Source organism: Actinomadura sp. 6K520 (assembly GCF_004349245.1).
Taxonomy (GTDB): domain Bacteria; phylum Actinomycetota; class Actinomycetes; order Streptosporangiales; family Streptosporangiaceae; genus Spirillospora.
On sequence record NZ_SMLC01000016.1, the window covers coordinates 1 to 57,671 of the forward strand.

49 protein-coding genes, 1 tRNA gene, 1 pseudogene and 1 riboswitch are annotated in these 57,671 nt (G+C 72.4%); of the genes and pseudogenes, 23 read left to right on the top strand and 28 right to left on the bottom strand.

Features of this window, described 5'->3' with window-relative positions; all coding sequences use genetic code 11:
• A pseudogene (locus E1289_RS38890) lies at positions 1–254 on the top strand (hypothetical protein); the annotation flags it as partial.
• Positions 255–431: 177 nt separating this feature from the next.
• Here the strand turns inward: E1289_RS38890 and E1289_RS06730 are convergent.
• Positions 432–629: a hypothetical protein gene (locus E1289_RS06730; protein ID WP_131976414.1), complete on the bottom strand. Its 198-nt coding sequence runs from the start codon at positions 627–629 to the stop codon at positions 432–434.
• A gap of 392 nt (positions 630–1,021) precedes the next feature.
• On the opposite strand from E1289_RS06730, the gene E1289_RS06735 reads away from it, so the two are divergent.
• On the top strand, positions 1,022–1,387 hold the full coding sequence (locus E1289_RS06735) for a hypothetical protein (RefSeq protein ID WP_131976416.1): 366 nt from the start codon (positions 1,022–1,024) through the stop codon (positions 1,385–1,387).
• A gap of 111 nt (positions 1,388–1,498) precedes the next feature.
• On the opposite strand, the gene E1289_RS06740 is transcribed toward E1289_RS06735, so the two are convergent.
• The 4 genes from E1289_RS06740 to E1289_RS06755 form a co-directional block, all read right to left on the bottom strand.
• Positions 1,499–2,686 carry a globin domain-containing protein gene (locus E1289_RS06740; protein WP_131976418.1) on the bottom strand — a complete coding sequence of 396 codons (1,188 nt, stop codon included), beginning with the start codon at positions 2,684–2,686 and terminating at the stop codon, positions 1,499–1,501.
• The gene (locus E1289_RS06745) at positions 2,686–3,144 is read right to left on the bottom strand and encodes an Rrf2 family transcriptional regulator (protein ID WP_131976420.1); all 459 of its coding nucleotides are present in this window, start codon (positions 3,142–3,144) and stop codon (positions 2,686–2,688) included. Before E1289_RS06745 ends, E1289_RS06740 begins: the two co-directional genes overlap by 1 nt.
• 268 nt (positions 3,145–3,412) lie before the next feature.
• A complete protein-coding gene (locus E1289_RS06750) occupies positions 3,413–5,554 on the bottom strand; it encodes a serine/threonine-protein kinase (protein ID WP_131976422.1) in 2,142 nt (713 codons plus the stop codon).
• A complete protein-coding gene (locus tag E1289_RS06755) occupies positions 5,551–7,632 on the bottom strand; it encodes a serine/threonine-protein kinase (RefSeq protein WP_165970376.1) in 2,082 nt (693 codons plus the stop codon). The genes E1289_RS06750 and E1289_RS06755 overlap by 4 nt, the downstream gene beginning before the upstream one ends.
• A gap of 341 nt (positions 7,633–7,973) precedes the next feature.
• Between E1289_RS06755 and E1289_RS06760 the strand changes: the two genes are divergently transcribed.
• Complete coding sequence (locus E1289_RS06760; protein ID WP_243712661.1) at positions 7,974–8,987, top strand: glycoside hydrolase family 6 protein; 1,014 nt, start codon at positions 7,974–7,976, stop codon at positions 8,985–8,987.
• Positions 8,988–9,168: 181 nt separating this feature from the next.
• Here the strand turns inward: E1289_RS06760 and E1289_RS06765 are convergent, their stop codons facing one another.
• The 5 genes from E1289_RS06765 to E1289_RS06785 form a co-directional block, all read right to left on the bottom strand.
• On the bottom strand, positions 9,169–10,077 hold the full coding sequence (locus tag E1289_RS06765) for an alpha/beta hydrolase (RefSeq protein ID WP_131976428.1): 909 nt from the start codon (positions 10,075–10,077) through the stop codon (positions 9,169–9,171).
• 41 nt (positions 10,078–10,118) lie between these two features.
• Positions 10,119–10,751 carry a TetR/AcrR family transcriptional regulator gene (locus tag E1289_RS06770; RefSeq protein ID WP_131976430.1) on the bottom strand — a complete coding sequence of 211 codons (633 nt, stop codon included), beginning with the start codon at positions 10,749–10,751 and terminating at the stop codon, positions 10,119–10,121.
• Between the two features lie 482 nt (positions 10,752–11,233).
• Complete coding sequence (locus E1289_RS06775; protein ID WP_131976432.1) at positions 11,234–12,118, bottom strand: bile acid:sodium symporter family protein; 885 nt, start codon at positions 12,116–12,118, stop codon at positions 11,234–11,236.
• Positions 12,119–12,554: 436 nt separating this feature from the next.
• On the bottom strand, positions 12,555–12,899 hold the full coding sequence (locus E1289_RS38895; RefSeq protein ID WP_207928828.1) for a transposase: 345 nt from the start codon (positions 12,897–12,899) through the stop codon (positions 12,555–12,557).
• Between the two features lie 204 nt (positions 12,900–13,103).
• Positions 13,104–13,177 (bottom strand) — tRNA-Pro (locus E1289_RS06785).
• Positions 13,178–13,688: 511 nt separating this feature from the next.
• Between E1289_RS06785 and E1289_RS06790 the strand changes: the two genes are divergently transcribed.
• The 11 genes from E1289_RS06790 (at position 13,689) to glpK (ending at position 29,169) form a co-directional block, all read left to right on the top strand.
• A complete protein-coding gene (locus E1289_RS06790; RefSeq protein WP_243712662.1) occupies positions 13,689–15,551 on the top strand; it encodes a PP2C family protein-serine/threonine phosphatase in 1,863 nt (620 codons plus the stop codon).
• 468 nt (positions 15,552–16,019) lie between these two features.
• Positions 16,020–16,163: riboswitch (cyclic di-AMP (ydaO/yuaA leader) on the top strand.
• Between the two features lie 11 nt (positions 16,164–16,174).
• Positions 16,175–16,936 (top strand): CHAP domain-containing protein, encoded by a 762-nt coding sequence (locus E1289_RS06795; protein ID WP_243712663.1) that lies wholly within the window; start codon positions 16,175–16,177, stop codon positions 16,934–16,936.
• A gap of 308 nt (positions 16,937–17,244) precedes the next feature.
• On the top strand, positions 17,245–20,136 hold the full coding sequence (locus tag E1289_RS06800) for a CDP-glycerol glycerophosphotransferase family protein (protein ID WP_207928829.1): 2,892 nt from the start codon (positions 17,245–17,247) through the stop codon (positions 20,134–20,136).
• Positions 20,120–21,394 (top strand): glycosyltransferase, encoded by a 1,275-nt coding sequence (locus E1289_RS06805; protein WP_131976438.1) that lies wholly within the window; start codon positions 20,120–20,122, stop codon positions 21,392–21,394. The genes E1289_RS06800 and E1289_RS06805 overlap by 17 nt, the downstream gene beginning before the upstream one ends.
• A gap of 24 nt (positions 21,395–21,418) precedes the next feature.
• A complete protein-coding gene (locus tag E1289_RS06810) occupies positions 21,419–22,618 on the top strand; it encodes an acyl-CoA dehydrogenase family protein (protein ID WP_131976440.1) in 1,200 nt (399 codons plus the stop codon).
• Positions 22,615–23,391 carry an SDR family oxidoreductase gene (locus E1289_RS06815; RefSeq protein ID WP_131976442.1) on the top strand — a complete coding sequence of 259 codons (777 nt, stop codon included), beginning with the start codon at positions 22,615–22,617 and terminating at the stop codon, positions 23,389–23,391. The genes E1289_RS06810 and E1289_RS06815 overlap by 4 nt, the downstream gene beginning before the upstream one ends.
• Positions 23,392–23,399: 8 nt before the next feature.
• Positions 23,400–24,053, top strand: a complete 654-nt coding sequence (locus E1289_RS06820) for a TetR/AcrR family transcriptional regulator (protein ID WP_131976444.1) — start codon at positions 23,400–23,402, stop codon at positions 24,051–24,053.
• A 20-nt stretch (positions 24,054–24,073) separates the two neighbouring features.
• Complete coding sequence (locus E1289_RS06825) at positions 24,074–25,228, top strand: acetyl-CoA C-acetyltransferase (protein WP_131976446.1); 1,155 nt, start codon at positions 24,074–24,076, stop codon at positions 25,226–25,228.
• A gap of 223 nt (positions 25,229–25,451) precedes the next feature.
• A complete protein-coding gene (locus E1289_RS06830) occupies positions 25,452–26,612 on the top strand; it encodes an NADH:flavin oxidoreductase (protein ID WP_207928830.1) in 1,161 nt (386 codons plus the stop codon).
• Positions 26,613–26,820: 208 nt separating this feature from the next.
• Entirely contained in the window at positions 26,821–27,588 is a 768-nt protein-coding gene (locus tag E1289_RS06835; RefSeq protein ID WP_131976451.1) for an IclR family transcriptional regulator, read from the top strand.
• 54 nt (positions 27,589–27,642) lie between these two features.
• Entirely contained in the window at positions 27,643–29,169 is a 1,527-nt protein-coding gene (gene glpK / locus E1289_RS06840) for a glycerol kinase GlpK (RefSeq protein ID WP_131976453.1), read from the top strand.
• Between the two features lie 33 nt (positions 29,170–29,202).
• On the opposite strand, the gene E1289_RS06845 is transcribed toward glpK, so the two are convergent.
• Positions 29,203–30,384 carry an acyl-CoA dehydrogenase family protein gene (locus tag E1289_RS06845; protein WP_131976455.1) on the bottom strand — a complete coding sequence of 394 codons (1,182 nt, stop codon included), beginning with the start codon at positions 30,382–30,384 and terminating at the stop codon, positions 29,203–29,205.
• A gap of 74 nt (positions 30,385–30,458) precedes the next feature.
• On the opposite strand from E1289_RS06845, the gene E1289_RS06850 reads away from it, so the two are divergent.
• Together E1289_RS06850 and E1289_RS06855 are read left to right on the top strand one after the other, a co-directional pair.
• Positions 30,459–31,154: a GntR family transcriptional regulator gene (locus E1289_RS06850; RefSeq protein ID WP_131976457.1), complete on the top strand. Its 696-nt coding sequence runs from the start codon at positions 30,459–30,461 to the stop codon at positions 31,152–31,154.
• Between the two features lie 79 nt (positions 31,155–31,233).
• Complete coding sequence (locus tag E1289_RS06855; RefSeq protein ID WP_131976459.1) at positions 31,234–32,415, top strand: acyl-CoA dehydrogenase family protein; 1,182 nt, start codon at positions 31,234–31,236, stop codon at positions 32,413–32,415.
• Here E1289_RS06855 and E1289_RS06860 read toward each other — a convergent pair.
• Genes E1289_RS06860 through E1289_RS06875 form a run of 4 tightly spaced genes read right to left on the bottom strand, consistent with a single transcriptional unit; the run spans position 32,381 to position 35,827 of the window.
• A complete protein-coding gene (locus tag E1289_RS06860) occupies positions 32,381–33,472 on the bottom strand; it encodes a nitronate monooxygenase (RefSeq protein WP_131976461.1) in 1,092 nt (363 codons plus the stop codon). The genes E1289_RS06855 and E1289_RS06860 overlap by 35 nt on opposite strands.
• The gene (locus E1289_RS06865) at positions 33,469–34,224 is read right to left on the bottom strand and encodes a CoA-transferase (protein WP_131976463.1); all 756 of its coding nucleotides are present in this window, start codon (positions 34,222–34,224) and stop codon (positions 33,469–33,471) included. The genes E1289_RS06860 and E1289_RS06865 overlap by 4 nt, the downstream gene beginning before the upstream one ends.
• On the bottom strand, positions 34,221–35,084 hold the full coding sequence (locus E1289_RS06870; RefSeq protein WP_131976465.1) for a CoA-transferase: 864 nt from the start codon (positions 35,082–35,084) through the stop codon (positions 34,221–34,223). The genes E1289_RS06865 and E1289_RS06870 overlap by 4 nt, the downstream gene beginning before the upstream one ends.
• Entirely contained in the window at positions 35,081–35,827 is a 747-nt protein-coding gene (locus E1289_RS06875) for an enoyl-CoA hydratase family protein (protein ID WP_131976467.1), read from the bottom strand. The genes E1289_RS06870 and E1289_RS06875 overlap by 4 nt, the downstream gene beginning before the upstream one ends.
• A gap of 66 nt (positions 35,828–35,893) precedes the next feature.
• Between E1289_RS06875 and E1289_RS06880 the strand changes: the two genes are divergently transcribed.
• From E1289_RS06880 to E1289_RS40050, 5 genes are all read left to right on the top strand, one after another.
• Positions 35,894–36,658 (top strand): SDR family oxidoreductase, encoded by a 765-nt coding sequence (locus tag E1289_RS06880; RefSeq protein ID WP_131976469.1) that lies wholly within the window; start codon positions 35,894–35,896, stop codon positions 36,656–36,658.
• 34 nt (positions 36,659–36,692) lie between these two features.
• The gene (locus E1289_RS06885; protein WP_131976471.1) at positions 36,693–37,601 is read left to right on the top strand and encodes an SDR family oxidoreductase; all 909 of its coding nucleotides are present in this window, start codon (positions 36,693–36,695) and stop codon (positions 37,599–37,601) included.
• A gap of 155 nt (positions 37,602–37,756) precedes the next feature.
• Complete coding sequence (gene hrpA, locus E1289_RS06890; protein WP_131976473.1) at positions 37,757–41,725, top strand: ATP-dependent RNA helicase HrpA; 3,969 nt, start codon at positions 37,757–37,759, stop codon at positions 41,723–41,725.
• Positions 41,726–41,768: 43 nt separating this feature from the next.
• Positions 41,769–42,773: a prolyl aminopeptidase gene (pip, locus tag E1289_RS06895; protein ID WP_131976475.1), complete on the top strand. Its 1,005-nt coding sequence runs from the start codon at positions 41,769–41,771 to the stop codon at positions 42,771–42,773.
• Between the two features lie 27 nt (positions 42,774–42,800).
• Positions 42,801–44,246 (top strand): chromosome segregation ATPase, encoded by a 1,446-nt coding sequence (locus E1289_RS40050; RefSeq protein ID WP_131976477.1) that lies wholly within the window; start codon positions 42,801–42,803, stop codon positions 44,244–44,246.
• Between the two features lie 8 nt (positions 44,247–44,254).
• Here E1289_RS40050 and E1289_RS06905 read toward each other — a convergent pair whose 3' ends face one another.
• The 10 genes from E1289_RS06905 to E1289_RS06950 all read right to left on the bottom strand — a co-directional run bounded on the left by E1289_RS06905 (position 44,255) and on the right by E1289_RS06950 (position 53,465).
• The gene (locus E1289_RS06905) at positions 44,255–44,470 is read right to left on the bottom strand and encodes a hypothetical protein (RefSeq protein WP_131976478.1); all 216 of its coding nucleotides are present in this window, start codon (positions 44,468–44,470) and stop codon (positions 44,255–44,257) included.
• A 131-nt stretch (positions 44,471–44,601) separates the two neighbouring features.
• A complete protein-coding gene (locus E1289_RS06910) occupies positions 44,602–45,291 on the bottom strand; it encodes a hypothetical protein (RefSeq protein WP_131976480.1) in 690 nt (229 codons plus the stop codon).
• 107 nt (positions 45,292–45,398) lie between these two features.
• A complete protein-coding gene (locus E1289_RS06915) occupies positions 45,399–45,914 on the bottom strand; it encodes a hypothetical protein (protein ID WP_131976482.1) in 516 nt (171 codons plus the stop codon).
• A 104-nt stretch (positions 45,915–46,018) separates the two neighbouring features.
• Positions 46,019–47,383 (bottom strand): AAA family ATPase, encoded by a 1,365-nt coding sequence (locus tag E1289_RS06920; protein WP_243712665.1) that lies wholly within the window; start codon positions 47,381–47,383, stop codon positions 46,019–46,021.
• A complete protein-coding gene (locus E1289_RS06925; RefSeq protein ID WP_131976487.1) occupies positions 47,380–48,852 on the bottom strand; it encodes a hypothetical protein in 1,473 nt (490 codons plus the stop codon). The genes E1289_RS06920 and E1289_RS06925 overlap by 4 nt, the downstream gene beginning before the upstream one ends.
• Positions 48,853–48,859: 7 nt before the next feature.
• Positions 48,860–49,954, bottom strand: coding sequence for a hypothetical protein (locus E1289_RS06930; protein WP_131976489.1), 1,095 nt, complete (start codon positions 49,952–49,954; stop codon positions 48,860–48,862).
• Positions 49,951–50,811 (bottom strand): hypothetical protein, encoded by an 861-nt coding sequence (locus tag E1289_RS06935; protein ID WP_131976491.1) that lies wholly within the window; start codon positions 50,809–50,811, stop codon positions 49,951–49,953. The genes E1289_RS06930 and E1289_RS06935 overlap by 4 nt, the downstream gene beginning before the upstream one ends.
• A gap of 92 nt (positions 50,812–50,903) precedes the next feature.
• Positions 50,904–51,779, bottom strand: a complete 876-nt coding sequence (locus E1289_RS06940) for an NAD(P)-dependent oxidoreductase (RefSeq protein ID WP_131976493.1) — start codon at positions 51,777–51,779, stop codon at positions 50,904–50,906.
• A 98-nt stretch (positions 51,780–51,877) separates the two neighbouring features.
• Positions 51,878–52,966 carry a phosphotransferase gene (locus tag E1289_RS06945; RefSeq protein WP_243712666.1) on the bottom strand — a complete coding sequence of 363 codons (1,089 nt, stop codon included), beginning with the start codon at positions 52,964–52,966 and terminating at the stop codon, positions 51,878–51,880.
• A 97-nt stretch (positions 52,967–53,063) separates the two neighbouring features.
• On the bottom strand, positions 53,064–53,465 hold the full coding sequence (locus E1289_RS06950; RefSeq protein WP_131976495.1) for a nitroreductase family deazaflavin-dependent oxidoreductase: 402 nt from the start codon (positions 53,463–53,465) through the stop codon (positions 53,064–53,066).
• 169 nt (positions 53,466–53,634) lie between these two features.
• On the opposite strand from E1289_RS06950, the gene paaI reads away from it, so the two are divergent.
• Positions 53,635–54,033 carry a hydroxyphenylacetyl-CoA thioesterase PaaI gene (gene paaI, locus E1289_RS06955; protein ID WP_131976535.1) on the top strand — a complete coding sequence of 133 codons (399 nt, stop codon included), beginning with the start codon at positions 53,635–53,637 and terminating at the stop codon, positions 54,031–54,033.
• Between the two features lie 17 nt (positions 54,034–54,050).
• On the opposite strand, the gene E1289_RS06960 is transcribed toward paaI, so the two are convergent.
• Positions 54,051–54,917 carry a helix-turn-helix transcriptional regulator gene (locus tag E1289_RS06960; RefSeq protein WP_131976537.1) on the bottom strand — a complete coding sequence of 289 codons (867 nt, stop codon included), beginning with the start codon at positions 54,915–54,917 and terminating at the stop codon, positions 54,051–54,053.
• Between the two features lie 573 nt (positions 54,918–55,490).
• Here E1289_RS06960 and E1289_RS06965 point away from each other — a divergent pair.
• Positions 55,491–55,799 (top strand): hypothetical protein, encoded by a 309-nt coding sequence (locus E1289_RS06965; protein ID WP_131976497.1) that lies wholly within the window; start codon positions 55,491–55,493, stop codon positions 55,797–55,799.
• Between the two features lie 69 nt (positions 55,800–55,868).
• Here the strand turns inward: E1289_RS06965 and E1289_RS06970 are convergent, their stop codons facing one another.
• Positions 55,869–56,648 (bottom strand): ABC transporter permease, encoded by a 780-nt coding sequence (locus E1289_RS06970; RefSeq protein WP_131976499.1) that lies wholly within the window; start codon positions 56,646–56,648, stop codon positions 55,869–55,871.
• A complete protein-coding gene (locus E1289_RS06975; protein WP_131976501.1) occupies positions 56,645–57,583 on the bottom strand; it encodes an ATP-binding cassette domain-containing protein in 939 nt (312 codons plus the stop codon). The genes E1289_RS06970 and E1289_RS06975 overlap by 4 nt, the downstream gene beginning before the upstream one ends.
• Positions 57,584–57,671 lie beyond the last annotated feature (88 nt).

Genomic DNA, 57,671 nt, shown 5'->3' on the forward strand with positions numbered 1-57,671 from the left:
CCCACATCGGCGCGCTGCGCGGCATCATCCACGCCGCCACCGTCGCCTCCACCGCATTCGGCCCCATCCTCCTGGCCCTGGGCCACGACCTGGCCGGCTCTTACACACCACCACTCATGCTCTCCGCGGCCCTCCCGGCACTGATCGGACTCCTCGTGACCCTCGTGCGGCCCCCGCGATTCCCGGCGGACGAAGAATGCGAAAGGGCACCGGGGCCGGACCGCGAGCCCCGGAAAAGCGGACATCCAAACTGAAGCGACTGCGGCCGTCACCGTCCCTCGGCTCAGCCGGGGAACGACACCGCGCCGAACGCGATAGGAACACGGTCGCTCCCCGTTGGGCTCACCGAGCGTCATCCGGCGTTCGGCCAATGGTTCCGGTTCGCGGACTGGGCAGGTACTTCAGCCCGGACGGGCTCTCCACCGGCGCGATCAGCCAATCGTGGCAAGCTCCAGCCGGCGGTGAACGTCCAGAATCTCCGCCAGCGGCAACCGCAGGACGACCACCCATGGCGGGGACGCCCCCATGCGGCAACTCTCGGCGTACACGCGAAGCTCGTCCATCCGGAGCCGGTGCGCCTCCACCCGGTGCTCCGCACCGCCGACCATCCGAAACCTGTAGAGGGGCATCCGACCTCCGAAGTCTCTACCCTACTCTAACGTTAGTGTAGAGTACGGTCATACGGTACCTCAGACTTCCGCGCCGACCAGGCGCATTTCGGATCGGCGATCGAGAGGAGGGATATTGGCGGTCTATCGCATCTACCTGGTTGACGGCGCACGCCAAGAACTCCTGGCGGACCGATGCAGGCGCACCGGGGCGCGCTACGTCTTCGAACGCGAGAACGCGTCCCGGGAGTTGGCGGGTCGTCCATGAAGTGGACGTGGCGGATGTCGCCCAACTCCAGGACGGGGTCGCCGTCGCTGACGACCGGTCACCCTCCTGACGAGTCCCGCATCTCCACTCTCACCTCACGTAAAATTAGGTCGAAGCCGCTGATGCCGAGTGAAAGAGACGGACCGTGCCGCGAAACATCGCCTGCCCGCACTGCGGTGAGGAGGAGAACCTCGTCGGCCGACCTGGACCGGACGGCATTCAGATCGTCTGTGAGGCGTGTGGCGCCTCGTTCCCCCGCGACGCGGCGGTGACCTGCGCCACCTGCGGCGGCGGCGACCTGATCCAGCGCCCCCGCGCCCTCACCCAGTACTCGCGGGGCACCCAGCTGTCCGTCACCAGCTGGAACAAGGCCCTCCTCTGCAACACCTGCGACGCCGCCATGGTCGCCCGCTCCAGCGAAGGCAAGCCCATCCCGCCGCACTACCAGCCCGCCGCCGCCTTCAGACGCGACCCCGAATCACCGGACGACACCCAGATCCTTCCCCGCTGACCCGGCCCCTCAGCGGACGGAACCACTCGTTGCGCACGACCGCAGAACTTGGGCTGGTGCCGATGTAGCGGCGCCGTTGGCTTGCAGTTCTTCGCGCCGTGTTTCGCTGGGTCAGCGGATCCAGAGGTCGGGGCCGAACACTTCGTAGCGGATGCGCTCGTCGGAGACGCCTGCGTCGTGCAGGCCCCGCCGGATCTTCCGCATGAACGGCAGCGAGCCGCACATGAACACGCGGGCCTTGTCCGGCAGCGGCAGTTCGGCCACGTCGATCCAGCCGGGCCGGACGTCCGCTGAGAGTTCGCCGGGCTCTTCGTACCAGGTCAGTTGCCGGAAATCGGTCATCCGGCCGCCCGCGGCGGCGATCTGCTCGCGCAGCGCGTGGGTGCGCGGGCTCCGGTCGGCGTGGACGGCGAGGACGGGGCGGTCCGGGTCCGCGGCCGCCAGGTGGTCGATCATCGCGGCGGCCGGGGTGATGCCGATGCCGGCGCTGATCAGGACGAGCGGGTCCTCGTCGTCGTCCAGGAAGACGTCGCCGAACGGCCGGGAGAGCTGGAGTTGCTCTCCGACCGGGACGTGGTCGAAGAGGTGGTTGGAGACGGCGCCGTCCGGCGCCTGGTCGCCGCGGACCCGGCGGACCGTGATCTGCGCGGTGTCGCCCGCCGCCCGCGACAGCGTGTACTGGCGGGGCTGGCGCAGCCCGTCCGGCAGTGTCACGGCGACGGAGACGTACTGGCCGGGGCGGTGTGTGGGGATCGTGCCGCCGTCGGCGGGCACCAGTACGAACGAGACGACGTCGTCGGCCTCGTGACGCCGTTCCACGACCCGCCACGGCCGGTACGGCGCCGCCGGGTCGCACGCGGCGTCCCGGTAGAGTCTGGCCTCCTCGGCGATCAGCAGCGTCGCGAACAGCCAGTACACCTCCGACCAGGCCGCGTGCACCTGCGGGGTCACCGCGTCGCCGAGCACGTCGGCCACCGCGTCCAGGAGGTGCCGCCCGACGATCGTGTACTGCTCGGGGCGGATGCCGAGTGAGGCGTGCTTGTGCGCGATCCGTGACAGCATCTGCTGGAACGGCGTGGCGGAGTCGGGGGAGACCAGGTGCGCGGCGAACGCGGCGACCGAGCCGGCGAGCGCCTGGCGTTGCTCGCCGTTCGCCTGGTTGCCCTGGTTGAACAGGTGCCGCAGCTCCGGATGCGCGGCGAACATGGCGGAGTAGAACCGGCCGGTGATCTCGATACCGTGGGCGCCGACGGCGGGCAGCGTGGTGCGCACGATGTCGGCGTGGTCGGAGGAGAGCATCAGGAGCCTTCCGGTGGGGGAGACGCCGCCGGGCTCGGCAGCGCCAGGGAGAGCAGGACCGGTTCGGGGGGCCCGGTCACCAGCTCTTGGAGCCGTACTTGGTTCAGCGAGGCGAGGAACGCCTCCTGCGCCGTCCGCAGCGCACTGCGCAGGCGGCACCCGTCGCGGAGCGGGCACGGCGGGCGGTCGCAGTCGACGGCCTCGGCGGGGCCCTCCAGCACCCGGACGATCTCGCCCACGGAACGCTCGAGCACTCCGTCGCCGAGGACGACTCCGCCGCCCCGGCCCCGGGACGTCCGGACGAGACCGTGCCCGCGGAGCCGCTGCACGATCTTCGCCATGTGCTGGGGGGCGACGTGCAGACGTTCGGCCAGGTCGGCGGCGGATCTGCGCTGGTCGCGGGCTCCGAGCAGCATCAGCACCCGCAGGGCCAGATCGGTGGACTGAGTCAAGTACACGGCTTGATCATAGTTAAATCGGAGTTCAGAATTCCGATTCAATGATGTGGTGATCACCACTGTGCCCAGCCGTCCTGGCGCGCCGGACACAGGCGCCGGCCACGGTGACGCACCTGTGCGAGCCGGCCGGACTGAGCATCACCGTCACACGCGACCGCATCCTCCGTCCCGGCGAAACCGGCACCCTCGCCCCCGCCGGGCAGGCGGCGTGAGGCTGATCGAATCGACTCACCGCGGAAGCAGTTCTCGGACTGGGGCCGTCATCGGCTCAGCCGAGGTGAAAGGCGAGCAGCGCGCCGCCGTGCGCGGCGGCGAGAATGGGTCCCTTGGTGCTGAATTCCCATTGCTTGGTGGAGACAGGGGTTTTCATGGGGTAGTTCCAGATGATCTGCCCGGTCTCGGCGTCCCAGGCGTAGAGCCCCGAGCCCGTGGTGCCTGCCACGCCGGTGCAGATCAGCCCGCCGGCGGCGACCAGCGGGGCGGTGTTGGACACGGGGGTGTCGGCGGACCAGAGACGCCGGCCAGTGCGGGCATCGAGGGCGACGAGTCGTGGGCTGTCCAAGATGTAGGCGTATGGTCCGTTGACTAGGAAGTTTCGTGTCCGGCCGTCAGGTGAGGTCGGCGTATAGGTCCACCGCTGCCGGCCGGTGGACGGGTCCAGGGCGTAGATGGTCGGCCCGTTCAAATAGACCAGTCCATTGGCCACGGTCACGTTGAGCGAGAGCGCGTCCTCGTCGTCGGAGTCCCGTGCGGTGTTGGGGAGGTCGGCGCTCCAGACCTTCCGGCCGGTGGCGGCCGACAGTGCGTCGAGAGTGGTACGAGAGGAACCGGCGAAGATCAGGTCACCGTCGCGCGGCATCACGAGCATTGTCTTGCGCGGCCTGGACCACCGGACCGCGCCCGTCGTGATGTCGAGCGCGAGGTGTCGGCTCTCGCCTTCCTCCTTGATCGCCCCGGCAAGGAGGGTGCGGCCTTGGATGCCGTAGAGAACGGTGTACGACGCCTGCGGCCACTCGCGGATCCAGAGCCGGCGGCCGGTGGCCGGGTTCAGGCCGGTGATCGTTCGATCCCCGCTGAGGGCCAGCAGGCCGTTGGCCGGCCCCATCAGCTCCGGGTACCGATACTCCGCCGGTGGGTCGTAGGTCCACTTGACCGTCTGGGAGTCGTCCATGGCGACGACCGCGCCGCCGGAGCCGGCCATCGTGTAGATGAGCGTCGGTCCGGCGGCCAACCGGCCGGCTTCGGACCAGATCTGCCGTCCGGTGGCCAGCGAGTAGCCGCGGAACTCGTCCTCGAAGACCCTGCGGGCGACCGAGATGATCGATCGTGAGCGGACCACGAGGGCGATGTCGTCCACCTCTTTGATCGCGGTTCGCCACAGCAACTTCGGCGGGGCGAGCCGGTGTCCCCTCTCGCCCTGGGTCGCGGCCAGTGCCGCGGCGGTTCCGCCGCCGATGGCGGCGAGTCCGGCGGCGGCGGCCCCGCCGACCAGCAGCCGACGCCGGGTGCGGGCCCTGGCGAGCGTGCGCAGATCCAGGACGAGGGTGTCCTCCCGCCGCCGCAGCTCCTCGCCCATGTCGCCGGGGAGCCAGCCCGGCGCGGCCGGCTCGGCGGCCAGCAGCGCCGGCAGCAGCGTCGCGGGCGGACGCCGGTCGGGATCCCGGCTGAGGCAGGCGGTCACGAGCTGAGCCAGGGACGCCGGTACGCCCCGCAGATCGGGTTCTTCGTGCAGGGTCCGATGGATGATCGCGGGGACGGTGCCCTTGCCGAACGGCGGGCGGCCGGTGGCGGCGAAGGCCAGCACGGCACCGTAGGCGAACACGTCGGCGGCCGGGGTGAGGGGCGTTCCGTGGATCTGCTCGGGGGACATGTAGCCGGGGGACCCGATGAACTGTCCCTCCGCGGTGAGTGTGGCGGTGCCGGCGGCCTTGCTGATGCCGAAGTCGATGACCTTGGGGCCGTCCTTGGCGAGCAGGATGTTGGCCGGTTTGAGGTCGCGGTGCAGCAGGCCCGCCTCGTGGATCGCGATCAGGGCCTCGCCCAGCCCGGCGCCGAGGGTGCGCAGCAGCGGCTCGGGCATGGGCCCGTACCGTTCGATCGTCTCCTTCAGGCTGAGGCCGTTGACGTACGCGATCGCCAGCCACGGGACGGTGCCGTCGGGTTCGGCCTCGACGACCGGGCTGGTGAACGCGCCGCTGACCTTCCGGGCGGCCTCGACCTCGCCTCGGAACCTGGCGCGGAAATCATGGTCTCCGGCGAGTTCGGGCCGCACGACCTTGATGGCCACCGCCCGTCCCGCCGGGGACGCGCCCAGGTAGACCACCCCCATGCCGCCCTCGCCCAGGCGCCGCAGCAGGCGGTACCGTCCGATGCGATCGGGATCGCCGGGCTCCAGTGCCGCCGCCGTCATCGGCCCGCCTCGAACCGGTAGAGCCGCTTGTGGTCGGTCGCGAAGACCGACGAACCGGACACCGCGACCTCCCAGCCGCGCTGCGTGTCCGCCGGCCCCCAGTGCGCCCAGAGTGCTCGGCCGTCGGTCCCGGTGACGAGAAAGCCCTGGGACGGGCCTGCCGGGGCGTTGAAGGCGGCCGCGACGAGAGCGCCGGTCGCCGCGATGTGTCCCCCTTCGCCGGCGAACGGTTCCGGACCGGCCAGCGTCCACCGGGCGGCGCCGGTCGCCTGGTCGTAGGCCCGAAGAACCTCTTTCTTGAAGATCACGTTGGCGCCCGCGGGGACGACGGTGTCGAATTGCCGGTCGGTGTCCCGCGACCACACGGGCCTCCCGGTCGCGGTGTCGACCGCCTGGAGGGTGTCGCCGAAGTTGCCGAACACCCGCCCGCCTGCGACCGCGATGTCCAGGCTCGCCCCGTCCCGGGCGCCGCCGCTCTCGGGCCAGGTGCGGACCCAGCGTTCGCGGCCCGTGACGGGGTCGAGGGCGGCGAGCGAGGGGTCGGTACTGAGGTAGACGCTGGTCTGGTCGACGGCCCCGGAAGTCAACCCTTGATCGGAGAGGTGCCACCGGATCTCGCCGCTGGTCAGGTCCAGCGCCCAGACGTCCCCTGGCGAACGCACGACGACCGTGTCGCCGACCACGCCGAGGACGGACGAGGAGGTGACGCCGAGCGGCCTGGGAAGGTTCGTGGTCCTGCCGGTCCGGGCGTCGACCAACGTGATCGTCTGATCCTCGAAGTCGCCGACCACGCCGCCGAGGGCGACGAACGTCGGTCCGTGGGCGACGTTGCCCGAATACTCGGCGTTGGCCTTGTCCTTCGTCCACAGTTGCCGTCCCGAGTCGGCGGCCACCCCGTACATCTCCTGTTCGCCGCCCCACAGCACGACACCGTCCGCCACCAGCACCGTCGACGTCCCGCTGATGGGCCGAGTCGGGGTGAACGTCCACGCGGGCGGGGGCGCCGCGGCGAGCGCGGTTCCTCGGGGAGCAGGCCTGGCGGGCTTGGAGTTCCCCCGGGTCAGCGTCCAGCCCGTCGCCCCGGCGCCGATGCCGACCATGGCGACCGCGGTGGCCAGACCCAGGATCCGGCGGCGTCCGACCTTGGCCGTCTCCGCGTCATCGACCCGCGGTGGCGGTGGGGGCGGTGTGACCGGCTCCGCCGAGACCCTGCTCGCCTCGGCTTCCCTGGCCGCCACCTCCTGGCGCAGCGCGGGTGAGTTCAGCGCCCGCGGGTCGACCGGGGTGAGCGCGGCGAGCACGGATTCCAGCGCGGGGCGTCCGGCCGGCTCTTTGACCAGGCAGGCGGCCAGCAGTTCACGCAGTGACGCGGGCACGCCGTCGAGGCTTGGCTCTTCGTACATGACCTCGTAGAGCACCGTGGCCGGGTCCCGCTCGCCGAACGGCCTGGTGCCCGTGGCCGCGTAGACCAGCACGCCCGCCAGCGAGAACACGTCCGCCGCGGGCCCGGCGTCCTTGCTTTCGGTGATCTGCTCGGGAGCCATGTAGGCCGCCGTGCCCATCATGGCGCCGGTGCCGGTGAGCTGCGTGGCGTCGGTGACCTTGGCGATCCCGAAGTCGATGATCTTGGGGCCGTCCTCGGCCAGCAGGATGTTGCCGGGCTTGAGATCGCGGTGCACCAGGCCGACCCCGTGGATCGCCTGCAGCGCCTCCGCCAGTCCCGCGCCCAGCGCCCGGACCGCGGACTCGGGCAGCGTTCCGGTGCTCGCCAGGGCCTCGTCCAGCGTGGGTGCGGGGACGTAGCCGGCGGCGAACCAGGGCTGTGGCGCGTCGGCGTCGGAGTCCAGCACCGGGGCCGTATATAGCCCACTCACCTTGCTGGCCGCCGCGACTTCGCGGCGAAACCGCTCCCGGAAGGCCGCACCGTCGGCGAACTCCGGCCGGATGACCTTGAGCGCGGCCAGCCGGGCGCCCGGCGAGCGGGCCAGATAGACGACCCCCATCCCGCCCGAACCGAGCCGGGCGAGGATTCGGTACGGCCCGACCCATACAGGATCCCCCGCCTGAAGTGACCGCACGTCCGCCTCCACCTCGAATGAACATGTGAATCCATCCAACCAAGGAGGACGCACACTCGCAGGCATGGTTCCACAAGTGATCACCCGCACGCCCACCGCCCGAGAGCACCGACGGGTCCCTTTGCAGCGGCTCACAATGGCGGCGAGACGCTCAGCGGCTGGCCGGAGATGGAAAGCGTGAAAAGGCTCTTGACCAGGATTTATGCACGTCGGTAGTTTCCCGGGAAATGGCCAGAAGAAGTGCATTGAACACGTCCGCTGCCCCATGCCCCGCCGAGATATGACCGAAGAACCCGCGGACGGCAACCCCCGCCATGACACCGGACGACGAAGGAACCCCCGTGCTACCCGCTCTCCGTAGATGGACCATCACCACCGTCGCCGCGTTCACCGCGTCGACGGCCGCGCTGACCGGCGCCTACGTCACCGGACAGCAACCGCAGGCCGCCAAGGTCGGCGCCGTCTCCTACGCCGCACCCGCGGCCAAGGCGATCGCCGCGGCCAACCTGTACGTCGACCCGAACTCCAACCCGGCGGCCTGGGTGGCCGCCAACCCCGGCGACCCGCGGGCCGCGCGCATCAAGGCGGCCATCGCCGACCGGCCGATCGCACGCTGGTTCGGCAACTGGAACAGCGACATCACCGCGGCGGTGTCCCGCTACGTCGGCAGCGCCGAGCAGGCCGGCGCAACACCGATGCTGGTGGCCTACAACGTCCCGGGCCGTGACTGCGGCAGCCACTCCGGCGGCGGTGCGGGCAGCCCGGAGGCATACCGCACCTGGATCGGGCAGTTCGCCACGGCCATCGGCAGCCGCCAGGCGATCGTTGTGGTGGAGCCCGACGCGGTCGCCCAACTCGACTGCCTGCCGAACGACACCGAGCGGCAGACCCGGCTCGACCTGCTGAGATACGGTGTGCAGCAGCTCAAGCAGAAGGCGCCGAACGCCTGGGTCTACCTGGACGCCGCCAACGCCAACTGGATTCCCGCCGGGACCATGGCCCAGCGTCTGCAGGCGGCCGGGATCGCGGACGCACGCGGCTTCTCGGTCAACGTGTCGAACTACTACACCACCGAACAGTCGGTCACCTACGCCAACGCCGTCAACGCCGGGCTCCCCGGCGGCAAGACCTTCGTGGTCGACACCAGCCGCAACGGCAACGGCTCCAACGGTGAGTGGTGCAACCCGGCCGGACGCAGGCTCGGCACCCCGCCCCGCGAGGGAGCCGACGCTGAACTGGAACTGTGGGTCAAGGTCCCCGGCGACTCTGACGGCGACTGCGGGATCGGTGCCGGGATCCCCGCCGGACAGTTCAGCCCTGACCTGGCCATCCGCCTGATAGACGGCACCCGGTAACCGCTCGCGCGCGTGCCATACCGGTGAGCCCTCGGCCTGGCTTCGGCCGAGGGCTCACTGCTCACTTGACCGTCAGCATGACGGATTTCCTCTTCAACCCGCTGAATGTGAGGGCCGGCGTGACCAGTTCCTGCTCGACACCGCTCCCGAAAGCGGTGGCCATGGCAGTGCGGCTGGAGCGTCAGGCGGCTGTCCGGGAAGCGAGATGCTGGAGGAAGAACTCGGTCATGAGAGCGAGCGTGTTCTTGAACTCCTGGTTGTAGACGACGAAGTGGCCGCCGGGCAGGGTGACGAGCCGCTTGGGGTGCAGGGCCCGTTCGTAGGCGGCGAAGGCCAGGTCGCTGTGAGTGAGGATGTCGTGCTGGGCGACGACGAGCATGAGCGGTGTAGGGGAGATGCGGGCGATATAGTCGCCCGGCTCGTAGCCGGCGATCGCCTCCACCGACCGGAGCGTGACCTCGTTGCGCCACGTCGCCAGGCGCTCCGGCTCGATCGTCTGGTACCACTCGTAGGTTTCCCGGTCGGCCATCGCGGCGGGCTCCCCGGGGGTAGCGGTGATGAGGGGGATCATCGCCGGCGCCTCGCCGTTGAACCGGGCGAGCCGGTCGGCGTCGAAGCTCTTGCGTACCTCGGCGAGGGCCTCGCTGGGAATGAACCGCGACAGGGTCGTCCCGCCGCTGATGACCGGCACCTGCGAGTAGACGGCCTTGACCCGCCGGTCGACGGCCCCGACGACGAGCACGTGCCCGCCCGAGAAACTCGACCCGAACACCCCGATGCGCTCGGCGTCCACCTCGGGACGCGTGCACAGGAAGGTGATGGCGTCCCGGTAGCCCTGGATCTGCGTCCAGGGATCGACCTCCTGGCGCGGCTCGCCGTCGCTCGCGCCGAACGAGGCATGGTCGTACAGGACGACCGCCAGCCCGGCCGCGGCGAGTGCTTCGGCGATGTCGTCGGTGTACTGCTCCTTGACCGCCCCGAGTCCATGGGTGACGACCACCGCCGGGTGCGGGCCAGAGCTGCCCTCGGGGGTGTAGAGCCATCCGCGGAGGGTCGTCCCGGCCGAGACGAACTCGATGTCCTGGCGCATTTGCGGGTCCTTTCGCTGGTGCGGCGGGTGTACGCCGCGGCCTATGACGGGCCGGGGGAGTCACCGGGGGTGAAGGCGCCGCTGAGGGCAGCGGCGTGCGCGGCCGCGGCGGCGATCTCGGCGACCTCGTCGTCCACCGGCCCGCGGGCGACGAGCAGGCGATAGTAGATGGGAGCGCCGACGGCGCTGATGACCGCGATGCCGTCCGTCCCCGGCGGTAGTTCACCGCGTCCTATTGCCCGCTCGACGATCCGGGACGCGAGGCGGTTGCGCTCGGCGATCACCGTTGCCCAGGCGGTGGATGCCTCGGGGGACCGGACGGCGGCGGCCACGACGCCCTCGACGAGCGCCCGCGCTCTGGGCTGCCGGTACAGGGCGGCGATCTCCAGCGCGAGCGCCCGGAGGTCGCCCTTGAACGAGCCGGTGTCCGGTATCGGGATCTCGCTCCTGCCCAGTTCGCCCAGCAGGTCGACGACGAGTCCCTCGACCGTCCGCCAGCGCCGGTACAGCGTGGCCAGATGCACGCCCGAACGCTCGGCCACCTTCTCCATGGTGAGTCCGGCGTACCCGGCGGCCTCCAGTTCCTCCTGGGCCGCGGCCAACACCGCCGCACGGGTGCGCGCAGTTCGGCCGCCGGGCCGCGCGGCCCCCGCCGCGCGCGGCTCCACGTCCATGTGGCACCCCTCTCCGTGGACCACGCCCAGAGTAACGCGAAGTTCTTCGCATTAATAGCCCCGTTGGCGGTGGAACTGGAAGAGCGCACGCCCGCTGCCCCTGCTCGGCCGTCGTCCGCAACGTCGACGGCCCAACGGACGGTTCGAGTTCGATGGCGATCCCACGCAAAACCTGCGGGCCGGCGCGTGGACGGCTCCATCCGCCCTCGCCGTCATCACGCGTCCGTCGGTCGGCTGCGCGAGGATGTCGTTCTGATTCCTCGTGCGGCGTTGGCGCACCCTAGGTCCCAGCGGCGCCGCAGATAGGCGCCCTAGGCGTCGAGTTCCTTGGTGCGCTGGCCGGTCCCGGGTGTGGACCAAGAGGTCGTCGCGGCCGCTCGCGGGCGACCGGCGGACGGCGTCACGACTCAATCCCGACTCGCGGCGCGTCGCTGGCGGTCGCGGGCCGCGACCCGTTCCCGCCTGGCCCGCAGTGCGAGTAGCTAGGTGTGAGCCCCCGTCTCCTGCCGGCTTGGGGTGTTGGTGCGGGTGATGGCGAAGCCGAAGGCGGTGGCGAGTACGTACATGACGATGCTGTAGACCGCGGCGGGGATGGCGACTGCCGTGCTGTCCAGAACGCTGAGAGCGATGGTCAGCGCAACGGTCGTGTTGTGGATGCCGACCTCCATGGAGGTGGCGATCGCCTGCTCTCGGCGGAGCCGGAACAGCCGCGCTCCGGTGTAGCCGAGAGTGAGGCTGGCCAGGCAGAACAGCGTAACCAGGAGCCCGACATCGCGGACGTAGTCCACTATGTTCTCCCGCTCGCCGAGGATGGCGCCCAGGGAGACCGCGACCAGCACCACGATCGAGAAGATCCGCACCGGCCGGTCGGCACGCGCGGCGAAGGCGTCCGACCGCCGGCGCACCAGCATGCCGACGCCGACCGGCACGAGGACGATGGCGACGACCTGCATCACCTTGCCGAACTGGAGACCGAGCGTGCCTTCGGCGTCGAAGAAACCGATCGCCAGATTGGTGATCAGCGGGATGCTGACCGCGGCGAGCACCGAGTTGATCGCGGTGAGCGTCACGTTCAGCGCGACGTCACCGCGGAACAGGTGGCTGAAGAGATTGGCCGTCGTGCCGCCCGGTGAGGCGGCCAGGAGCATCACGCCCACCGCGACCAGCGGATCGACATCGAAGGCCTGGACCAGGCCGAAGGCCACCAGCGGCAGCACGAACATCTGCAGGCCGAGCGCGACGGCCACCGCCTTCGGGCTGCGGGCCACCCGCCGGAAGTCGCCGGGCGTCAGGGAGAGCCCGAGCCCGAACATGATGATGGCCAGCGCCACCGGCAGCCCGACGGTGATCAGTGCTGAGTCGTTCACGGTATTCCTTCATGGTCGGTGCTCCCGGGGGCGATAGATCTTTCGGACCGGGAGCGGTCGCCGTCCTCGGTGCTGCGCTTTGGGCGGGCATTACGCGGTTGCCGGCGGTCGCGGGCGTCTCGTAGGGGTTGTCCACTGACCAGAGATGGCAGCGGGGGCGGAGGGGTCCGGGGGACGGTCGGTTGCGTCCGTCGTTGCTGGTAGTGAACAGGGATCTCGCGGTGGAGTATCGGCTTTAACTACCGCAGTGCGGGGTGATTTGTCCACGACGCGGGTCGCTCGTGGCAGTTTGCAGCCGGCGAGCCTGCTGCGGGCGTGGCCGAGGACTGCGCCGATATCCCGTTCCGCTATGGCGGAGAACTCCAGGACGGCTGCAACCTCGTCCACGATCTCCACCACGCCCATGCGTCATGTCCCCTGGCGCAGAGCAGCGCTCTCAGGGGGCGGAGGGTGCAGGTAAGGAGCGGCGGCGGAGGCAGGTGTCCATGATCCAGTCCTTGCGGGCGCGGGCGCTGCGGATCCGGTCGGCGACCTCTTCGACCGGTCCGGACCGCCCTCGCCGCCTTCGACAAGATCCGCAGCCGCCGCCGCACCGATTGACGAACTGGGGCGTGTTGCAAAGGCACGCCAGCCAGTCGTTGATGACGGCGATGTGGAGGGTGGCTCCGTAGCGAACGGCGAGCTTGTCATACCGCGTGCCCACGGCGCGGTGGCGTTTGAGCCGGTTGATGCCGCATTCGACGGCGTGCCGCTGCCGGTAGTCCAGCAGACCGCCGCACACCGGACTTCGAGACAGGCCCTAGAACGCGACCCGTATTGATCAAGTGTCATGTGCTCGGCGCGGCATTTCCGGCTGACGCGATCTGGGACCAAAGCCGCGTTCTGGCCCTGAGTCCGCGGGTGTCGGCTCCCCCTGTGGCTCCCGAACGCCGTGGGGGGGCCACAGTGCGGCTCCGCTTTAGCCCGCTGACCTGCACAAACGCTGTCGGGACGGCGGGATTTGAACCCACGACCCCTTGACCCCCAGTCAAGTGCGCTGCCAAACTGCGCCACGTCCCGGTGCCCGTTGGAGCGGGCTTGATTACTGTAGCGCAGTCCGCGGGGTCGTGCGTACTGAGATAGGCGGACGTGGATCTCCGGTAGGCGGGCCTGGTGAGGTCTTTGCGGGCGGGGCTGGCGGGGCTCGTCCGGTGAGTGAGGGGCCTGAGGTGTTGTGGGTGCCGTTCCGGGTGGCGGTCCGGGTGCCCGCAGGGGGCCGGTGTTCGATCGGGCGGCCGGTCCTGCATGCCGGGCCTCGTGGGGGAGCGGAAGATCGTGGTTGTGCTGACGCCGCATCCGGCGGAGCGGGTCGATCGGGCGTGAGCTGGGTCACAGTGAGCGGAACGGGTGGCTCTGGGAAGGGTCATCGGATGCGTTGAAGTTCGGGAGGGAAGGGAAAACCCGGGCAAAGATCTGGACTGTTTACCCGGTTCGCGGCGAATAGTCCTTCGCTGACGTATGTAGCTTTTTTAAGGCAAACAGCGCCGGACGGGGGACACGATTGGCGGATGCGGAGGGCACCCAGCCCGGGGTGCACGTTGCGGATCTTGACGGCCTGCGAGACGCCGCGCGCGACCGCGCGGTGTTGTCGGAGGCGCGCGTCATGCTGGCCAGGCGGCTCGGAGTTCCGCCCGGGGAGGCCCTGCAGCATCTGATCTGGCTCGCCCGCGACCTCGACATGGGGCTTGCCGAGGCGGCATCCCTGCTGGTCAGGGATGGTGAGGGCGGGTCGGTGGGGGCCGTGCTGGCGGGGCGTCGCGCCCCCCGGACGGAGGGCGGCACGGCCGAGCGCCGGGCCGCGCTGTCGGAGGTCGAGGACGTGCTGCGCCGGGTGACGGCCGAGGACACCGCGGGAGACGAGGAGATCCTCGACCGGGTGCCGGACGACCCGATGGCGCAGGCCGTGCTGGACGCGACGCTGGATTCGTCGGCCCATCTGGTCCCGGTGCGCGGGTCGGACGGCAACGTGACGGATTTCCTCTACGTGGACCTCAATGCGGGTGCCCGGGACATGTTCGGCCGCGGCAGGGAGGAACTGACGGGGCAGCGGCTCCTGCAGACCGATCCGGGGACGGTGCAGAGCGGGCTGTTCGACGACTACATCGAGGTCCTGGAGAGCGGCACCAGCTTGGAACGTTCCTCGATTCCCTACACGACCGCCCAGCGCGGGCTGTCCCGTTCGTCCCGGACGAGCGTGCGGTGCGTGGCGGTGCCGACCGGCATCTGCCTGACCTGGCGGTACCACCACGCCGAGGACCGGACGGTGCGGCGGCTGGAGCGGGTCGAGCGGCTCGCCCTGGTGGGGTTCGGCGAGTGGGACCTGGCCACGGGCGAAGCGGACTGGACGCCGCAGATGCTGGCCAACTACGCGCTCGGTCCCGACGAGGTGCCGCCGTCGCCGCACGACCTGCCGAAGGCCGTGGCCGAGGACGATCTCCCGCTGGTCGAGGAGGCCGTCCAGACGATGTTCTCCCGCCGGGAGCCGGTGGAGACCGAGCACCGCGTGATCGGCCCGGACGGCGCACCGCGGCACCTGTGGATGTTCGCCGAGCCGGTGCTGGGCGAGTCCGGGCTGCCGGTCTCGATCAACATCGTCTCGCAGGACATCACGCGGCGGCGCGGGGTGGAGCGGGCGCTGGCCGAGACCCGGCGGCAGATGCTGAAGCAGCAGGAGCGGATGGCGCAGGAGCGGCGGGTGGCGGTGACGCTGCGCCGCGCGATCCTGCCGGACGAGGACGAGTCCGAGCGGCTGCCGGGCCTGGTGACGGCGATCCGCAGCCTCGCGGCGGAGAGCACCGCCCGCATCGGCGGTGACTGGTACGCGACCCGCGCACTGGCGGACGGGCGCGCGCTGTTCGCTATCGGGGACGCGGCCGGGCACGGGCTGCCCGCGGCCGCGGCGATGGCGCGCAGCCGCAACGGGCTGCTGGGCCTCGCCTGCACGGGCGAGCCCGCGGGACGGCTGGTGGGCTGGCTGAACGAACTGGTGGGCACCATGGATCCGACGGCGACGGGGACCGCCATCGTCGGCGTGTACGAGCCGGGGCGCCGGGTCCTGGAGTGGACGTGCGCCGGCCATCCGCCGCCGATCCTGATCAGGGACGGCCGGGCGGAGCGCCTGGAGGTCGTCCGCGACCCGATGCTCGGCGCGGTGACGGACTGGGAGTACACGACGATCTCCACCCCGCTCTACCCGGGCGACGTGATCTTCCTGTACACGGACGGGCTGGTGGAGCGCAGGGACGCCGACCTGGACGAGCGGATAACCCGCCTCACCGACATCCTGCAGGACTCCTCCACCCGGCCGGAGCTGGTGCTGGACGAGGTCCTGGCGCGCATGGAGCACGACCGGGCGGCCGACGACACCACGCTCTTCGCCGTCCGCGTGGAGTGACGAACACCATGTTTCGGTGCGGGAGATCCGCGCCGTGTGATGTGCACCACGCATAACCGGGGGTGCGGACGGCCGGTACGTGGCGAACCGCCATGTGCCGGCCGTCGCCGTCCCCGGGTCTTTTACCTTTTCCCCGAAGCCGGGAGGCCCCGGCTGCAAAGGGCTGAGGGCCAGTCGCCCGGTGATCGGGAAGACATCCGGGCCGGACGCTGTTGGTGGTGTCTTGGAAGGGCTTTGAGCAGGCAAGACAGTGCTTTGTCCGCGATTTGCATTCCTTGAGAAGGTTGATACCTTCTATCCGAATCACGCAGCGCGTCCCATGCGTTGCCACCGGCCGCCCCATGTCGTGGCCGAGGATCGCGGAGCGGATCCCGCACGCGATGCGCGCCAGACGATGCGCGCCCCCTCACCGAGATCAGTCGCTGAGATAAATCCGAACAGTCAGCACCGCGCCCGCGGTGCGAGGCCGAGTCCGTCCGGTCGAATCCGACCGGCACGGAGCCGGGGACCCAGGTTCCAGGGGTGAATCGGCGCGTCCGAAGAGTCGCGCCGTAGGGCTACTTCCATGCCCGAATCCGTCAGCTAACCCGGTAGGCGTCATGGAAGACAAGGAGATTCCCTGCATGACCAGTCGTTTCAATCGACTTTCCATGGACAACGTCACCGCCGAGGACAAGGCGGTCGGTGCCGCCGTCGGCGCGGTGCTCGCGGGAGCCGTCGGGCTCGCGCTCTTCAACCCCCTCGCCGGCGACGCGGCGGCGGAGACCACCGCCCAGGCGGCCGCCAAGAACGGCTCGGTCGCGGCGAGCGTCTCGAACCAGTCGAACCGGTCGAGCGAGTCCGCGACCCTCTCGACCGCCGAGGCCCGCGAGGCGGGCTACAAGGTGCCGCCGCGCGACGTCGACCCGTCCGAGGTGATCAAGCTGGCCGAGAAGCAGGTCGGCATCTCGGAGGGCCGGGGCGGCCAGACCAAGTACCACGACTGGTTCGTGTCGACCCCGCACGCCAAGGCCACCGCCGAGCGTGACGGCGGGTTCTCGGTCGGGGCCTACAACGGCGCGCAGTGGTGCAACATGTTCGTCTCGTGGCTCGGCGCCCAGACCGGCGTGAAGAACATGGGCTGGGACGCCTACACCGTCCAGCACGCCTCCTGGTTCAAGGACAGCGGCCGCTGGGGCCAGAAGGCCAAGCCCGGCTCGGTCGTGTTCTTCGACTGGGACAAGAGCAGCAGCATCGGCGCCATCGACCACGTCGGGATCGTCGTCAAGGACAACGGCAACGGCACCGTCACCACCATCGAGGGCAACACCAACGACAAGGTGGAGAAGAAGAACCGCAGCAAGTCCATGATCGTGGGTTACGGATACCCCGACTACAAGGCCTGATCCACCGCGCGGCCACATCCGTGTTCCACGTGGTCTCGTTCCCAGGAGGCGCCCGGCACCACGCCGGGCGCCTTCTGGCGTCCCCCGGCCGGGTGCCCCATCTCTCCGGTGAAGTCGGGTAATGCCAACCATTGACAGCCTTTGATCGCTCTTGGACCTCAGCACGGCGTTCCTGGAAAGGAATCCGTGCACGCGCGTCCGACCGGCGCCTGGAGAGGGGAGCGTCCACGAGCGAGGAAGGCCGGGGCCGGGCGCCGTCGCCGGAGGTCTGGGGGCGTCCCCGGAGCCGAAGCCGCGGGGGGATGCCAGTGCGCCCGGATCTGAGTGTGGTCGTGATCGCCTACAACGACGCGCGGAGGCTGCCGCACGCCGTCGGGTCGGCGCTGGGGCAGTCGCTGGGCGGTGTCGAGACCGTCATCGTCGACGACGCGAGCACCGACGGCACGGCGGAGGTCGCCGACCGGCTCGCCGCCGCGCACCCGGGCCGCGTCCGGGCGGTTCATCTGCCGTCGAACTCCGGTGGCTGCGGCCGCCCGCGCAACGCGGGCGTCGAGGCGTCCACCGGCCGGTACGTGATGTTCCTCGACAGCGACGACCTGCTGGACCGGCACGCCTGCCTGAACCTGCTCGGCACGGCCGAGGACACCGGCGCCGACCTCGTTTCCGGGCGGTGCGACCGGATCTTCCTGGACCTGCCGCCGGGCGCGCGGGAACGCGTCCGCCCCTGGTATCCCTGGCTTTACCGGCGCAGGGCCGTGTTCGGGTCGCTGGAGGAGAACCCCCGCCTCCTCTACGACACCCTGTCGACCAACAAGGCCTACCGCAGGTCCTTCCTGCAGGAGCACGGCCTCCGGTTCGTCGAGGACCTCCACTACGAGGACCTTCTGTTCACCGCCGAGGCCTACCTGGCGGCGCGACGGACGGCGCTGATCCCGCACCGCGTCTACAACTGGCTGGTCAGGGAGCGGACGCCCGCGCCCTCCATCTCCAACAGGCGCGCGGAACTGGCGAACTTCGCCGACCGCCTGGAGATCCACCGGCGCATCGACATGCTGTTCGCGCTGCGCGGCGCCCACGATCTGGGACGGGCCAAGGACGTCAAGTTCATCAACCACGACCTGGTGCTCTACCTGCGGGAGATGCGCGGCCGCGACCTCGGCTACCAGGAGCGGCTTCTCGATCTCGCCGCCGGTTACCTGGCGGAGCTGAACCCCCGCGTGTTCGAGGAGGCCAACACGCTGCCCGCGATCGCCGCGTACCTGGTGCGTGAGGGGGATCACGCGGGAGCGCTCGCGGCCGCGGAGTACGCCCCCGAGAAGCGGCCCGAGCTGCGCGCGCGGCTCGTGGAGCGGGACGGGCGCGTCTTCTGGGGCGCCGGCCGCCCCCGCGGTGCCCTCGGCCGCCGCGTCCTGGACGTCACGGACTTCGGCTTCCACCTGCGTCCCCTGAAGGATCTGCGGCCGGCCAACACGGTGACCGAACTGGAGATGCGGGGAGGCCGGGTCCGCATGGCCGGGCACGTGCTGAACCCGCTGGACCGGATCGGCCCGGACGCCGGCCTGTCCGGCACGCTGGAGTTCCGCGACCGGCGCCGCCGCGCCCGCGGATCGAAGGTCCGGGCGAGGGTGTGGCACGAGGGCGACCGGCTCGGCTGGGCGGCCGAGTTCGACCCCGTCACCACGATCCGGCCGGCCGGGCTCATCGACCCGGTCTGGGACGTGCGGCTCCGCCTCCGGGTGGACGGCGAGGACGTGGTCACCCGGCTCGGCGAGGGCCGCGGGTCGCCCCGGCTGGCCGGTGTCGCGCTGCCCGTCCGGCCCCGGCTGACCCGGCTCGCCGGGGACCGGCTCCGCTCGTACGTCACGGGGGGCGGGCACCTGGCGTTCACGCTGGAGGGGGGCGGCCCGTGGGCGCGGCCGGCCGCCGCGGCCGCGCGCCGCGTCCCCGTGGCCCGGGCCGTGCGGCGGGCCCTGCGGCGTGCGCGGCGGCCGGGCAGGAGCGTCCGCCGTACGCTGACCTCGCGCAAGACCAAGGTCGCGGTGTTCAACCGGGTGCTGAGCCGGCTGCCGGTCCGGCCGGGCCTGTCGGTGTTCGAGAGCCAGCTCGGCAAGCAGTACTCGGACAACCCGAAGTACGTCTACCGGGAGCTGCGCCGCGCCGGCCTCCCGGTCCGGGCCGTGTGGTCGTACGCGTCGTCCCCCGAGGGGTTCCCGCGCGACGCCGAGCTGGTCAAGCGCGGGTCCTGGGCCTACTTCCTGGCCCTGGCGCGGGCCGAGTTCTGGATCGACAACCAGGGGTACCCGGACGGTCTCCGCAAGCGGCCGGAGACCACCTACATCCAGACCTGGCACGGGTCCGCGTTCAAGCTGATGGGTCTCGACCAGCCCCGGCTCAAGGGCGGTGCCGCCGCGGAGCGGGCGCGGCTGCGGCGGATGGTCGATCGCTACGACTGCTTCCTCGTCCGGTCCGGGCACGACGCGGAGACGCTGTGCGGGGGCCTCGGCGTCCGCTCGGAGCTCCTCCCGGTCGGCTACCCGCGCAACGATCCCCTGGTCAACGGCGTGGACGGAGACCCGGAACTGGCCGCCGAGGTCGCCGCCCTCCGGGCCTGCCTCGGGCTGGGCGACGGCCGCCGCGCCGTCCTGTACGCGCCGACGTACATGACGGGGCCGAAGGGCCGCCCGGTCCGGCTGCTGGAGCCGCCTCTCGATCCCGAGGTGTTCGCGCGGGAACTGGGGGACGAGTTCGTCCTGCTCGTCCGCCCGCACTACCTGTGCCAGGCCAACCTCCCGCCCGGCTCGCACGCGGTGATGCGGGACGTGGGCGCCGTGCCCGACGTCACCCCGCTGCTGATCCTCGCGGACGCGCTGATCACCGACCACTCCTCGATCATGTTCGACTTCGCGCTCCTGGACCGCCCGATCGTGCTGCACCTGCCGGACGGCCGGGACCGCGTCACCGGCTACTTCGACCTGGAACGGCACGCCCCGGGGCCGATCACCCGCACCGAGGACGAGCTCGTTGCGGCGCTCGCCGGGCTGAACGGTGCGGAGGCCGTCCACGCCGCCCGGCGCCGCGCCTTCGCCGCGCGCTTCGGCGAGCACGACCGGGGCACCGCCGCCCGGGCGGTCGTGGACCGCTACTTCCGGGCCGCGGAACCGCAACGCCACAGGGGGAAGAGGAATGGCCGCACCGCGTGACGTCTTCATCGTGTGCAACAACGCCGACGAGATGGGCGGCCTGCAGCGCTGGGCGCACCACATGGCGCGGCTGCTGGCCGGGCGCGGTGACCGGGTCACCCTCGTCGCGATCACGAGCGGTCCGGAGCGCCACCACCACGGGAGGGACGGCTCCTACGCCGTCGAGGTGCTGCACAGGGAGTGGCGGGCGCCCGCGATGGCGTGGCGTCCCCGGAGGGTCCGCGAGCGCCTGAACCCGGCCGCGCGCGGCCGGGACCTGCGGCGGACGGCGGCGCAGCGGCGCGGCGCCGCCCGGCTGTCGGAGCTGTTCGCCGCCGCGCGGCCGGGAGCGGTGGTCATCGTGGCGCAGGTGTGGGCGATGGAGTGGGTGCGGCGGGCCGACACGGCGGGGCTGCGCGTGGTGGGCATGAGCCACGAGTCGTTCTGGGCCACCCGCAGGTCGTCCCGGTACCGGAGGGTCAGGGAGAACTACGCCGGCGTGGACCGCTTCCTGGTGCTCACCGAGGAGGACGCCGACGCCTGGGCCAGGGACGGGATGACGAACGTGGACTACATCCCGAACGCGCTGCACGTCGCCCCCACCGTCCATCCGACCCTCGACCTCCCGGTCGTGGCCTGCGTGGGCCGCCTCTCGTACGAGAAGGGCGTGGACCTGATGCTGGAGGTGTGGGAGCGGGTCGCCCAGCGCCACCCCGGCTGGCGGCTGCACGTCTACGGCGGCGGGCCGGACGGGGAGGACCTGCGCGAGCGGGTGCGGGCGTCCGGGCTGTCGGGCTCGGTGGAGTTCCGCGGCGTGGTCGACGACGTGGAGGAGGCGCTCGTGGAGGCGTCGGTGTTCGCGCTGCCGTCGCGGGCGGAGGGCTTCCCGATGTCGGTGCTGGAGGCCATGGCGTACGGGCTGCCGACGGTCGCCTTCAACTGCGCGCCCGGCGTCCGGGCCCTGCTCGGGGACGAGCGAGGCGGCGTGCTCGTGGACGCGGGCGACACCGCCGCGTTCGCGCGGGAGCTGGAGCGCCTCATCGAGGACCCGGAGCTGCGCCGCGCCCTCGGCACCGGAGCCCGCGCGTCGGTCACCCGCTTTCACCCGGACGCGGTCCTCGCCCGCTGGGACCGGCTCCTCGATCTTCTCCACCGCGAACCGCCGCCCGCTCCGGCGGAGGAGGCCGCGGGCAGGCGGCCCGTCCGGGCGCCGTCGCGCGTCTCCGGACCGGTGGCGGAACGCGCGGCCGAGCCCGCACTGGGGAGCGATTCTTTCTAACAACTGTTTGGTAGAGTGCGCGGCGTGACACAGAACGACTCCCCGGCGAACCGGGCGTTCCGCGCCGAGGTCCGCGACTGGCTCGAGGCGAACCTGTCGGGAGAGTTCGCCCACGCCCGCGGGCTCGGCGGCCCCGGCCGCGAGCACGAGGCGTTCGAGGAGCGGCTGGCCTGGGAGCGGCACATGGCCGCCGCCGGCTGGACGTGCGTGGGCTGGCCCGAGGAGTACGGCGGCCGCGGCGCCACCGTCGAGCAGCAGGTGATCTTCCACGAGGAGTACGCGCTCGCGGACGGCCCCGCCCGGGTCAACCACATCGGCGAGAACCTCCTCGGCCCCACGATCATCGCGTTCGGCACCGCCGAGCAGCGCGCCCGGTTCCTCCCGCCGATCGTCGCGGTCGAGGAGCTGTGGTGCCAGGGATACTCCGAGCCCGACGCCGGCTCCGACCTCGCCAACGTGCAGACCCGCGCGGAACTCCACGGCGACCACTGGCTGATCAACGGCCAGAAGGTCTGGACGTCGCTGGCCCTCGAATCCGACTGGTGCTTCGTCGTCTGCCGCACCGAGCCCGGGTCGGCGCGGCACCGCGGGCTGTCCTACCTGCTCGTCCCGATGAAGCAGGACGGCGTCGACATCCGCCCGATCGTCCAGCTCACCGGGACCTCGGAGTTCAACGAGGTCTTCTTCGACGGCGCCCGCACCGATGCCGCGAACATCGTGGGCGCGCCCGGCGACGGCTGGAAGATCGCGATGGCGACGCTCGGCTTCGAGCGGGGCGTCGCGACGCTCGGCCAGCAGGTCGGGTTCCGCCGCGAGTTCGAGGGCGTCGCGGAACTGGCCCGCCGCACCGGCGCCATCGCCGACCCGCTGCTGCGCGACCGGCTGACGAGGTCGTACATGGGCCTGGAGATCATGCGCCTGAACGCGGTGCGGACGATGGCGGGCATCGCCGCCGGGGCGCCCGGGCCTGAGTCGTCCATCTCCAAGCTCGTCTGGAGCACCTGGCACCGGGAGCTGGGGGAGCTGGCGATGGACGTCCTCGGCGCCGCCGGCCTCGTCGCCGACGGCGCACCCTACGACCTGAACGACTGGCAGCGGCTGTTCCTGTTCTCCCGCTCCGACACGATCTACGCCGGGTCGAACGAGATCCAGCGCAACATCATCGCCGAGCGCGTCCTCGGCCTGCCCCGTGAACCGGCCGCGAGCAGAGAGGCACGCCGATGACGCCCCCCTACGTTCCCGGACACGGCCTGCTCGACGGCCGCGCCGTCGTGATCACCGCGGCGGCGGGCGCCGGGATCGGCGGCGCGACCGCGCGCCGCTGCCTGGAGGAGGGCGCCCGCGTCCTGATCTCCGACGCGCACGAGCGGCGGCTCACCGCGTCCGCGCAGGAGCTGGCGAAGGAGTTCGGCGCGGACCGGGTCGCGGCCCTGCCCTGCGACGTGACGTCCGAGGAGCAGGTCCAGGCCCTCTACGACCTGGCCGTGGAACGCTTCGGCCGCATCGACGTCGCGGTCAACAACGCGGGCCTCGGCGGGACGGCCGAGCTGGTCGACATGACCGACGAGCAGTGGAGCCGCGTCCTCGACATCACGCTCAACGGCACCATGCGCTGCACCCGCGCCGCCCTGCGGATCATGCGGGACCAGGGCTCCGGCGTCATCGTCAACAACGCCTCGGTGATCGGCTGGCGGGCGCAGAAGGGGCAGTCCCACTACGCCGCCGCCAAGGCCGGGGTCATGGCCCTCACCCGCTGCTCCGCGCTGGAGGCCGCCGGCTTCGGCGTCCGGGTCAACGCCGTCTCCCCGTCGCTCGCCATGCACCCGCACCTGGTGAAGGTGACGTCGGAGGAACTGCTGGACGAGCTGACCCGCCGCGAGGCGTTCGGCCGCTACGCGGAACCATGGGAGGTGGCCAACGTTATCGTCTTCCTGGCCAGCGACTACTCCTCGTACATGACGGGCGAGGTCGTCTCCGTCTCCTCCCAGCACGCATAGGAACACGCATGAGTCCACGACGGCGCGACGCCGAGGGCACCGCCGCCGCCCGCGCGGAACGGCGGGCCGAGCTGCTCGCCACGGCCGCCGAGGTGTTCGCCTCCCAGGGCTACTCCGCCACCACCGTCCGGAAGGTGGCCGACGCCGCGGGCATCCTCGGCGGCAGCCTCTACTACCACTTCGACTCCAAGGAGGCGATGGCCGACGAGATCCTGTCGACCTTCCTGGACGAGATGTGGGCCGCCTACGAGCGCGTCCTGGAGGCGGGGCTCAGCGCACGCGACACCCTGGAGGGCGTCGTCGTCGAGTCGTTCCGCTCGATAGACCGGCACCGGCCCGCCGTCGTCATCTACCAGAACGAATCCAAGCACCTCGCGACGAGCGAACGGTTCCGGTACCTGAACGAGTCGCGGCGCCGCTTCGAGGACATGTGGCTCTCCCTGCTGGAGCGGGGCGTGCGGGAGGGCGCGTTCCGCGCCGACCTCGACCCGGGCCTCGTCTACCGGTTCATCCGCGACACCGTCTGGGTCGCCGCCAACTGGTACCAGCCGGGCGGGCGGCTGTCCGCCGACGACATCGCCAAGCAGTACCTCGCCATGTTCCTCGAAGGCATCCAGGCGAGCCGCATCCCACGCACGAGCCAGGCACCACGCACGAGCTAGCCCCACGAAGGAGACACCCCATGGCCGAGGCATACATCGTCGACGCGGTCCGCGCTCCGGTCGGGCGGCGCGGCGGCGGCCTGTCCGGCGCGCACCCCGCCGACCTCGGCGCGCACGTGCTGTCGGCGCTGATGGACCGCACGAAGGCCGACCCCTCCGCCGTCGAGGACGTCGTCTTCGGCTGCGTCGACACCGTCGGCCCGCAGGCCGGCGACATCGCCCGCACCTGCTGGCTCGCCGCCGGCCTGCCCGAGGAGGTCCCCGGCGTCACCGTCGACCGGCAGTGCGGCTCGTCGCAGCAGGCCGTCCACTTCGCCGCGCAGGCCGTCCTCTCCGGTACGTCCGACCTGGTCGTCGCGGGCGGCGTGCAGAACATGTCGCAGATCCCCATCGCGTACGCGATGACCGCCGCCGAGCCGCTCGGCTTCACCCAGGGCCCGTTCGCCGGTTCGAAGGGCTGGGCGAACCGCTACGGCGACGCCGAGGTGACGCAGTTCAACGGCGCCGAGATGATCGCCCGCGACTGGGACCTGTCCCGCGAGGAGATGGAGGAGTTCGCCTACGCGTCGCACCAGCGCGCCATCAGCGCGATCGACGAGGGGCGGTTCGAGCGCGAGATCGTCCCCTACGAGGGCGTGACCACCGACGAGGGACCGCGCCGCGACACCACCCTGGAGAAGATGGCGGGCCTGAAGACCCTCGTGGACGGCGGACGGCTCACCGCGGCCGTCTCCTCCCAGATCTCCGACGGCGCCGCCGCGCTGCTCATCGCCTCCGAGCAGGCCGTCAAGGACCACGGGCTCACCCCCCGCGCCCGCATCCACCACATCTCCGCCCGCGGCGAGGACCCGATCAGGATGCTGTCCGCGCCGATCCCCGCCACCGCCTACGCGCTGAAGAAGGCCGGGATGACGATCGGCGACATCGACGCCGTCGAGATCAACGAGGCGTTCGCGCCCGTCGTCCTCGCCTGGCTGAAGGAGACCGGCGCCGACCCGGCCACGACCAACCCCAACGGGGGCGCCATCGCCCTCGGCCACCCCCTCGGCGCCACCGGCGCCCGCCTCATGACGACCCTCCTGCACGAACTGGAGCGCACCGGCGGCCGCTACGGCCTCCAGACCATGTGCGAAGGCGGCGGCCAGGCCAACGTCACCATCATCGAACGGTGCTAGCTGTGTTTGCCCAGGGGGCGACCCCCTGGAACCCCCGTTGCGGTCGAGCAGCCGTTTCACGATCCGCTCCGCGTCTCGTGAAACGGCTGCTCGACCGGCGGGAGGCACGGCCTCCGGGCGCAGGGCGCCCTCCGGCCGTGCCTCCCGTGATGGTGGCTGAGGTCTTGGTGGCTTGGGTCTTGGTGGCTTGGGTCCTGGGTTTTGGGACGAAACGGAGTTGGTTGTGGACGTGTTCGAAACGGCCCGGCTCGGGCCGCTGACCCTGCGCAATCGCGTGATCAAAGCCGCGACCTTCGAGGGGATGACGCCCGACGCGGTGGTCTCCGACGATCTGATCGAGTACCACCGGCGTCCCGCGGCCGGGGGAGTGGCCATGACGACCGTCGCGTACTGCGCGGTCGCGCCGGAGGGGCGGACGGAGGGCGGGCAGATCTGGATGCGGCCCGAGGCCGTGCCGGGGCTGCGGCGCCTCACCGACGCCGTCCACGCCGAGGGCGCCGCCGCCTCGGCGCAGATCGGGCACGCCGGCCCCGTCGCGGACGCGAGTTCGACCCGGCTCCCCGCGATCTCGGCCGGGCGGTTCTTCAACCCGCTCGGCATGCGCTTCACCAAGGTCGCCACGGCCGGGGACATCGACCGCATCACCCGGGCGCACGCCGACGCCGCCCGCCTGGCGATCGAGGCGGGCTTCGACGCGGTCGAGATCCACTTCGGGCACAACTACCTCGCCAGCTCGTTCCTCAGCCCCCGCCTGAACCGGCGCAAGGACGCCTACGGCGGCCCGATCGAGAACCGCGCGAAGGTCCCGCTCGGCATCGCCCGCGCCGTCCGGGACGAGGTCGGCGACCGGATCGCGATCACCGCCAAGCTCAACATGCGCGACGGCGTCCGCGGCGGCCTGGAGATCGACGACAGCCTGTACGTGGCGCGCCGCCTCCAGGAGGACGGCACCGTCGACGCGCTGGAACTGACCGCCGGGAGCTCGCTGCTCAACCCGATGTACCTGTTCCGCGGGGAGATGCCCATCCCCGAGTTCGCCGCCAACTACAAGCTGCCGATGCGCGTCGGCATGCGGATGTTCGGCAAGAGGTTCCTGCGCGTCTACCCCTACCAGGACGCGTACCTGCTCGAACACGCGCGCAGGTTCCGCGCCGAACTCGACCTGCCGCTCATCCTGCTCGGGGGGATCACCGACCGCGCGACCATGGACAAGGCCATGGCGGAGGGGTTCCAGTTCGTCGCCATGGCCCGCGCGCTCCTCCGCGAACCCGACCTGGTGAACCGCATCGCGGCGGACCCGTCCACCCCGTCCCTGTGCATCCACTGCAACCGCTGCGTCCCCACGGTCTACAAGGGCACCCACTGTCCCGTCATCCCGGCCTGACGGCCTGGCCGGGACGGTAAGTCGCCTCGAAAACCGTATATCGGGCCGTTGCCCACAATATCGACTACTTTCCCCTTTCTCGGGGGGCGGTTACCCTCCACCGTGTGCACAAGATCGCAGAATCCGGGCAATTCGCGGAATCGGGGACGGTGATCACGGCGGCCGCCGGCATTGTCGGCGGATCGGGGCCGGCGCTAGCCTCGAATCCATGCCCGGGCCCGTGCAGTCGATCGAGCGGGCCGCCGCGATCCTGCGCCTGCTCGCCGCCGGTCCGGGCCGGCTCGGCGCCGGGGAGGTCGCCAGGTCCCTCGGTCTCGCCCGGGGCACCGCGCACGGCCTCCTGCGCACCCTGGAACGCGTCGGCTTCGTCGAGCAGGAAGACGGCTCCGGCAAGTACCGGCTCGGCGCCGCGCTGCTGCACCTCGGCACCAGCTACCTGGACGTCAACGAGCTGCGGTCGCGCGCCATCAACTGGGCCGACGCCCTCGCGTCCCGCAGCGGCGAGGCCGTCCGCATCGGGACGCCGCTGGACGGCAAGGTCCTCGTCGTCCACCACGTGTTCCGTCCCGACGACACGCCCCAGGCCATGGACGTCGGCTCGCTGCTCCCGCTGCACGCCACCGCGCTCGGCAAGGCGCTCATCGCCCACGACGCCAACGCGGCGGCGTCCATCCGCGACACCGTCCTGGAGTCGTACTGCCGGCGCACGATCACCGACCCGCGGGAGCTCGCCCGGGCCGCCGCCCGCGTCCGGGAGAACGGGTGGGCCGCCGAGGCCGAGGAGCTGTCGGCCGGCGAGGCCGGGATCGCGGCGCCGATCCGCGGGCACGGGGGGCTGGTCGTCGGCGCCATCGGGATCTCCGGCGCGGTCGAGCGGATCTGCGACACCCGCCGCGTCCCGGAGCCGAGGCTCGTGGCGTTCGTGCGCGACGCGGCCCGGGCGGTCTCCCGGGACCTCGGCGGCTCGCGCCGGTGACGCCCGGCAGGCGGCGGCCCCCGCGGCCGCCCGCCGCGGGCAGGGGGGTCGGCCGTGGCCGAACGCTTCGTGATGTCGATCGACCAGGGCACGACCTCGACCCGGTGCATCCTGTTCGACCACGGCGGCCGGCTGGTGGCCGTCGCGCAGCGCGAGCACCGGCAGCACTTCCCGCGGCCCGGCTGGGTGGAGCACGATCCCATGGAGATCTGGCGCAACCTCGAGCGCATCGCGCCCGAGGCCCTCGCGCAGGCCGGGGCGTCCACGGCGCAGATCGCGGCCGTCGGGATCGCCAACCAGCGCGAGACGACCGTCCTGTGGGACCGGCGGACCGGCGTCCCGGTCGGCCGCGCCATCGTCTGGCAGGACCTGCGGACCGGCGCGCTCGTGGACGAGCTGGCCCGCGCCCCCGGCGCCGCGGCGGTCACCGAGCGCAGCGGGCTGCCGCTGGCCACCTACTTCTCGGCGCCGCGCGTCCGCTGGATGCTCGACCACACGCCCGGCCTGCGGGAACGCGCGGAACGCGGCGAGGTGCTGTTCGGCACGATGGAGAGCTGGCTGATCTGGAACCTCAGCGGCGGCGCCGACGGCGGCGTCCACGTCACCGACGTGACCAACGCCAGCCGCACGCTGCTGATGAACCTGCACACGCTGTCCTGGGACGACGGGCTGCTCGACTTCTTCGGCGTCCCGAAGGCGATGCTGCCGGAGATCAGGTCGTCCACCGAGACCTACGGCACGGCCCGCCGCGTGTTCCCCGGCGTCCGCGTCGGCGCGGCCCTGGGCGACCAGCAGGCCGCGCTGTTCGGGCAGACGTGCTTCTCCCCGGGCGAGACCAAGTGCACCTACGGGACGGGCGCGTTCCTGCTGATGAACACCGGGACCGCGCCGGTGCGGTCGGACAACGGGCTGCTCACCACCGTCGGCTACAAGATCGGTGACGAGCCCGCCGTGTACGCCCTCGAAGGCTCCATCGCCATCACCGGCGCGCTGGTGCAGTGGTTCCGGGACGGCCTCGGGCTGATCAGCACCGCGCCGGAGATCGAGACCCTGGCCCGGTCGGTCGACGACAACGGCGGCTGCTACATCGTCCCGGCGTTCTCGGGGCTGTTCGCCCCGCACTGGCGCAGCGAGGCCCGCGGCATCATCGTCGGCCTGACCTCCTACATCACGAAGGGGCACCTGGCGCGGGCCGTGCTGGAGGCGACCGGCTGGCAGACGCGCGAGGTCGTGGACGCCATGAACGCCGACTCCGGGCTGGCGCTGAAGGAGCTGAAGGCCGACGGCGGCATGACGTCCGACAACCTCGTCATGCAGCTGGTCGCCGACGTGCTGAACGTGCCGGTGGCCCGCCCGATGGTCGTCGAGACGGTGTCGCTCGGCGCCGCCTACGCCGCCGGGCTCGCCGTCGGCTACTGGGCCGGGCTCGAAGGGCTGCGCCGCAACTGGCACCGCGCGGGCCGGTGGGTCCCGGCCATGGAACCGGGACACCGCGCCGCCGAGTACGACAACTGGAAGCGCGCCGTGGCGCGCACCTTCGACTGGATCCGCGCCGGCGAGGACCCCGCCGCCCGGCCGTGAACCGGCCCGGCCGCGGACGGGAGCGCCGGGCCGCTAGATCCGGTTCCGGTCGATGAGCTGCTTGACGATCACGTTGCGCTGGATCTCGTTGGTCCCCTCACCGACGATCATGAGCGGGGCGTCGCGGAAGTAGCGCTCGATGTCGAACTCGGTGGAGTAGCCGGCGGCGCCGTGGATGCGGACCGCGTTCAGCGCGATCTGCATGGCCGCCTCGGACGCGTAGAGCTTGGCCATGCCCGCCTCCATGTCGCAGCGCACGCCCGTGTCGAGGCGCGTGGCGGCGTCGAGCGTGAGCAGCCGTGCGGCGCGCAACTGGGTGGCCATGTCGGCGAGGTAGTTGCCGATGGACTGGTGCTGCCAGATCGGCTTGCCGAACGCCTCGCGTTCCTGGGCGTAGCGCAGGGAGTCCTCCAGGGCGGCGCGTCCCACGCCGAGCGCGCGTGCGGCCACCTGGATCCGGCCCACCTCCAGGCCGCGCATCATCTGGGCGAACCCCTGCCCCTCCTCGCCGCCGAGCACCGCGCCGAGCGGCGCCTCGTAGCCGTCGAACGACAGCTCACAGCTCTCCACGCCCTTGTAGCCGAGCTTGGGCAGGTCACGGGAGACGCTCAGCCCGGGGCCCTTCTCGGCCAGCAGGATGCTGATGCCGCGGTGCCGCGGCGCCGCGTCCGGGTCGGTCTTGCACATCAGCGCGATCAGGCCCGACGTGCGCGCGTTGGTGATCCACATCTTGGCGCCGTCGACGACGTACCGGTCGCCGCGGCGCCGCGCGGTCGTGGTCATCGCCTGCAGGTCCGAGCCGCCGGACGGCTCGGTCAGCGCCATCGTGGCGCGCAGCTCGCCGGTGGCCATCCGGGGCAGGTAACGGGCCTTCTGCTCCTCGGTGCCGAACACGGCGAGCAGGTGCGAGACGACCGTGTGCCCGCCGAACGCCCCGGCGAGGGTCATCCAGCCGCGGGCCAGCTCCTCGGTGACCAGCGCGTAGCACGCCTTGGACACCCCGACGTCGCCGTACGGCTCGGGCACGGCGAGGCCGTACACGCCGAGTTCCTTCATGCGGTCGATGAGGTTGGCGGGATAGGTCCCCGCATGCTCCAGGTCCCGGGCGACCGGGCGGACCTCCTTGTCGACGAAGTCCGCGACGACCTCGACGATCGCGCGCTCCTCGTCGCTGAGCGTGAACACTGCTGCCGGTCTCCTCCCGCACGGGCCCATCCCGGATATTTCATATATTTGATTTGCCGACCCGGGATGTCAACATGATGTGACGACACAGGCGCGGGGGAGAGATGACAGTGGCACCCACCGGTGGACGGGCCCTCGGCCGGCGCCGCCAGCTGAGCGACGAGGTGGCCGCCTACGTGCGCGAGCTCATCATGTCGGGCCAGGTCGGGCACGGGGAGTTCCTGCGCCTGGAGCGGATCGCCGAGGATCTCGGGATCAGCGTCACCCCCGTCCGGGAGGCCCTGCTGTCGCTGCGCGGCGAGGGTTTCGTCACGCTGGAGCCGCGGCGGGGCTTCATGCCCGCCCCGCTGACCCGGCAGGACGTCCAGGACCTGTTCGAGGCGCAGGCGTACTTCGCCGGCGAGCTGGCCGCCCGCGCCGCCGAGAAGATCACCGAGGCGGAGCTGGAATCGCTCGCCCGGACGCAGGCGCTGCTGGAGCGGGCGTCCGAGGCCAGGGACTCCGACGCCATCGAGGCGGCGAACCACCAGTTCCACCGGGTGGTCAACCTGTGCGCGGACTCGCCCAAGACGGCCTGGCTGCTGCGCCTCGTCGTGCGGTACGCGCCGCGCCGCTTCTACTCCAGCATCCAGGGCTGGAGCCAGGCCTCGGTGGACGACCACCACCTCGTCCTGGCCGCGCTGCGGGCCGGCGACGCGGGCGCCGCACGGCACGCGATGCGCGCCCACATCCGGCACGCGGGCACGCTGCTGGTCGTCCACCTGGAGGGGCAGGGCTTCTGGGAGGGGCGGCACGAATAGGGACGGACCCCGCTTCGGCCCGCACCCGGCGCCCGCATATCGTATAAAAAATTGAATTCCGGCCGGGAGGAACGCGCACGTGAGCAGGCTGCAGCAGACGCACGGGCTGTCGGACGAGCAACGGGAGATCATCGCGACCGTGCGCGCGTTCGTCGCGAAGGAGATCATCCCGGTCGCCGCCGAGCTGGAGCGCGCCGACGAGTACCCGCAGGCGATCGTGGACACGATGAAGGACCTCGGCCTGTTCGGCCTCATGATCGACGAGGAGCACGGCGGCCTCGGCGAGTCGCTGCTGACCTACGCGCTGGTGGTCGAGGAACTGGCCCGGGGCTGGATGAGCGTGTCCGGCATCATCAACACCCACTTCATCGTCGCCTGGATGATCACCCAGCACGGGACCGCCGAGCAGCAGGCGCACTACCTGCCGAAGATGGCGGCCGGGGAGATCCGCGGCGCGTTCTCGATGTCGGAGCCCGGCTGCGGCTCCGACGTCTCGGCGATCACCACCCGCGCCGTCCCGGACGGCGACCACCACGTCATCGACGGCCAGAAGATGTGGCTGACGAACGGCGCCTCCGCCAACCTCGTCGCCACCCTCGTCAAGACCGATCCGGACGCCGGCCACCGCGGCATGACGACGTTCCTCGTGGACAAGACCCCCGGCTTCGGCGAGGTCGCGCCCGGCCTCACCGTCCCCGGCAAGATCGGGAAGCTGGGCTACAAGGGCATCGACACGACCGAACTGCTCTTCGACGGCTTCCGGATCCCGTCCGCGCAGATCCTCGGCGGGACCCCCGGCCGCGGTTTCTACCAGATGATGGACGGCGTCGAGGTCGGCCGCGTGAACGTCGCCGCGCGGGCCTGCGGCGTCGCGAAGCGCGCCTACGAGCTGGCCGTGGCCTACGCGCGGCAGCGCGAGACGTTCGGCAGGCCGATCGCCGAGCACCAGGCGGTCCTGTTCCGCATCGCGGAGATGGCCACCAAGATCGAGGCCGCGCACCAGATGGTGGTGATGGCGGCCCGCCGCAAGGACTCCGGCGAGCGCAACGACCTGGAGGCGGGCATGGCCAAGTACCTCGCCGGCGAGTACTGCAAGGAGGTCGTGGAGGACGCGTTCCGCATCCACGGCGGCTACGCCTACTCCACCGAGTACGAGATCGAGCGCCTCTACCGCGAGGCGCCGATGCTGCTGATCGGCGAGGGCACCGCCGACATCCAGAAGATGATCATCGGCCGCCGCCTCCTGGAGGCCGCGGGCTGACCAGCGCCGCCTGCTGGGCGGCGATCGCCTCCGCGGCCTGCGCCACGATGCTCCCGATCAGCTCGCCGCAGGTCGGGAGGTCGTCGATGACGCCGACGACCTGGCCGGACGCCATCACCCCGAGGTCGGGACGGCCGTCCACCATGGCCGCCTTCAGCAGCATCGGCGTGTTCGCGGCCATGAGCACCTGCGACCACGACAGGTCCTTGCCGTGCTTCATCGTCCTGCCGTCGGCGATCATCTCCCGCCACGACATGCCGGACAGCTTCTTGAACCGGGCGCCGTTGCGCAGCGCCCGGACGAGCCCGCCGACCCGGCTTGAGCCCTCCAGGGCGTCGACCAGCTCGCTGCGCAGCACCCGGTGCGGCATCCCGTCGACCTGGCGGGTCACCACCGTCTCCCCGGTCCGGAGGTACACCTGCTTGACCGCGTCCGGGACGGAGCTGTCGGACGTCAGCAGGAACCGGGTGCCCATCGCGACGCCCGCCGCGCCGTAGGCGAGGGCCGCGGCGAGGCCGCGCCCGTCGAAGAAGCCCCCGGCGGCGATCACCGGGATGTCCACCGCGTCCACGACCTGCGGCAGCAGCAGCGTCGTCGCGACGGGACCGGTGTGCCCGCCACCCTCGCCGCCCTGCACGAGGACGGCGTCGGCGCCCCAGCCCGCGACCTTCTCCGCGTGCCGCCGCGCGCCGACCGACGGGATCACCACCAGGCCGGCGTCCTTCAGCTTGGCGATCAGCTCCCGCTTCGGCGCGAGCGCGAACGAGGCGACCCGGACGCCCTCCTTGATCAGGAGGTCGATGCGGTCGCCCGCGTCGCCGGCGTCGGCGCGCAGGTTGACGCCGAACGGCGCGTCCGTGCGGTCCTTGACCTCCTGGATCGCGCCGGCGAGCTGGTCGAGCGTCATCGTCGCCGACGCCAGGATGCCGAGGCCGCCCGCGTTCGCGACGGCGGTGACCAGCCGCGGGCCGGCCACCCAGCCCATCCCCGTCTGGACGACCGGGTGCCGGACGCCCGTCAGCCGCGTCAGCGCCGTGTCGAGCACCTGCTCGCTCATGCCGGGACTTCCCTCTCCCTCAGGCCCCTGGGGTCGAGTACCTCGCGCATGACCCGCAGTTCCTCGTCGTCCGGGAGCCGCGTCTCCGGTACCTCGTCCGGTACGACCAGCTCGAAGCCCGTGGCGGCCACCACGTCCTCGACGCGGACACCCGGGTGCACCGAGCGGAGCCGCATCCGCCTGTCCGGGGTGTCGAAGTCGAGCACCGCGAGGTTGCTGACCACGGCGCGGATCTCGTGGGCGCCCCGGTCCCAGCCGATCCCGCTCACCATGTCGACCTTCTCGGTGAACACCCGGGTGGAGTGCTTCGGCACCCAGTAGCTCGTCGTGTTCAGCAGCGTGTTGCCGGGTCCGCCGCGCACGCCGAGGAGTTGCCGTGCCGGGCGCTCCCAGTCGCCGATGCAGGAGATGTTGGTGTTGCCGTGGGCGTCGATCTGGCTCGGGCCCATCACCACGTGGCGCCGCCCGTTCAGGACGAGCCACAGGTGGTCGCGGAACGGCAGCCAGCCCTCCGCCGTCGCCGCCGGCCTGCCGAGCGGGACGGGCTCGGCGCTCAGCGCGGGGCCGCCGTCGGTGGTCAGCAGATCGGGCTCGAACGTCGCCCGGGCCAGTCGCGACCCCAGCATCGGCACGAACCCCGCGACCGCCGCCGCGACGATCTCGCCGTCGCCCCGGAACAGGTCCGCGCACGCGGCCGCGCAGACCTCGGCGCGTGTGACGGTGCCTTCTGCGGTGTTCGGGACGGTGCTCATCGGGATTCCTCCTGCCAGGCCCGGACGGCGTCCTGGTAGGCGGCCTCGTCGCCCGACAGGAAGCGGTCGTGGAACGCGGCCCACTTGTCCGGGTCCGCCGCCGACTGCGCGTAGAGCCTCTGGAACGCCTCGTCGCGCCCGAAGTCGGGCGCGCAGTCGGTGAAGTGCGCGCCGTTCGGCGTCTCCACCACGCCCGCCACGTGCGCCCGGCTGATCAGCAGGGACTGCAGCGGACCCTCCTTGGCGAAGTCGGCGGTGTCGACCAGGCGTTCGCACGACACGTACGTCCGGTCGGCCGCCTTGGCGAACAGGTCGTCCATGTAGGGGTCGGGGCCGAGGTACTGGGCGTTGCCGCGGGAGTCTGCGCGGTTCATGTGGACGAGCGCCACGTCCATGGTCAGGGCCGGGACGGCGACGAGCTCCCGGCCGTCCTCGTACGGCGACCGGACCGTCTTCAGCTCCGGGTTGACCCGCAGTACGTCCGAGCCGAGCCCGGCGGGGGTGGGCAGGAACGGGAGGCGGTGCGCCGCCGCGTACAGCCCGAACATGAACATGCCCTCGTCGTACTCGGTCAGCTCGATCGAACCGGTCTGCCGCGCGTTCCGGAAGTGCGGTTCCAGCGGGACCGAGTCCATGGTCACGAAAGCGGTGATCAGGCGCCGGACCTTGCCCGCCGCGCACAGCAGCCCCACGTCCGGCCCCCCGTAGGCCACCACCGTGAGGTCGGTGACGGGGGTGCGGAGGATCGCCCGGACGAGCGCCATCGGCTTGCGCCGCGAGCCCCAGCCGCCGATCCCGAGGGTCATGCCGCTCTCCAGCGACCCGGCGACCTCCTCGGCGGAGAGCACCTTGGAACTCATTCGGCCCCCTTGGCGACGAAGGCGTCGCGGTGCTCGTCCCCGGCGCCGGTGAGGTTCAGCTCGAACGTGAAGCCCTGCTCGTAGCGGTAGCTGCGCTTGACGTCGATCGGGTCGATCCCGTTCAGCGACTCCTTGGCGCGCCGGATGACGTACCGGTCCTTGGCGGCGATGCCCCCGGCGACCTCCATGGCCTTGGCGCGCAGCTCGTCCGGCGGGACGACCTCCAGGACCGAGCCGTGGCGATGCAGCTCGCCGGCCGTGACGTTGCGGCACGTGTAGACCATCGCGCGCATCAGGTGCTGCGGGACGAGCCGCGCCAGATGGGTCGCGGCGCCGAGCGCGCCCCGGTCCACCTCCGGAAGGCCGAAGTAGGCGTCCTGGGAGGCGATCACGATGTCGGCGTTGCCCACGAGGCCGACCCCGCCGCCGAGGCAGAAGCCGTGCACGGCGGCCACGACCGGGACCTCGCAGTCGTAGACGGCGGCGAACGCCGCGTAGCAGCCGCGGTTGGCCCCCACCAGGGCGGCGTGGCCCTCGGTGCTCTGCATCTCCTTGATGTCGACGCCCGCGTTGAAGCCCCGGCCCTCGGCGCGGAGCACGACCGCGCCGACCCCCGGGTCGCGGCCCGCCGCCAGCAGCGCGTCGGCCAGCTCGTACCAGCCGGCGACGGTCAGCGCGTTGACCGGCGGCGCGTCCACGACGATCTCGGCGACCCCGTCCAGGGTCGTGGTGGAGACTCCCATGCGCTACCTTTCCACCAAACATTTGTTAGAACAGAAGGTAGCAGAGGCGCACGGAGGAGGCGGGGCATGTCCCTGACGCTCGATCTGGGCGGCAAGACCGCCGTGGTGACCGGCGGCGTGCGCGGTGTCGGTGCCGGCATCTCCCGCGCCTTCCTGGAGGCGGGCGCCGACGTCGTCGCCGTCGCCCGGCGCGAGCCGGAGTCGCTTCCCGAGGCGGGCGGGCGGACGGCGCGGTTCGTCTCGCTCGACGCCCGCGACCCGGACGCCGCGCAGGCGTTCGCCGACGGCCTCGACCACGTCGACGTGCTGGTCAACAACGCGGGCGGCGCCCCGTTCCTGCCGCTCGCCGACGGCGAGCTGCGCACCCACCTGAAGATCATCGAACTGAACCTGGTCTCGGCGCTGATCATGGCGCGGGCGCTGCGGCCGCGGCTGCTGGCGGGCGGCGGCGGCTCGATCGTCAACATCGGCAGCGTGAGCGGGGAGCGGCCGTCGCCCGGAACCGCCGCCTACGGCGCCGCGAAGGCCGGCCTGCACAACCTCACCCGGTCGCTGGCCGTCGAGTGGGCGCCGCACATCCGGGTCAACTCGCTGACGCTCGGCATGGTCCGCACGGAGCAGGCGCACCTGCACTACGGGGACGAGGAGGGCATCGCGGCCGTGGCGGGCACCGTCCCGCTCGGGCGCCTCGCCGACCCGTACGACGTCGGCGCCGCCTGCGTGTTCCTCGCCTCCGACCTCGCGTCCTACGTGACCGGGTCGTCGCTGCTGCTGCACGGCGGGGGAGAGCGCCCCGCCTTCCTCGACGCCGCCAACGTCAACCGGCCGTGAGCCCTCACCGAGCCCGAGCACAGAAGGAGTCGCGATGATCTGCAAGGACCGGGTGGTCGCCGTCACCGGAGCCGGGCGCGGGCTCGGCCGCGCGCACGCCCTGGAGTTCGCCCGGCAGGGCGCCCTCGTCGTCGTCAACGACCTGGGCGTCGCGCGGGACGGCACCGGCGGCGCCGCGGAGGGACCCGCGCAGGACGTCGTCCGGGAGATCGAGGCGCTCGGCGGGCGGGCCGTGGCCAGCACCGACGACATCGCCACCGACGCCGGCGCCGCCGCGCTGATCGAGACGGCGACCGGCGCCTTCGGGCGGCTCGACACGCTCGTCAGCAACGCTGGCTTCCTGCGGGACCGCATGCTGGTCAACCTGGGCGAGGACGAATGGGACGCCGTCATGCGCGTCCACCTCAAGGGGCACTTCCTGCCGCTCAAGCACGCCGGCCGTCACTGGCGCGCGGAGGCCAAGGCGGGCCGCCAGGTGGACGCGCGTGTGATCAACACGTCCTCGGGCGCCGGGCTGCTCGGCAGCGTCGGGCAGGGCAACTACTCCGCCGCCAAGGCCGGGATCGTCGGGCTCACGCTCGTCGCGTCCGCCGAGCTCGGCCGGTACGGGGTCACGGTCAACGCGATCGCGCCCGCCGCCCGCACCCGGATGACCGAGGAGGTCTTCGCGCAGACGATGGCGGCCCCCGCCGAGGGCGAGTTCGACGCCATGGCACCGGAGAACGTCTCCCCGCTCGTGGTCTGGCTCGGCTCCGCCGGGTCGCGGGACGTGACCGGGCGGGTCTTCGAGGCCGAGGGCGGCAGGATCTGCGTGATGGACGCCTTCCGGCACGGCCCCGCGGCCGACAAGGGCGCGCGGTGGGACCCCGCCGAGGTCGGCGACGTCGTCCGGGACCTGCTGGCGAAGGCGCCCGCCCCCGAGCCCGTCTACGGCGCGGGCTGACCGCCGGGCGGGCGGCGGAATGGCGTCCGGGACAGCGGCGTTCTAACCGGTGCCGCCGAAAACGGATCGCCCTCCGCGGGGCGTTCCGGCTACGGTGCGAAGGTTCGTGGGGTGCGCGGAGCCGAGGGCCTGGAACCCTATCCTTGTCGATGCCTATGGGGACGCCTGTGACACCGCCGCTCGCCGATCTGCGCGCGCGCCTGCCGGAGCTGATGCTGCGCGACCAGCACCGGCTGCGCCGCCGTGTCGAGGGCGTGCGGAAGATGCGCGACGCCGGGCGGCGGGCCCGGGTCGCCGCGGAGATCGCCGCCGACGTCGAGGCCGCCGAGCGGCGGGTCGAGCGGCGGCGGCTCGCCGTGCCCGCGATCACCTACCCCGAGCAGCTGCCTGTCTCGCGGAAGAAGGACGACATCCTCGCCGCGATCCGCGACCACCAGGTCGTGATCGTCGCGGGGGAGACCGGCTCCGGCAAGACCACCCAGATCCCTAAGATCTGCCTTGAGCTGGGCCGGGGCGTGCTCGGCTCGATCGGGCACACGCAGCCGCGCCGGCTGGCCGCCCGCACCGTCGCCGACCGCATCGCCGAGGAGCTCGGCACCGAGCTCGGCGACGCCGTCGGCTACAAGGTGCGCTTCACGGACCGGTCCAGCGACGACACGCTCGTCAAGCTGATGACGGACGGCATCCTCCTCGCCGAGATCCAGGCCGACCGGCTGCTCCGGCAGTACGACACGCTGATCATCGACGAGGCGCACGAGCGCAGCCTGAACATCGACTTCCTGCTCGGCTACCTCAGGGAGATCCTGCCTAGGCGCCCCGACCTCAAGGTCGTCATCACCTCGGCGACGATCGACCCGGAGCGCTTCTCCGAGCACTTCGGGGCAGCGCCGATCGTGGAGGTGTCCGGGCGCACGTATCCGGTGGAGGTCCGGTACCGGCCGGTCACCGACCCGGACGACCCGTCCGCCGACCCCGACCGCGACCAGATCCAGGCGATCGTGGACGCCGTGGACGAGCTGGGCCGCGAGGGCCCCGGCGACGTGCTGGTGTTCCTCAGCGGCGAACGGGAGATCCGCGACACCGCCGACGCGCTGGCCAAGCACTTCACGCGGACCGGGAACGCCACGGACGTCCTCCCGCTGTACGCGCGGCTCTCCGCGGCCGAGCAGCACCGCGTGTTCCAGCCGCACGGCGGGCGCCGGGTGGTCCTCGCCACGAACGTCGCCGAGACGTCGCTGACCGTCCCGGGCATCAGGTACGTCGTCGACCCCGGCACCGCCCGCATCTCCCGCTACAGCCATCGCCTGAAGGTCCAGCGGCTCCCGATCGAGCCGGTCTCGCAGGCGTCGGCGAACCAGCGCAAGGGGCGCTGCGGGCGCGTGGCCGAGGGCGTGTGCATCCGGCTCTACTCCGAGGAGGACTTCGAGTCCCGCCCGGAGTTCACCGACCCGGAGATCCTGCGCACGAACCTCGCGTCGGTCATCCTGCAGATGACCGCGCTCGGCCTCGGCGACATCGCCGCGTTCCCGTTCGTCGAACCGCCGGACCGCCGCAACGTCAAGGCGGGCGTCGACCTCCTCCACGAGCTGGGCGCGATCGACCCGGCCGAGAAGGACCCGCGCAAGCGCCTCACCCCGCTCGGCCGCCGCCTCGCCCAGCTGCCCATCGACCCGCGGCTGGCCCGCATGGTGCTGGAGGCCGACCGGAACGGCTGCGTCCGCGAGGTCCTGGTCATCGCGGCGGCGCTGTCGATCCAGGACCCGCGGGAACGTCCCGCCGAGCACCAGCAGGCGGCCGACGACCGCCACCGCCGGTTCGCCGACCCCACGTCGGACTTCCTCGCGTACCTGAACCTGTGGAACTACCTGCGCGAGCGGCAGCGGGAGCTGTCGGGCAGCGCGTTCCGCCGCATGTGCAAGAGCGAGTTCCTGCACTTCCTGCGCATCCGCGAATGGCAGGACCTGCACGGCCAGCTCAAACAGGTCGCCAAGTCCCTCGGGGTCACGCTCAACACCGCCGACGCCCCGCCCGACCGCATCCACATTTCGCTGCTCGCGGGCCTTCTGTCGCACGTCGGGCTCGCCGACACCGACAAGAAGGACGGCAGGCAGGAGGGCAAGAAGGACGGGCGGCGCCGCGGCCAGGAGTACCTCGGCGCCCGCGGCGCGAAGTTCGCCGTGTTCCCCGGGTCGGCGCTGTTCCGGAAGCCGCCGCGCTGGGTGATGTCGGCGGAGCTGGTGGAGACGTCCCGCCTCTGGGGGCGCGTGAACGCCAGGATCGAGCCCGAGTGGATCGAGCCGCTCGCACAGCACCTGGTGAAGCGCAACTACAGCGAGCCGCACTGGTCGAAGAAGCAGGCCGCGGTCATGGCGCGCGAGAAGGTCACCCTCTACGGGGTGCCGATCGTCGCCGACCGCCGGGTCAACTACGGGAGCATCGACCCCGCGCTGTCCCGCGAGCTGTTCATCCGGCACGCCCTCGTCGAAGGCGACTGGGAGACCCACCACCGGTTCTTCCACGACAACCGCGCGCTGCTGGACGAGGTGGAGGAGCTGGAGCACCGCGCCCGGCGCCGCGACATCCTCGTCGACGACGAGACCCTCTTCGACTTCTACGACGAGCGCGTCCCCGAGGACGTCGTGTCCGGGCGGCACTTCGACGCCTGGTGGAAGAAGGCCCGGCACTCGGACCCCGACCTGCTCGGGTTCGAGAAGTCGATGCTCATGAACGAGGCCGCGGGCGACGTCAGCGAGGCCGACTACCCGGACGTGTGGAAGCAGGGCGCGCTGCGCCTGCGCCTCACCTACCAGTTCGAGCCCGGGGCCGACGCCGACGGCGTGACGGTGCACATTCCCGTCCAGGTGCTGAACCAGGTCCGCCCGGACGGCTTCGACTGGCAGGTCCCGGGACTGCGCGCCGAGCTGGTCACCGAGCTGATCCGGTCGCTGCCCAAGCAGCTGCGCGTCAACTTCGTCCCGGCGCCCGACTACGCCCGCAAGATCCTCGACCGCGTCGCCCCGCGCACCGAGCCGCTCCTGGACGCCCTGGAACGCGAGCTGACCGCGATGACGAGCGTGCCCGTCGCGCGGGAGGCGTGGGATCCGTCCCGGCTCCCCGCCCACCTGCGCATCACGTTCCGCGTCGTGGACGACGCCGCCGGCGGGAGCGGCCGCACCCTCGGCGAGAGCACCGACCTGGACGAGCTGAAACGCCGCCTCGCGGGCAAGGTGCGGGGAACGCTGTCGAAGGCCGCGTCCACCATCGAGCGCTCCGGCCTCACCGACTGGACCATCGGCGAGCTGCCCCGCACCTACGAGCGCAGCCAGGCGGGCTACGAGGTGAAGGCGTACCCCGCGCTGACCGACGAAGGCGGCAGCGTCGCCATCCGGATGTACGAGACCGAGGCGGAGCAGCGCCGCGCCATGTGGCTCGGCACGCGGAGGCTGATCCTGCTGAACGCGCCGTCACCGGTGAAGCTCATTCAGGGCGGTCTCACCAACAAGGGCAAGCTCGCCCTCAGCCACAACCCGCACGGCTCCGTCGCGGCCCTCTTCGACGACTGCGTCACCGCCGCCGCCGACCGGCTCATCGCCGAGGCCGGCGGGCCCGCGTGGGACGAGGACGCCTTCCGCGCCCTGTACGACCGGGTCCGCGCAGACCTGCACGACGCGACCGCGCAGATCGTCGGCCTGGTCGAACGCGTCCTGGCCGAGGCGCACGAGGTCGACCGCCGCCTGCGCGGCACGACGAGCCTGACCCTCGTCCCGGCGCTGACCGACATCCGCGCCGACCTCACCGCCCTCGTCCATCCGGGGTTCGTCACGGCGACCGGATGGGGGCGGCTGCCCGATCTGCCCCGTTACCTGCGTGCCCTGCAGATCAGGCTCGACAAGCTCCCCGAGAACCCCGGACGCGACCGGACGCTGGCGCAGCAGGCCGGCGTCCTGGCGCAGGAGTACGAGCAGGCGCTCCGCCGCCTGCACCCGGCCCGCCGGGACGAGGAGCCCGCCCGGCAGATCCGCTGGATGCTGGAGGAACTGCGGGTCAGCCTCTTCGCCCAGCAGCTCGGTACGCGCTTCCCGGTCTCCGACAAGCGCATCCGCAAGGCGATCGCCCAGCTCTGACGGCGGTGCCGGACCTACCGCTGATCTCGGATATAAGTGGATCATGAATTTGCGGGAGTTGTATCCGCCGGCCGAGCCCTACGACTGCGGGCTGCTCGACGTCGGCGACGGTCAGCGAATCTACTGGGAGACCTGCGGCAACCCGGACGGCAAGCCCGCGGTGTTCCTGCACGGAGGGCCCGGCGGCGGGCTGCTGCCGCACTTCCGCGGCTTCTTCGACCCCGCCGCGTACCGCATCGTGCTGTTCGACCAGCGCAACTGCGGGCAGAGCGTCCCGCACGCCGGCGACCCGGCGGTGTCGCTGGAGCACAACACGACGCCGAACCTGGTGGCCGACATGGAACGGCTGCGTGAGCACCTGTCCATCGAACGGTGGCTCGTGTTCGGCGGGAGCTGGGGCAGCACTCTGGCCCTCGCCTACGCCCAGGCGCACCCGGAGCGCGTGTCCGAGATGGTGCTGCGCGGCGTCTACCTCGTCCGCCCGTCCGACGAGGCGTGGGCGTTCACCCCGTCCGGGGCGGCTCACCTCTTCCCCGCGGAGTGGGCGGCCTTCCGCGACGCGATCCCGCCCGCCGAGCAGGGCGACCTCATCGCCGCCTACGGCCGCCGCATCGAAGACCCGGACCCGGCCGTCCACGTTCCGGCGGCGCGGGCGTGGGTCGCCTGGGAACTCGCCGCGAACACGCTCCTGCCCGTTCCGGCTCCGTCTTTCGACGAGACCCTCGTCGTGGCCTTCGCCCGCATCACGCACCACTACATCTCGCGCGGAGGCTTCCTCCCGGACGAGGGGCTCCTCGCGGGGGTCGACCGGATCAGGCACATCCCCGCCGTCATCGTGAACGGCCGCTACGACGTGAAGACGCCGCCCGACCAAGCATGGGACCTGCACCGGGCCTGGCCCGAAGCGGACTTCCACATCGTCGAGGACGCGGGTCACGGCGGCACCGAGCCCGGGACTCGCGACCGGCTCATCGAGGCCACCGACCGATTCGCCCGGTCCGCCATGACGTGGGCACCCCCACATGTACCACCCAAGTCACTGCAGTAACGCGGATCAGGTCGTATGGTTCATTCCATGCCTAACAGCGAAGAGCGCGACAGTAGCGGCCGCGAGGGGCTGGCCGCGGCTCCCTCGGGGGGCGCGGTCTCCGGAGGCGCGGGGGACGGGGCGGCGGCCGGGACGGAGGTCGCCCGGGTGGGCGACCCGGTCACGGTGTGGCCGTGCGCGAACTGCGGGAGGCCCGTCCCGCAGCCGATGGGCGCCGTCCGCGCCGTGCGTTACTGCCAGGACAACGACGGCGCCTGCGCGACCGAGGCGCGCGACCGCCGGGAGCGCGGCCGGGACGCGCCGGGCCTCACCGGGCAGGTCGCCTCGGCGTGGGAGATGGTCGAGCGGCTGGAGAAGGCCGCCGATCTGCTCGCGGACTCGCTGACGTCCGAGCTGAGCGTCGCCGGCGTCGAGCGGCGCGTCGCCGAGGTGCGCGCCGAGGCCGCCCGCGAGCTCGCCGTCGCGCAGAGCGAGCGCGACGCGTCGCAGCGCCGCGCCGAGGAGGCGTGGCAGGAGGCGTCGGCGGCCCGGCAGCGCGCCGGCGCGGCCGAGGAGCAGGCCGCGCGCCTGCGCGAGGAGGCCAAGGTCGCCACCGCCAAGCGCGACGCGGCGCAGCAGGCGTGGGAGGAGGCGCACCAGATCGCGCAGCAGTCGATGACCGCGAAGCTGGCCGCCGAGAGCGAGCGCGACCGCGTCGCGGCCCGCGAGACCGAACTGCTCGCCGCGCTGGAGAACGCCCGCGCCGAGCTCGTCGCGCTGCACGCCAGGCTGTCCGAGGCCGAGGGCGCCGCCGAGGCCCAGCGGGTCGAGGCCGCCGTCGCCAAGCAGGGCGCCGAGGACCTCCGCAACGCCATGCGCGACACCGAGGCGCAGCGGCAGCGCGCCATGCAGGCCGCGAGCAAGGCCGAGGCCGAACGCACCGCCGCGCAGCGCGCCCAGTCGGAGGCCGAGGCGGAGCTCGTCCGCGCGCACGCCCGCACCGAGGAGGCCGCCAAGGAACGCGACGCCGCCCAGGCGCAGGCCAAGGCCGCCACGGCGGAGCGGGACGAGCTCACCGCCAAGGTCAACGACCAGGCGGTCCAGCTGCGGCAGCTCGCGCAGTCGGTGGCCGAGCAGCAGGCCGCGCTCACCGCCCTCGCCGAGGAGCGCGACGCCGCCCGCGCCGAGGCCGACCGCGCCCGCCGGCAGATCGACCAGTTCACGCACAGCACGCTGTCGAGCGTCCCGCCGGGAGGCCGGATGGCCGGCGGCGGCACCCCGGCGCCCCCGGCGGGCCACCCGTACGCCGCGGGCATGCCGCCAGGCCCGCCCCCGGCCGGCGGTCCCGTCCCGGCCGGCGGTCCCGTGCCGAGCGGGGCGCCGGCACCGAACGGCTCCCCGCTCGGGGCGCCCGTCCCGGTGAACCCCCCGCGGCAGAGCCCGGGCCGGGTGAACGGCGCCGACCGGGAGGACCCCCTGTTCACCGGTCCCTGACCGGCCGCTCAGCCGTATCTGATCACGAGGAACAGCGCCAGCGCCGCCGCTCCCCAGATCATCGCGACGTGCCCGCGCTCGCGCGCCACGGCCTGCCGCAGGCCGGTGATCCGCTGGCGGCTGAGCCGCAGGTCGGACACGGCGCGCCGGGCGCGTTCCCAGTGCACCCCCAGGTAGATCGCCAGCGCCGCGACGCCGAGAAGAAGCACAACGTTTCCGCTCATCAGACCCGCCTCCGTTTTCGCGGAAGCTCAGATTGAACAGCGGATCCGGCGGTCCGGTCCGTGTCGGGCGACACATTCCCCCGAAAGAAAGCGGAACCGGCCTGCCTCACCGGCTCCGGGTCGGCCTCCGGTCAGTTCCCGAACCGCTCCGGGTCGATCTCGATCCAGATCTGCTCGGCGCGGCCCAGGAGGCGCCCGTCCGCCCCGTACAGGGCCGTCGCGGCGTGCATCTTGCGGCCCTCGCGGCTGCGCGCGAGGCCCAGCACGACGCATTCCTCCCCGGCCCGCGGCACGTCCATCACCTGCCCGGTCATCGTGCCGAGGACGGCGGGACGCTCCGCCACGTCGAACGACCATCCGCCGGGGCAGTCCAGCGCGGCCCACACCAGTTCCCGCTCGGGCACCCGCTCCGGCACCCACGGCGCCGCGACCGTGCCCTCGGCGACCGGCCCCGGCTCCAGCCGCAGCCCGTCGCCCGGTTCCCGCTCCGGCCCGCACACGAAGCAGCCGGGGAACGGGTGGTACTCCGCCGCCCGGTACTTCTCCGCGGCCTCCACGGCCCGCTCGAACGGGACGGGCGCGATCGGCGGGACCACGATCGCCCCCGCGAGCGCTTCGGCGATCAGCCGCTCCCCGTCCCAGAGCCGCGCGCTGTGCCCGCGCTCGTCGTCGACCGTGACGGTCAGCTCGGTGTCCAGCGGCGGCGGCCGCCGGAGCGTCACCGTCACCGTGTCGATCGGCACCCTCCCCGCGAGGCGCCCCGCCACGTATCCGCCGTTCCCCGACCCGTCCGGCCCATGGAACCGCCCATCAATGATCACTTGCGTTACCCCCGTGCTGAACCCGCACCCCGAACAAACGGCACGATCCTAATGAACCGCCCGGACATTCCCCCGTGCCACCCCCGCGCGAAGCGATGGAGGGAGAACTATACGGCCCGCGACGGCTGCGGGCGGCCGGGCCGGGTGGTGAAGAACACCGACAGGGAGCCCATGAGGCGTGCGCGGACGGTCTCCTCGTCCACGGGACCGCCCTCGGGGACGGGGGTGCGGTCGAGGGCACGGTCGATGAGGACGTCGATGTTGCGGTCGGCGACGAGGACGGAGCACGTGTCGCACGCGTACCACGGGTAGAGCATGTTGAGCACGGCCACGGCCGTGTCGTCGTCCGACAGGTGCGTGGTGTCGAGTTCGACCTCGAACATGTCGGTGTCCTCGGGGTCGAGCGTGGGGTAGTAGAGCCAGCTCGGCCCGGCCGCACCGCAGAAGTCGCAGCCCGGGTCCTGCGGGGCGGGTTCGCCGACGGCGAGTTCCAGCTCGTGGTCCCACGGCTCCACCCGCCGGTTGTGGCGGTAGCCCACGCCGTCGAGCGAACCCTCGCGGTTGTGCGTGACGTCGTGCACCTCGCCGCCGCAGCGAGCGCACATGAAGCCTATGTCCTCCATGTCCCTCCCTATCGCTGAGGCACCGGCTCTCACAGTATCCGTCCGGGGGCCTCTGTCGTACCCGGCCGTGCGATCTCGGCCGTAACGAAGATCTTCTTTTCCGGTCAGCCCGCCGGGACCCGGTGCCGGGCCAGGTGGGCGAGGACGGACTGGTTGGCCTCCCAGCCGTCCGGGAACTTGACCGGGACGCCGAGGTGGACCGGTTCGGCCGACGGGTGCGCGTCCAGCAGTTCGGGGATGCCCGCCCGCGCGACGACGACGCACGCGTGCCTGTGCCGGGACGTCAGGACGCAGAGGCGCCCCGACTCCAGGTGGAACGCGGTGGCGTCGCGGCGTCCCGACAGCGGATGCAGCACGACCGTCATGTCGTACTCGCGGCCCTGGAGCCGGTTGGCGGTGTCGACGGTGATGCCGGCGCCGTGCGGGCCGAGCGCGGCGCGGATCGCGGCGACCTGGTCCCGGTGGGCGGCGCCGATCGCGATCCTGCCCGCGCCGACGGGGTTCGAGCCGTGTTCGGAATGGGCGACGGGCCCGCGCTGGAGCAACCGGACGGCCAGCGCCGCCGTCGCGCGGACGGCCTCGGCGTCGGTGCGCAGCGTGTGCCGGGCGGGCAGCTCGTAGAGGCTCCACCCGGTGGCCGCGGCCTCTTCGAGGGCCCGGTCGTAGCCGGTGCCCATGCCGCGGGTGCCGAACTCCAGCCGCCGGTCGCCCGGCTCCGTCCCGGCGCGGAACCCGGTGAAGGGGTAGAACGCCTCCGACACCACCGGGGCGGCCGACGCGGGCAGCCGCCACGACACCGGGAGCCGGTGGACGGGCAGGTCCGGGTTGTGCGCCAGCAGGACCGACACGGCGCTGCGCATCGGGTCCCACGCCAGGCCCGCCCAGCGCTCCACCTCGACGGTGGAGAACGGGTCGAGCTGGCCCGGATCGCCCACGAAGAGCGCCCGCTCGAACCGGCCGGCGATGCGCAGCAGCATGTCGGAGCGCATCTGGTACGCCTCGTCCACGATCGCCCACGGCCACGACCCGTCCGAGAGCGTCGCCCACTTCGCGGCGGTCGCGATCACGACGGGGAGCTCGGCGAGGTCGTCGGCCTTCTGCGCGACCCGCACCCCCGGATGCGCCAGCACCCGCTCGGACGGCACGTAGCCCGACGCCGACAGGCGCCCCAGCGGCACGTCCGGATGCTTGCCGGCGAGGCGTTCGACGAGGTCGTCGACCTGCTCGTTGGTCTGCGCCACGATCATGAGCCGCTCGCCCGCCTCGACCAGGTGCGCGGCGGCGCGGACGACCAGCGTGGACTTCCCGGCGCCCGGCGGGGAGTCGACCACCACGCCGCGGTGCCCGCCGGCGAGATCGGCCAGGACGGCGCCGACGACCCGTGCCGCAGCCTCGCCGGGGTCGGCGGGGGCCGGTTCCGGGGCGTCCGCCGTCACCCGCACCAGGCGGGGGCCCGCGTGTTCGGTCACGACCATTCCTCTTCGGCGTCCTCGTGGGTCGGCACGTAGTCCTCGGGCGGTCCGCCGTGCGTCCACGGCGTCTCCTCCCGGTCGGGGAACCTCGCCACGCCGAACGAGCCGTCCGTCAGCGACGTGAAGCACACCCGGTCGCCGGCCTCTGGGACGACACCGGGCTCGGGCGTGAGCTTGCGCCCCATGCCGCCGGTCAGCTCCAGCAGCACGGCGCCGCCGCCGATCTCCACGATCCGGCCCTTCAGCGCGGGCCGCGCCGCGCTGCACACGGTCGTCCCGGCGTCCAGGCGCACCGGGTCGGCCGTCGCGACCCGCAGGCGGGGGCGCAGCTTGGGCCGCTTGCCCGTCTCGTCCAGCCGCGCCGGGTCGCATTCGGTGACGACGCCGCCGAACGCCTGGCCCGCGAGCCGGTGCTCGGCCATGACGAGGGGGTCGTCGAACGCCCGCTGCGCGTCGTAGGCGTCCTGGGCCCGTTCGAGGTCGTGCAGCCGCCGCGCCGCCCGGACCGGTGAGTCGCGGCGCGCCTGCGGGTACGCCTCCCCGAACGTCTGGTGGTAGTAGGTGAACGCGTCCCGGTCGCGCTCCCACCGCTTCGGCACGCTCGCCCCTTCCGGCAGTCCCCGCAGCACCTCGACGGCCCGCCACATCAGGTCCCACGTGGGGGTGAGCTGCCCGGCGACCGCGGCCCGCAGCCGCTCCTCGGCGAGCGAACCGGCGCCCGAACGGTCGAAGGCCGCGATCGCCGGGGCGAGGACCTCGCTGTCGAACGTCGGGTCGGTCGCCGGGCCCGCGGGCGGGCAGGCCACCGGATCCTCGGCGCGCGCCGCCGCGGCCGGGCCGTCGAGCCCGTCCGGCGGGTCGATCCAGCCCATCAGCGCGGCGAGGTTGCCGTCCTCCAGCGAACTCTGCCCGGTCGCCCAGTGCAGCCGCAGCAGCTCGGTCATGGCGCCCAGCAGCGACGAGCCGGGATGGTCGTACCGGTCGGCGAACCACGTCAGCCACCGGCCGAGCACCGGCACCGCCGGGTCCACCGCGTACGGGCCCTCCGTGCTGCGGAACCGGGTCGACCGCCCCATCAGCCGCAGGAAGGCCACGCCGCCCCGGTTCGGCACCAGCAACTGCGGCGCGTCCCCGTACCGGATCCGCTCCTCGCCCTCCTTGCCCGGCGGCAACTCCTCCACCTCGCCCCGGCTCGTCTCGATGTGGTTCAGCACCAGCTTGGCGAGGCCGGCGGCGAACGCGAACCGCAGATCCCGGTTGCGCGGCTGCGGCACCACCAGCAGCGCCGGGTCGTCCGGCGCGCTCCCGGCCAGCACCGCCAGCGGCGCCGCCGCCTCGCCGGCGAGCCGCAGCGGCACCAGCACCAGCGGCGCGTCCGCCACATGGCAGTGCCGCACCGTCGCGAGCGGCCGCGCGACCCCCGCGGCCGCCGCCTCCAGCCGCGCGAGCGAGGACAGCGCGCTCATCGGGGGATCACGCGACCCCTTCCAGGGCTTCGGCGCGGAGGCGGGCCGCGGTGCGCAGCTGCTCGGCCGTCTCCGCGAGGTCGTCGGACGGGGCGAACGAGCCGTCCGCCAGCGCCAGCGCCGTCCCGATCGCGTCGACGCCGCCGAGGTCGTCGCGCACGGACCGGCCGAGCGCCCCCGTCGACCCGCACGCGCGCGCCTCGTCCCTGCAGAAGAACGCCATCTCGCAGCCCGACATGCACTCGGGCGCGTACCGGGCCTCGACCGCGCGGACCGACTCGGCGAGCTTCTCCCCGGGCTCGAACGTCAGGTCGCCGGGCAGCTCCGCCAGGATGTCGTCGATGCGGGTGAGGCGCGCGAGCTGCCGTTCCAGGACGGCGAGCTGCGGCCGCACGTCCAGCGGCGTCGCCGTCGGGCGGTTGGAGAAGTTCTCCGGGCAGACGAGGAACACGTCGTGCGACACCCGCCCGGGGTCGTGGCCCAGCTCGGCCACCATCCGGCGCAGCGCCAGCACGTACACCGCCGACTGCCGCGCCGCCGCCGCGACCTGCTCGGGTTCGGCCTGGCCGTCCACCACGGCGAACGACTTGATCTCGATGACGTGCAGCCGCCCCGCGAGCTGGAAGGCGATGACGTCCGGCTCCAGGTAGGCGAACCGCCCGGCGATCTCCAGCCGCAGCAGCGGGTGGTCGAACAGCGTGCCCTCGCCCGTCTCCAGCGCGCGGGCGACCAGCCGCCGCGTCCGCGAGTGCCGCAGCTCCCGGCCCTCGTTGCCCGCGACGACCTCCAGGTCGTCGTAGGCGACCTCGGGGACGGCCAGGCCGAGCCGCTCGCGCAGCAGCGTCAGCAGCTCCGCGCACCCGTCCGCCTTCACCTGCGCCTCGAACGCGTTCCCGCGCGTGATCGCGAACTGCGACTGCCCGAACGGGGCGGGGAAGCCCAGCTCCCGCGCCACCAGGTCCTTGTCGATCCCGGCCGCGTCCAGCACGCCGCGGCGGGCGCACCCCGGGTTGGAGGTCAGTGCGGCGATCGTCCGGGCGTCGTGATTGCGCGGGGCGGCGGCGCCGCGCAGCCCGTCCAGGTCCGGTGCGGTCTCGGTCATCGTTTCGTCTCTCCATTGCCGGCGGGGCGCCGCCCGGAGTCCCGCAGGGCCCGCAGGCGGCTGCCGAACAGCAGTTCCGCGTCGTCGAGCTGCGCCCGGGCGCGCCCGGCGGCGGACGCGCGCCGCCGCCGGTCCGGCTCGCGGTGCACCTCCAGCTCGGCCCGGGCGGCCGCGGCGAGCACGGCCGGATCGACGGTACCGACCGTACCGGTGACCGCACCGGGAATGTTGGACGCGAAACGCCACAGCAGCCGCTGCACGCCGGGGGAAGGCGTCCCCCGGTCCGCGTGCTCGGCCAGCCGGACGGCGGACGTCAGGAAATCGGTGCGCGGGCTCAGCGGGCCGACGATCCGCCGCTCCAGCGGCCAGGTGCTCACGGCGAGCAGCCCGCGTGCCGGGGCGAGCAGATCGGCGGTCAGCGCGGCGCACAGGTAGTAGGGACGCGCGTAGGGCGCGGTGCGGAACGAGCGCTCCTCGTCGCGGCGCAGGCTGGTGAGCCGGCTCCCCGGGACACCGCCGGGGAAGAACGCCTCGTACACCGACCCGATCAGCTTGGGCGCGGCCGGCGCGCCGAGCAGCGTCAGCGCCTGGTGCACCTGCTCCCGGACGGGCAGCAGCCCGCGCGGCCCGTCGTCGCGGTCCCGGCCCCCGGTGGCGTGGTCACCCGTGCCGGCGCCCGTGCCGCCTTCGCCGAGGACGGCGTCGTCCCATGCCTGTTCCGCCCGGCGCAGTTCGGCGCGCAGCTCCCTGGCGTTCGAGCGGTCACCCGCCGCCATGGCCCGCCGGACGGCGGCGCGCAGCTCGGTGATGCGCGTCTCCAGTTCGTCGGGGGTCGGGACGCCGGGGGACCGGAACATGCGGCAGACAGTACCGGAGCTTCCAGACAGTTCCCGGGTTTTCCAGTCTTTGTGGCCCTTCGTCCGAGATCAGCGGGGTGCTCGCGGCGTCGTCACCCCCGGTCGGCCGGGAAGCTCGCCCGGTACGTGGCGGCCATGTCCTCGTCCCCGTGCCCCTGCTCGATCGCGCGGCGGAACCGCTCGCCCGCGGCGTCGTTGACGTCCATCCGGATCCCGGCGGCCTCGGCGGCCGCGTGGATCAGCCGGGTGTTCTTCTCCGCGTTGCGGACGGCGAAGCTCGGCTCGAAGTCGCCCGCCAGGATGGCCTTCATCTTGGCCTGGAGGTAGGCGTTGTCGAGCGGGCCGCTGGTGAAGACCTCACCGAGCAGGGCGGGGTCGAGGCCGAGACCCTCGGCGAGCGCGACCGACTCGGCGACGACGGAGGTCAGCGAGATCGCGTAGCTCACCGCGGCGAGCTTGAGGCGGGTGCCCGCGCCGCCCGCGCCGTCCTCGGCCAGCCAGAGCGTCTTGGCGCCGACGCTGCCGAACACCGGGTCGAGGACCTTGCGGGCGTCCTGCGGCCCGGCCGCGAGGACCAGGAGCTTCCCCTGCTCGGCGGGCTGCTTGGTCCCCTGGACGGGCGCGTCGGCGAACGTGAGCCCCCGGTCGGCGGCGAAGGCGGCGAGCGACGGCACGGCCTCGACGCCGACCGTGCCCATCTGCGCCCAGACCTGCCCCGGCCGCAGCGACGGCGCGGCCTCCCGCATGACCGACAGGGCCGTGTCGCCGCCGTCCAGCATCGTGATGACCGCCTCGGCCTCCGCGACGGCCTCGGCGGGAGAGCCGGCGACGGCCGCGCCGTCGGCCGCGAGGGGTTCCGCGCGTGACCGGGTGCGGTTCCACACCGTCACCTGATGGCCGTCCCTGAGCAGGGTGCGGGCCATCGCCGCGCCCATGATCCCGGTGCCGAGCATCGCGACCGCTGTCATGCTGTCACTCCTCCGAGTTCGAACTGCCTTGTACGCACCGTCCGCCACGGGGTGACGGCGATGTCCTTCCTACCCGGGAGCGGGCGGGTCCTGCGGAATCAGCCGAAGGCGGGGCTGTCGCCCGGCGTGTCGGCGTACGCGTCGGTGTAGGGCGCGGCGAACGCGTCCAGGGTGCGGTCCAGCTGCGCCGACCACCAGGCCACCATGGCGGCGGAGCCGCGATCGCCCGCACCGTCCTCGCCCAGGTACCGGTGGCGCAGCGACGCGACGTCGCAGAGCCGCTCCCACCATTCGCGGTGCACGGCCGACTGGATCTGCCCGGCGTCCAGCGGGAACGCGGAGCGGTGGCCGCGCACGAACGCCTGGACGCGGTCGAGGTCGAGTCCGCGCTCGTCCCCGCATGCGAACAGCCGCGCCGCCGCCCGCACGACCTCACCGGCGACCGGGCCGGTCGTCAGCGCGTCCCAGCCGAGGACGGCGGTGACGTTGCCCGACCCGCCGTACCGCAGGTGGGTGGAGTCGAACGAGCCGTGCAGGTGCCCGACCGTGGTCACCTCGATCTCGGGCGGCTGGTGGCCGGCGAACTCGGTGAGCAGCTCCCGCCGTTCCCGCAGCCTGCGGGCGGTCAGCGCGTCGAAGTCGGTCCCGGCGTCGCCGGGGACGTCCCGCAGCATGGCGTCGACGGCGGCCGCCGCGTCCGCGGCGCGCGGCGTCGGCACGAGCAGGCTCTGCTGGACCGGCGGCGTCAGCCCGTCGAGCGCCGCGTGCAGCCTTCCGAGCAGCTCACCGAGGGCCTCGCACTGGCCGAACGTCAGCTCCAGCCCGCCGCGCCCGCGGCCGCCGACCCACGGGTACAGGACGTACCCGCGGCCCGCGGCGGTGACCAGCGTCCGCCCGCCGCGCGCCGGTACCGGCGCGAGCACCGGAAGGCCGGCCTCGTCGAGCGCGGTGGTCACGGCGTGCCGGAACCGCATGCGGCGCCGGTCGGGCTCGGCGTACTCCCTGAGGAAGAACGCGCCGTCCGCCGCGTCGACGCGCCAGCACCGGCGGCCGGGCCCGGCGCCCACCGGGCCCGTGCCCGCCGGCGCGCCGATCTCCCAGCGCTTCAGCAGCCGCGGCGGCGGGGCTTCGGTGTCGGCCCCTGGGGCGCCGGCCCCGGGGGTGTCAGCACTCTGTGACGTCGGCACCTCGGCACCTCGGCTGCGTCGGACGGGCGGTGGTCGAATGGGTGTTCTACGGCGACGCTACACGCCCGCCCCGCCCCGCGAAAGGGAACCGCCCGGCTCAGGCGCGTTCGAGGACGACCACGGGGATGTCCCGGGTCGTCTTCTCCTGGTACTCGTCGTACGCGGGCCAGACGGCCGTCATCTTCCGCCACAGCGCGGGCTTCTCATCGGGCGTCGCCGTGCGGGCCCGCGCGGAGAACTTGTCGCCCTTCACCTGGACCTTCACCTCGGGGTTCGCCTGGAGGTTCTCGTACCAGAGCGGATGGTCGTCCGCGCCGCCCTTCGAGGCAACGACCAGGTACGCGTCGCCCTCGGGCTGGTAGATGAGCGGTGTCGTGTGCTCCTTACCGGTGCGGCGCCCGGTCGTGGTGAGCAGCAAGGTGACCGTCCCCTGCCACTCGTGCCCCACCTCGCCGTCCGTCTCCTGGTAACGCTCGACGTGCTCCTTGCCGAACAGCATGTCCTTCTCCCTCGTCCAGCATCCGCAGCGGCCGCGCGGAAGGCACGGCCGTCCTCTTAACCTCCGAACCCTGGATGGCCTTCCCAGGGGGACCCCGCTGATTCATGGCGATCATTACCCTGGGCGGGTGACGGACGCGGCTGAGGTGGCGCGGCGATGCGCCGAGACGATGTACGCCAAGGACAGGGTCGCCCAGGACCTTGCCATGCGGATCACCGAGATCTCGCCGGGACGGGCACGGCTGCGGATGAGCATCGCCGACACGATGGTGAACGGGCACGGCATCGCCCACGGCGGCTACGTGTTCCTTCTCGCCGACTCCGCGTTCGCCTACGCCTGCAACAGCCATGACGCCGTGACGGTCGCGGCGTCCGCCGACGTCGTCTTCGTCGCGCCCGCCCGCACCGGCGACGTCCTGGAGGCGGCCGCGGTGGAACGCACCCGCTACGGCCGCAGCGGCGTCTACGACGTGACGGTGCGCCGTGTCGCGGACGGGGAGGTCATCGCCGAGTTCCGCGGCGGCAGCCGGAGCCGCGACCAGCGCGTCCTGGACGATCCCGCCCCCTAGCCCGCCGGATCACCGGATCAGAGGTCGCTGAGGATCCGGGTGAGCTGCGCCTCGGTGTCGTCGGGGCGCGAGGCGGTGATGCAGAGGTTGTTCATGGCGCGCATGTAGGTGTCGACGTCCGTGGGCTTGTCGAGGTAGAGCGCGCTGGTGAGCTGCTCCAGGTAGACGACGTCGGACAGCCCCGGCTCGGCGAACCGCAGGATGGTGAAGGGGCCGCCGGCGGCGGCGTGGCCGCCCGCGCCGAACGGCACGATCTGCAGCGTGACGTTGGGCAGCTCGGACATCTCGATCAGGTGCTCGATCTGCCGCCGCATCACCGCGCGGCCACCGAGGGGGCGGCGCACGACCGCCTCGTCCACGACGGCCCACAGCGTCGGCGCGCCGGGCGAGGTGAACCGCGCCTGCCGGATCGTGCGGAGCTGCACGCGCCGCTCGACCTCGTCCTCGGCGGCGTCGGAGAAGCCGAGCCGGACGACGGCGCGCGCGTAGTCCTCGGTCTGGAGCAGCCCGGGGACGAACTGCAGCTCGTAGGTGCGCAGCAGCGAGGCGGCCTCCTCCAGGCCCAGGTACACCTCGAACCAGCTGGGCAGCACGTCGCCGTACCGGTGCCACCATCCCGGGGTGTTGGCCTCCCTGGCCAGCTCCAGGAGGGGTGCGCGATCGGCGGGGTCGGAGACGCCGTAAAGGGTGAGCAGGTCGGCGACGTCGCGTTCCTTGAAGCCGACGCGCCCGAGTTCCATTCTGCTTATCTTGGAGTGCGATCCGCGGATCTCGTAGCCCGCCTCCTCCGTGGAGATCCCGCGCTCCTCCCGCAGCCGGCGCAGTTGCGAGCCGAGCAGAATGCGCAGGACGGTGGGGCCGCCACGCCGGGGGTAATCGATCAGCCGGCCGGCCGGATCACCTTCGGACGGTGGTGTGGGGGCAGCTGAATCCTGGGCCAAGGGGTCACCAGCCAGTCGACGGGTCGGCTCGGGGGCGGAACGGCACCGCCCTATGTTAGAGGATCCCGACGGGTTTTTGGGAAGTATCAAAATCGTGACCGCTTCGGTTCGTCCGGTGCCGTGGTGAATGCGTCACTCCCGCCCGGTACAAGGGCGGTGACCTGTGCTGTCGGTGGCCGAATCACTGCGGAACGTGTCATCGGGGTGCCGGCCGAGTTGGCTGGATGGTCATTTTCGGGCAGTCGAGGGCGTCCTTGGTCCATGAATTGCCCGGTGTTCTGGTGAGCGGTAACCGACCGATTCATTCGGTGCTTTCGAGCGGCCCGGCGTGCCGAGCGGATGACGGAGATCTTCCATTCCGGGGAGTTTCCGGGGAACTCCGCGTCGTGGCCGGGTGACGAAGCTCTCGTCGGGGGCGGGTGTGGTCCGGGACGCCCGCGGCGTTGAAGGGATCAGAGGGGCGACCACCAACGCCCCTGCAGAGGCGACCACCACACGCGTATCCGGGAGAACGAAATGAACGCGACCCGTGAACGGCCGGAGATCCGGTTCCTGACCTCTGGGGATGTCACGGCGCACGAGCGCGCGGCGGCGGAACACGCCGTCCGGACCGCGCTGATGGATGCCGAGGGGGTCACGTCCGTCCAGGTCACCCTGAGCGTCGTGGCCGACGTGTCCCTGCCGCGCCCGGCGCTGGCCCAGGCCGTCGTCGAACTGGACGGCCGCCGTGTCCGCGCCCAGGCCGCCGCGCCGCGCATCGACGAGGCCATCGACACGCTCCGCGAACGCCTGGCGATCCGCGCGTCCTCATCGCAGGTGAGCTGAACCCGGTCCACGATCGAGCGGCGGCGCCCCCGGGGGGGGCGCCGCCGCCGGCGTGTCCGCCGCCGTCGGTCAGGTGTCGCGGCGGGTCAGCGCGAAAGCGGCGAAGCCGAGCGGGACCAGCGCGTACGCCAGCATCGCGGCGGCCGCCGCGCCGGGGGACAGCAGACCGCCGTAGATGGAATCGCCCGCGCCGAGCCCGGCGGCCTGGCGGGGGAGGGCGCCGGGCATCACCGACCCGGCCCGCTCGTTCCACGGCTCCGGCAGGTGGAAGACCAGCAGCGGCACGACGTGCCACAGCAGGACGACCGCGACGAGCGCCCCCGCCGTCGAACGCAGCAGCACGCCGAGCGCCACGCCGAGCAGGGCGAACATCGCTACCGACGTCCCGGAGACGGCGAAGCCGGGCAGTTGCTGCGCCATGGACTCCCGCTGGTCCGGGAACGGCCGGTCGCCGACGACCAGCCGTGTCCCGAGGAGCGAGCCGATCGTCATGGCCTCGCCCGCGATGAGCGCGACCGTCCCCACCACCGCCGCCTTGGCCGCCAGGACCGTCCGGCGCCCGGGGAGCACGGTGAACGTGGTGCGGATCATCCCGGTGCGGTACTCGGACGTGACGGACACGACGCCGAGCACGGCCAGGCAGAGCCCCGCGACCCACCCGCCGAGCTCCTGCAGCGGACGCAGCCGGAACTCCGCGCGGCGCCCGGCGGGCAGCCCGTCCCAGACGTGCGCCATCTGGAGCGCCAGCAGCAGGACGATCCCGAGGCACGCGGCCGTCGCCGCCAGCAGCCACCAGGTCGAGCGGACGGTCCGGAGCTTGTACCACTCGGCGGCGAGCGCGTCGGTCACGACATCCCCTCCTGACCGAGCCGGCCTCTGTGGCGTGTGCGCGCCCCGAACTCGGTGCTACCGGCGGTCAGCTCCATGTACGCCTCCTCCAGCGAGGCGCTGCGCGGTGTCACCTCGTACAGCGGGATGCCCCGCGCCGCGGCCCCGTCGCCGATGGCGGCGACGTCCAGGCCGGTGACGGACAAGGCGCCGCCGGACACGGGCTCCACTTCGCCTCCGGCCGCCCCGAGCACCGCGGCCAGGTCCGCCGGACGGGGCGTGCGCACGAGGACCCCGCGCCGGAACCGCTCCGCCAGCTCCCTCACCGACGTGTCGGCGATCAGCCGTCCCCGCCCGATGACGACCAGCCGGTCGGCGGTCCGTTCCATCTCGCTCATCAGATGGCTGGAGACCAGCACGGTCCGCCCCTCGGCGGCCAGCGACCGCATCAGCTCCCGGATCCAGCGGACGCCGTCCGGATCCAGCCCGTTCACCGGCTCGTCGAACATCAGCACGCCCGGATCGCCCAGCAGCGCCGCCGCGATCCCGAGCCGCTGCCTCATCCCGAGCGAGAAGCCGCCGACCCGCTTGCGCGCCACCCCGGCCAGGCCCACCTGCTCCAGCACCTCCGGCACGCGCCCGCGCCCGATCCCGTTGCCGCGCGCCAGCCAGCCCAGATGGTCGAACGCCCGGCGCCCGCCGTGCACGGCGCCCGCGTCCAGCAGCGCCCCCACCTCCCGCATCGGCCGCCGCAGCGACGTGTACCGGCACCCGTTCACCAGCGCCGTGCCCGCCGTCGCCGCGTCCAGGCCGAGCAGGACGCGCATCGTCGTCGACTTCCCGGCGCCGTTCGGCCCGAGGAACCCCGTCACCGCGCCCGGCCGCACCGTGAACGAGAGGCCGTCCACCGCGGCCGTCGCGCCGTAGCGCTTGGTCAGCTCCCGTACTTCGATCATGGAGTCGACGGTGCTACGGAGGCGGGCCCCCGCACATCGGAGCCCGGACCGGAACCGTGCGTCCGACCGTGCTCCGACCCGGCCGCGG

Bases quoted from the DNA above. Each gene is read 5' to 3' on its own strand.
- E1289_RS40050 (WP_131976477.1), top strand. From the start codon at position 42,801: ATGCCTAACAGCGAAGAGCGCGACAGTAGCGGCCGCGAGGGGCTGGCC.
- E1289_RS06835 (WP_131976451.1), top strand. From the start codon at position 26,821: ATGCCCGGGCCCGTGCAGTCGATCGAGCGGGCCGCCGCGATCCTGCGC.
- E1289_RS06795 (WP_243712663.1), top strand. From the start codon at position 16,175: ATGACCAGTCGTTTCAATCGACTTTCCATGGACAACGTCACCGCCGAG.
- E1289_RS06885 (WP_131976471.1), top strand. From the start codon at position 36,693: ATGATCTGCAAGGACCGGGTGGTCGCCGTCACCGGAGCCGGGCGCGGG.
- E1289_RS06975 (WP_131976501.1), bottom strand. From the start codon at position 57,583: ATGATCGAAGTACGGGAGCTGACCAAGCGCTACGGCGCGACGGCCGCG.
- E1289_RS06875 (WP_131976467.1), bottom strand. From the start codon at position 35,827: ATGGGAGTCTCCACCACGACCCTGGACGGGGTCGCCGAGATCGTCGTG.
- E1289_RS06940 (WP_131976493.1), bottom strand. From the start codon at position 51,779: ATGACAGCGGTCGCGATGCTCGGCACCGGGATCATGGGCGCGGCGATG.
- E1289_RS06770 (WP_131976430.1), bottom strand. From the start codon at position 10,751: ATGGACGTGGAGCCGCGCGCGGCGGGGGCCGCGCGGCCCGGCGGCCGA.
- E1289_RS06865 (WP_131976463.1), bottom strand. From the start codon at position 34,224: ATGAGCACCGTCCCGAACACCGCAGAAGGCACCGTCACACGCGCCGAG.
- E1289_RS06825 (WP_131976446.1), top strand. From the start codon at position 24,074: ATGGCCGAGGCATACATCGTCGACGCGGTCCGCGCTCCGGTCGGGCGG.
- E1289_RS06765 (WP_131976428.1), bottom strand. From the start codon at position 10,077: ATGCGCCAGGACATCGAGTTCGTCTCGGCCGGGACGACCCTCCGCGGA.
- E1289_RS06845 (WP_131976455.1), bottom strand. From the start codon at position 30,384: ATGGGCCCGTGCGGGAGGAGACCGGCAGCAGTGTTCACGCTCAGCGAC.
- E1289_RS06870 (WP_131976465.1), bottom strand. From the start codon at position 35,084: ATGAGTTCCAAGGTGCTCTCCGCCGAGGAGGTCGCCGGGTCGCTGGAG.
- E1289_RS06805 (WP_131976438.1), top strand. From the start codon at position 20,120: ATGGCCGCACCGCGTGACGTCTTCATCGTGTGCAACAACGCCGACGAG.
- E1289_RS06750 (WP_131976422.1), bottom strand. From the start codon at position 5,554: ATGACGGCGGCGGCACTGGAGCCCGGCGATCCCGATCGCATCGGACGG.
- E1289_RS06915 (WP_131976482.1), bottom strand. From the start codon at position 45,914: ATGGAGGACATAGGCTTCATGTGCGCTCGCTGCGGCGGCGAGGTGCAC.
- E1289_RS06950 (WP_131976495.1), bottom strand. From the start codon at position 53,465: ATGCTGTTCGGCAAGGAGCACGTCGAGCGTTACCAGGAGACGGACGGC.
- pip (WP_131976475.1), top strand. From the start codon at position 41,769: ATGAATTTGCGGGAGTTGTATCCGCCGGCCGAGCCCTACGACTGCGGG.
- E1289_RS06850 (WP_131976457.1), top strand. From the start codon at position 30,459: ATGACAGTGGCACCCACCGGTGGACGGGCCCTCGGCCGGCGCCGCCAG.
- E1289_RS06860 (WP_131976461.1), bottom strand. From the start codon at position 33,472: ATGAGCGAGCAGGTGCTCGACACGGCGCTGACGCGGCTGACGGGCGTC.
- E1289_RS06930 (WP_131976489.1), bottom strand. From the start codon at position 49,954: ATGACCGAGACCGCACCGGACCTGGACGGGCTGCGCGGCGCCGCCGCC.
- E1289_RS06905 (WP_131976478.1), bottom strand. From the start codon at position 44,470: ATGAGCGGAAACGTTGTGCTTCTTCTCGGCGTCGCGGCGCTGGCGATC.
- hrpA (WP_131976473.1), top strand. From the start codon at position 37,757: ATGGGGACGCCTGTGACACCGCCGCTCGCCGATCTGCGCGCGCGCCTG.
- E1289_RS06815 (WP_131976442.1), top strand. From the start codon at position 22,615: ATGACGCCCCCCTACGTTCCCGGACACGGCCTGCTCGACGGCCGCGCC.
- E1289_RS06820 (WP_131976444.1), top strand. From the start codon at position 23,400: ATGAGTCCACGACGGCGCGACGCCGAGGGCACCGCCGCCGCCCGCGCG.
- E1289_RS06935 (WP_131976491.1), bottom strand. From the start codon at position 50,811: ATGTTCCGGTCCCCCGGCGTCCCGACCCCCGACGAACTGGAGACGCGC.
- E1289_RS06880 (WP_131976469.1), top strand. From the start codon at position 35,894: ATGTCCCTGACGCTCGATCTGGGCGGCAAGACCGCCGTGGTGACCGGC.
- E1289_RS06740 (WP_131976418.1), bottom strand. From the start codon at position 2,686: ATGCTCTCCTCCGACCACGCCGACATCGTGCGCACCACGCTGCCCGCC.
- paaI (WP_131976535.1), top strand. From the start codon at position 53,635: ATGTACGCCAAGGACAGGGTCGCCCAGGACCTTGCCATGCGGATCACC.
- E1289_RS06965 (WP_131976497.1), top strand. From the start codon at position 55,491: ATGAACGCGACCCGTGAACGGCCGGAGATCCGGTTCCTGACCTCTGGG.
- E1289_RS06925 (WP_131976487.1), bottom strand. From the start codon at position 48,852: ATGAGCGCGCTGTCCTCGCTCGCGCGGCTGGAGGCGGCGGCCGCGGGG.
- E1289_RS06730 (WP_131976414.1), bottom strand. From the start codon at position 629: ATGCCCCTCTACAGGTTTCGGATGGTCGGCGGTGCGGAGCACCGGGTG.